Here is a 57,671-nt window from a genome sequence, read left to right as displayed (position 1 = left end):
GCCGCGAGGCAGCGGGTGAGCTGCGCGCCGTCGCGGCGGGCCTCGGCCAGCGCGAGCAGCGACTCCAGCGCGGGCCGGTGGTCGCCGTCCGCCTCCAGCGCGAGCGTGAGCAGCTTGTCGGCCTTGTCCGCAAGCTGGAGCTTGCCCCGGTACAGCTCGCCCGCTTCGGCCCACAGCGCGGCGCGGGCCTTCGGCTCCTCCTTGAGGGCGGCGGCCTTCTCCAGCGCCTCGGCCAGCTCCTGCGAGCGGCCGGTGACGCGGAAGTACGGAATCAGCTCGTCCAGCGCCACCGCGTCGCGCGGATCCAACGCGAGCGCCGCTTCCAGGTGCTCACGGGCCCGCGCCGGGTCGCCCAGCTTCGTGCGCGACAGGCGCGCCAGCGCGTGGTGGCTCTCGTGCGCGGCGTGACGCACGCTCTCCGAGCGCGGCGCCGGCCCCGCCAGCTCCAGCGCCTGCTGGTACCCGCTCAGGGCCTCCTGCAACCGGCCCAGGCCTTCGGCCACGCGCGCGGAGGCGAACAGCGGCTCCGGCTCACCGGGCAAGAGCGACACGGCCTCGCGGTAGCGCAAGAGCGCGTTCTCCGGCTGCTTCAGGCCCTCTTCCCACACCCGGCCCGCGAGCAGGTCCGCCTGTCCCACGCGGTCCAGCTCATGGCGCGCCATGGACACTTCGCGCAGCCGGTCCAGCGCCTTCAGCGCGCGCAGGTGCTCACCGCCGCGGTGGCACAGCTCGCCCAACAGCAGCAGCGCGTCCGGCTGATCCGGCGACAGGCGCAGCGCGGCCTCGCAGTGCAGCCGGGCCCCCGCGATGTCGTCCTCCGTCTGCGCGCACAGCCGCGCCAGATGCACGTGCGCGTCCGCGGCCTCCAACGGATCGCGAGCCAGCGCCGCGAGCCGCCGGTACGCCCGCACCGCGCCAGCCCGGTCGCGCGCCTGATCCGACGCGCGAGCCAGCGCCTTCAACGACGGCAGGTGGTCCGGCTTGAGGCCCAGCAGCTCATGCAGCGCCTTCACCGCCACCTGGGGCGCGGTGTCGCGCGAGGAGCGCGCCGCGGCCTCGGCGGCGAAGAACGCGGCGGCCTCTTCCGACGTGCGGCGGGCCAGCGCGCACAGCGCCAGGTAGCGCTCCGCCGCGCGGGCACCCTCGCCCCGGCGCTCGCGCACCACGGCTTCGCCCCACAGCGCCGCGGGGCTGCGGTCGCGCCGGCGCGACAGCGTGGCCGCCACGTCCAGGGCCAGGTCATGCGCCTGCGGATCCGCGACGAGCAGCGCCAGCAACCGCTCCGCCGCGAAGGGGTGCGCGTCCTGCGCGTCACCCGCCTGGAGGTACGCCTGCCGCGCCTCCGCGAGCCGTCCCTGCGCGACCAGTCCCTCCGCGTCCGCGAAGGCCCGAGCGCCCTCCAGCGACAGCATCAGCTCCTCGTCCGGCGCGGCGGGCGGCGGCAGCCCTCCGGCGGCGAAGCGCAGGCGCAGGCCGGTGCTGGAGACCTCCGCCGCGGACAGGCGCGCGGTGTCCAGCGTGGGCACCTTGTAGCCCCGGCTCAGCGCGGCCAGCTCACACAGCGCGGGAAGGACGCGGGTGGAGAAGCCGGTGGCGCCGCGCACCTCCACGTCCGGCAGCAGGCCCAGCGCGCCCACGGCCTCGGACAGCAGGCCCGGCAGCTGCACCGACGGCGTGGCGGAGAAGCCATACAGCCGCACGTCGTAGACGTAGACGGCCAGCCGGTCCCCGTCCGCGTCGAAGGCGATCTTGAACGTGAACGGCGTGCGCTCCGGCGCCGGCAGCCGGCCCTGGCCTTCCAGGTAGCCGGGGCGGAAGTGCAGCCGCAGCTCCTCGATGCCCGCGAGCCGCCCGGCCAGCTCCGCCACCTTGCGCGTGATGAGGTCCGCGTCGACCGTCAGCTCCAGGAAGCCGAAGAGCAGCTTCTTGCGCTGGTAGCGCGTGGCGCCCGCGCTGACGTTGAACGGGAAGCTGACGTCCGGAATCTGGAGCGCGAAGTCGGCGATGCGCAGCCCGGGCTGGACCTCCAATGCCGGAAAGCCCACGAACGCACGCCGATCCAACAGGCGAAGCTCGGGGGCGGCGCCAGAAGCAGGCGCGACGGGCTTGGGGGACTCGCTATCAGTGGCCATCGGAGGAGGCTGGGGAGGCTACCATGACCCCTAAGCCCTGGAATTTTTAGGCAAACCCCCGCCTGGAAGGCAGGCGGCGGGGCACGGCGTACCCAGGCGTTGCCCAGGTGATTCCGTCCTGGAGGAACGTCATGCGCCCAAAGCGGAAGCCGTGCAAGATGCCGCGCCGTGCTGGCCCCCGACGCACTGGTTCTCGACGGTCGATTCCGGGTTCTCAAGCCCCTGGGCTCTGGGGGCATGGGTGAGGTGTACCTGGGTGAGCAGGTCTCCCTGGGCCGCAAGGTCGCCATCAAGGTCCTGCACCACGATCTGCACGCCCAGGCCGGCATGGCCGAGCGCTTCAAGCGCGAGGCGCGCCTCCTCTCCGCGGTGGAGCACCCGGCGGTGGTGCGCATCGTGGACTTCGGCCAGTCCGGCGACGCCGCGTGCCTCGTCATGGAGTTCGTGGAGGGGCAGAGCCTCTATGACGCGCTCCAGGGCGGCCCGCTGCTCGCGCCCCGCGCGCTGGCGCTGCTCCAGCAGCTGGCGGAGGGCCTGGCGGCCATCCACGACAAGGGCATCATCCACCGCGACCTGAAGCCGGAGAACGTCCTCATCTCCCCGTCCGCGCGCGGGGAGCAGGCGCGGCTGCTGGACTTCGGCATCGCGCGGCTGGTGGAGCCGGAGGCGGGCACCGCGCTCAGCCAGGTGGGCGTGGTGCTGGGCACGCCGGAGTACCTGTCCCCGGAGCAGGCCGTGGGCGCGAAGGTGGACACGCGCAGCGACCTGTACTCGTTCGGGGTGCTGGCCTACCGCGTGCTGTCCGGGCGGCTGCCGTTCGACGGGCCTTCGCCGCGCCACTTCCTGTCGCAGCACGCCTCGCACGCGCCGCTGCCCCTGGATCGCGCGGCGCCGCAGCTGTCGCGCTACGTGGGGCTGCTGGCGCTGGTGATGCGGCTGTTGGACAAGGATCCGGCGAAGCGGCCCCAGACGGCGAACGAGCTGGCGGACGCGCTGGGCCTGGCGCACGCGGCGCTGATGGCGTTCACCCCCAGCCAGGGCACGCCCATCGTCCACGCGAATGTGACGCCCTCCGCCGGCACCGCGGCCTTCGGGATGAACCCGGCGGCGCCGGCTGTACCGGGTTCGGGCACGGCGGCGTTCGGCGTGAATCCCGCGCCCGCGGGCCCGAGCTCCGGCACGTCGGCGTTCGGCGTGGCGCAGGCCGCGCCCCCGGTGACGGCGCCTCCGGTGCAGGCACAGCCGCGCACGGGCACGGCGGCGTTCGGCACCACGGGCCTGCTGTCGGGCGCGCTGGGAGCGGTGACGGGCGGCGCCGCGGCGGCGAAGGCGCAGAACGTGACGGTGATGCTCACCGACATCCAGGGCTTCACCGACCGGATGAGCCGGCAGACGCACGAGGAGAACGCGCGGATGCTGGACACGCACGACCGGCTGCTGATGCCGCTGGTGCGCGAGCACGACGGGAAGCTGATGCAGAAGCGCGGAGACGCACTGGTCGCGGTCTTCCGGGCCCCCAGCGCCTCCATCCGCTGCGGCATGGCGATGCAGCAGGCGCTGTGGCGCTACAACCAGACGGTGCCCGAAGAGCACCAGCTCCACGTCCGCGTGTGCCTGCACTCGGGCGAAGTGCTGGTGACGAACGACGCGGTGCTCGGCGAGCCGATGGAGGTCGTGAAGGCGGTGGAGCACGTGGCCGCCGCGGACGAGGTGACCTTCACCGAGGCCGTGAACATGGTGCGAAACCGCGCCGAGGCCGCCGCCGAGCCCTGCGGCACCATCCCCCTGCCCGGGCGCGAGGAGAAGGTGCAGCTGTACCGGGTGACGCGCGCGGCGGAGGGCTCGCCGTTCGGCGCGGCGCTGGGCACCCCCGACTCCGGGACGAAGCCATCACCGCTGGCGGGACTGGGCACGAAGGCGCGCCAGGGCGTGGCCTTGCTGCGTCAGCGTCCTCGCGTGATGGCTGGCGGCGCGGGTGTGCTCGCGTTGGTGATGGCGGGCGCCGCCTGGATGGCGCACGTGAATGATCCGCTGGTGCAGGCGCGCGCGCTGCTGGATGACGGCAAGCCCAAGGAAGCGCTCCAGCGGCTGGAGGCGCCAGACGCGCCGGATGACGCGGAAGCGATGCGGCTGCGCGCGGTGGTGAAGCACGCGCTGAACCGGCACAACGAGGAGCACGGCCTCATCCTGGGCCTCGATGAGGAAGGCCGGGAGGAGCCGGAGCCTCGGCTCCTGGACGGGCTGGCCGAGGACTTCGGGGACAACGAGAAGGACGTCTCCGCGCGCAAGTCCCTGGAGGCATTTCCCGCCACGACGGTGCGCTCCCATCTCGAGTCCCTGGCCCGGGGGGCGCCCTCGGCGAAGCAGTGGGGCGCGCTGCGCTATCTGGAGTCGAGGGACAGCGAGGGCCTGGACCTGGTGGGGCTCTACTCCACGTCGTTGGAGTCCAGCGACTGCGGCGTGCGCACGAAAGCAGCGTTGCGGCTGGTGAGCCTGGGCAACCCCGCCGCCCTGCCCGCCCTCACGCGCGCGGCGGGAAACCCTCCCGGCGGCAAGGCCTGCAACCCGCAGACATTCAACCGGGCCATCGAAGAGCTGAAGAAGAAGTCCGCGCAGTAGCGCGGCTCCTCGGACGCGCGTGTGTCACGCAGGCCACGCGCTTCATGCGGATCCGCTGTGCATCCATCTTGCACTCGCGGCGGGCTTCCCATGCGTTCCCCTCTCTGGAGCCTCATGAATCCACTGCGCCGCGGTCCCCTCCTGCTCCTCCTCACGGCCTGTGCCTCCACGCCCTCCGTGCCGCCACCCCCTTCCCAGGAGGAGTTCGTGCTCGCGAAGGACGTCCGAGTGCGGCGCATGGCCCCTGGCGTGTGGATGCATGTCACGGAAGCGGGCGGGGACTGGGCGGGTGTGACCGCGAACGGGCTCCTCGTGGAGGACGGTGACGCGTCCATCCTCGTCGACACCGGCTGGACGCCCGAGCAATCCAAGGCGCTGCTCACCTGGGCCCGCGACACGCTCCACCATCCGGTGCGCGCCGCGGTGGTGACGCACTTCCACGTCGACCGGACCGGCGGCATCCCCACGCTCGACGCCCAGGGCATCCCCGTCCACGCTCGCGAGGACACGGCGCTGCGCGCCAGCAAGCAGGGCAACCCTGTTCCCTCGAAGCGGCTGGCGGATGCGCAGGACTTCGGGCCGCTGTCGGTGTTCTTCCCCGGCGCCGGTCACTCACCCGACAACCTCGTCGTCATGCACCCGGCGTCAGGCATCCTCTACGGCGGCTGCTTCATCAAGGACGCCCACGCGAAGAGCCTGGGCAACCTGGAGGACGCGGATGTCGCCGCGTGGCCCTCGAGCATCCAGCGCGAGCGCGAGCACTTCCCCAACGCTCGCATCATCATCCCCGGTCACGAGCAGCCCGGCGGACCGGAGCTGCTCGACCACACCGAGGCCCTGCTGAAGCGCTGAAACGCGCGGGGCCTCAGTCGTCCCGGTGCGCGTGGCCCTTCTTCTTGCCACGCCCCGGGCCGTCCCAGTCGTCGTCCCATCCGCGACCGCCCTTGCCCTTCACCTTGTCGTTCACCTTGATGAGGTTGCGCGAGTACGCGTCGTAATCCAGGTGCAGGTGGCCCTTCTCACCCCGGCCATCCACGCGGAACTTCACCTTCCACACGTTGTTGCCGGTGAGGTGCGCCTCCTGGAGGTCGCAGCGGTAGCCGCGCGCACGGCACTGGTCGAACCCGCGATGCACGGCTTCGTCGTAGCTCATCGCCACGGGGCGTGACGGAGGCGGCGGCCTCGGAGGCGGCCTGTGCGGACGCGTCTCCGCCACGATGCAGCCGGACGACAGCAACAGGCTTCCCAGCAGAAGGGGCAGTCTCATGCGCGAGATGACGCCACACCCGCGCATGGATTCAAACGCGCTCGCCGTGCGTCCCGTGCGACTGCCGTGAGACTACAAACCTCCAGGTGAAGCGAACGCGACGAACAGCTCCCCCGCAAGGTACGCGCGCATCCCCTTGCTCGCCGGTCGGATGAAATCGTTGAGCAGCGCACCCGAGTTCAGCTTGTGCACCGTGGGGCGCGCCAGGTTCATGCGGCTGCGCGCCACGCCCTTGCCGCCCCGGTGGATGAACGTCACGGTGCCGTCTGGCGCCACGGACTCCACGACCGCGATGTGCGTCATGCCGTCGTTGCGCTTGCCGTCGCGGTTGCGGTCGTACGTCTCCTTGAAGAACGCCAGGTCGCCCGGACGCGGGTTCAGCCGGTGCACCGCGTTCGCGGCCTGCGCGCGACGGAAGATGCCCGTCACCGCGTTCTCGCCCGCGAGGAAGCCGTGCGCCACCAGGTCGATGCCGGCCTGCAGGTACGCCAGCCGCACCAGCCCCGAACAGTCATTGGGCACCGAGCGGTCCAGCCGCCGCGCGCCCACCAGCTGCGCCGCGCGCGCCACGATGCCGCGCGCCAGCTTCGACGGCGGCAGCAGCTCGTCCCAGAAGGCGCCCGCCCCCTGCGTGGGACCGGTGAAGAGCGCCGCGGCCTCCAGCGCCGCCGCGATGACGCCCGCCTCCTCCGGCACCGGGTGCGGATCCGCCTCCAGCAGCGCCGCCAGTCCCGCGCTGCCCTCCGGCATCACGAAGGCCAGCGGCGGAGGCGCTTCAGCCTTCACGCCAAGTGCACCGGCCGCGCCCACCGACGCGACGCTTGGGGCTTCAACGGGGGGCCGCGCGACGGGCGCGGCCGGAAGCTCCATCGCCATACGAGGCGCGGCGTCCGGGACGTGCGCACAACCCACCAGGCAGCCCAGCGACATCAGCGTGACGAGCGACGAACGACGCAGCAGCAACAAGTCCTCCGGGGGTGAAAGCGGGCGCATTCAACCCCGGATTCGTTTTACGTCAAACAGCGATCATCCCTCCCAGGTCGCGAGCATTTCGCGCACCCGGGCGTACTTCTGGAGCAGGGCTGCGCGGTGGGCGCTGAGCACCACCATGAATCCCACCACGAGCAACCCCAGCATCGACAGGAACAGGGCGCCGATGCGGTGGTCGCGCATGCCGAAGCGCACCAGGTTGGCGGCCACCGCCGTCACCAGGAACGCCGAGCCCAGGTACGCATAGGAGCGGATCCGCAGCGCGATGCCCGCCCCCACGCCCACCAGGCAGAGGAACACGCACAGGAGCATCGCCTCGCCGTCGTTGAAGAGCAGCGGCTTCCACGCGCCCGCCACGTAGATGCCCGTCACCGCCAGGGCGCGCAGCTGCGCGTAGGCGTCCTGGGACAGGGACTTGCGGAAGACGCGCAGGAGCAGGAGCAGGGAGAGTCCCGCGGGGATGACGTAGTACTGCGGCTCGCCGGAGCCGGTGCCCAGCCACACGAGGTACAGCGCCGTGTTGAAGGCGGCGACGGACATCGTCGACGCGGCGCCCCGCTGCTTCGTGAACGCCCCGAGCGCCGCGAAGTGCGCCGCGTAGCCCACGAGCAGCGCCACCGCCACGAAGGGCTGGCTCCACGGCACCGTCAACAGGCCCGCCAGCGGGAAGAGCCACGCGCCCGCCACGGCGGGACGGCGGAAGGCCTTGAGGCCCGCACCCTCGCGCCGCACGAAGAGGTACAGGCCCGTGAAGGCCGCGCCGCCGATGATGGACACGAGGCTGTCCGCGGCGTCGGGGCGCGCGTCCAGGCCGATGAAGCGCACGCAGAAGTAGCCCATCGCCACCGCCGCCTGCGCGAGCCACGCCGCGCCTTCGTCCTCCTCGCGCGCCGCGTGGCGCACCAGGGCGAACAGCAGGAACACCAGTCCGCCGCACGCCACCCACGCCTCGCGCGCCGCGCCACCCGGCAGGCGCACCGCCAGCACCGCGAACAGTACCTCCGTGAGGGCGATGATGGAGAACGCCCGCCCCATGCGCCCGCGCACCGCCTTGCCCGCCACGGACAGCACCAGCGTGGCGAGCAGCGCCGTCGCCGCACCGAAGTACGGGAGGAGGAACTGCGCGCCCCGGCCCGTGGAGTGCGTCGCGCCGTAGTGCATGAGGAAGGCGTGCACGGCGAAGAGGGACGCCAGCCACCCCACCCACTCGCGGTCGCGGCGGCGCAGCACCACCACCCAGGCCGTGGCCCACGCGAAGAACACGCACAGCGGCATGCCCGGGTGCGTGAGCGAGCGCAGGCCCGCCAGGGACAGCAGCGCCAGCACCGCGCCACCATGGTGCAGCGCCGCGCCCACCGCCACGCCGCGCTTGTCCAGCGCGAAGCCCACGACGGCCAGCAGCAGGCCCGTGCCCGCCACCACCGAGGGCGCCCACAGCGGCGGCACGGCGGCGACCAGCACCAGGCCCAGCAGCGCCGTGGCGGCGTTCATCATCAGGCGCTCGCGCGTCACCATCAGCGTCAGCGACGCGGCGCCCGCGACCAGCGCCACGGACAGGGGCAGCTCGCCCGGGCCCGCGTCCAAAAGCCGCAGGCCCACGAGCAGCGCCACGGTGCCAGCGCCACCGGCCCACAGCGGCTCGCTCCAGGTGCCCTCGATGCCGGGCGTCAGGCGCGCGGTGATGTTCGTCAACGCGCGCTGCACGGCGCCGGACTGGCACAGCGCGGACAGCAGCGCGGAGGCCAGGCCCACGAGTGCGACGAGCACGGCACCTTCCGGACGCCACTCGCCGACCGCGAGGGTTCCCGTCTGGCCCAGCGGCGCGAGCGCGAACGCCGCCACCGCCGCCGTGAGCAGCCAGCGCTGCGACAGCAGGAACGCGGCCCCCCCCACCACCGCGCCCAGCATGGCCAGCGCGCCAGGAGTCGGAGACATCAGCGTGGACATCGCCGCGATGGCCAGGGCCGACGCCGTGGCGCAGGTGCGCAACGCCATGTCACGCGGGCCGCGGAAGAAGGAGGCCAGGGCCTGGGGTACGTGGTGATCCGCCAGCGCCAGGGCCAGCAACAGGCCGGTGGCCCAGGGCCGCGCCGCCGGGATGAACATCAGGATTCCGGACGCGGCGATGACTCGGACGGAGGGCAGCGGGCCCGTCATGGGCACCAGCGCGATGGCGCAGAAGAGGGCCGTGCGCTGGCTCAGGTCCTGTTCCGGGACCAGCAGCGCCAGTCCGCCCAGGCACGCGAGCGCCACCTGCATGCTCATCGACAGCTCGTGGCGTGGGCGCTCCTCCCGCGAGCGCAGGAGCAGCGAGGCAACGGCCGGCACGTGCTCCACCACGCGCACCACCAGCAGCGGGAACAGCGGCAGCAGCGCGGTCCACCCGAAGGGAGGGTGCCAGGCCATCAGGGTCACGACGGCGTAGGGCACCATCAGCGCCGCGGCGAAGGGCCGGTGCAGCGAGCGCGTCCACAGCAGCGGCAGCAGCGCCGGACCGATGAGCGCCAGCTGCGTGGCGCCGCGAATCTCCGACAGCGCGTGCCCGTCCCACGACAGGGAGGCGTCCGCCAGCACCACCATCGCGCCCAGCGTGGAGACGATGCGGAAGGACTCGCCGCCCGTGGCGATGCGCTTCACGGCGGGCACATCCTCCAGCAGGGCCAGGACGCTGAGGAACGTGGCGAGCCCCAGTAGCGCCAGCGGACCGGACGAGTGCAGCGCGAAGACGGCCTCGATGGAGGCCAGCATCAGCCCCAGCGTCACGGGCAGCGCGCGGGCGGTGAAGAGCGCCGCCAGCGCCGCGCCCATCAGGAACAGGGGCTCATCACTGGAGCGGGACAGGGCCACTGGCAACAGCGGCAGGATGAGCGCGAGGATGCCCGCGGTGGTGGTGCTCGCGCTCTTGCCCTTGCGCGCGGCGACGACGGAGCCCACGAGCGATCCGGTGACGAGCAGCACCAACGACAGCCCCGGCGACAGACCCCATGCGGTGTAGACGTGCGGCACGTCCGGCAGGAGCGCGAAGCCCACGAGCACGACCGCGAACGGCCGCACGCCGGGGATGCTGCGCGAGGCCACCGCCACCGTCGCGGCGGCGATGAGGAGCACGGGCCCCATGAAGGCCAGGTCGAACAGGCCCAGCAGCACGGCGAGCCCCGCGTGCACGAGCGCCGGCACGCCGAACCGCTTGAGCAGGCCGCCGCGCTCGCCCAGGAGCGCCAGCACCAGCGCGCCGCCTCCCATCGCCACGATCAGCGCCTGCGTGGAGTGGGACCCGACCAGCTTCGGCAGGATGGCGCCCGCGAGGAAGGCACCGTAGGCCAGGAAGTTCTCGTCGCGCAGCCGGTACGCGGCCACCATCACGCCCGCGGCCCCCAGCGTCATGCCCACGACGGGCTCGTCGACCTGGGACGTGCCCAGCGCGAAGGCGAACCCGCACGTCGCGATGACGCCCGCCACGGCGGAGATGAAGCGCCGCGTGCGCTCGTCCGTGAGCCGCCAGGCGACGCCCGCGAGCCCCAGGGCCAGGACGCCGGACACGAAGGCCGCGTGGCCCATGCCGTAGACGCGGAAGGCGCTGAGGGGCAGCAGGCCGAAGAGCACCGAGCCCACGGCGGACAGCGGGAAGCGCTTGAACAGCAGGCCCGCGCCCAGGGACAGCACGGCCAGGGCGAGCGTGGCGAAGAAGGAGGGCCGCGAGTCGGGCCCCAGGTGGGAGTAGATGGCGAACGCGGGCGCGGCCCAGGTGGTGCAGCGCAGCAGCACGTCCGCGAGTCCCAGGGAGCGAGCGTCACCGGTGCGCTCGCCGCGCTTCTGGGAGAAGTACGCGAGCACCAGGCCCGCGAGCACGAACGGGACGGCCGTCAGCGCGCCATACTGGAAGGGAAGCGGCGCCGAGGGCGGGTAGCCCATGCGCGCCTTGATGGCATTGAGGAGGAGCGTGAGGGCGTGCGGAATCAACTGCGCGCTCGACGCATAGCTGAAGTAGGCGCCCGCGTACGCCGGGTAGAGCCACGGCAGGCGGTTCACGGGGCCGCGCGACAGCGACACGAGCGTGCCGGTGAAGATGGCGGCGGTGAAGAAGAAGGCGGGCCTGGTGCCGACGATGGCGCCCGCGAGGCAGGCCACCTGGAGCGCGATGGTGAGGACCGCGAGCGGATCCGCGGCGCGCTTCTCATCGAGCGTGCGGAAGCGCAGACAGGTGGCGAGCAGGAACGCCGCGAAGGGCGCGTAGGTGCCAGGAGGAACGGAGGTCCCGGCGGCGCCCAGGGCCAGGTGCAACCGGATGGCGAACATCGCGGTGAGGAACAGGGGCGCGGCGAGCGCGAAGGTGAGCGCACCGCCCTTCCGGGGGACCTCGGTGGCCTTGCTCGACAGCAGGAAGAAGAGGATGCACGGCAGGGTGTTGAGCCACACCGCCGGGACGCCCACGCGCGCGGCCACGGGGGCCAGGCCCATGATGAGCGTGACGCCGACGAGGCCCAGTTGGATGAACGGGCGCGAGGGCGCGTCGAAGGACTCCACGGGCTTGCGGGCGAGCCACGCGGCGACGCCGGACCAGGCGAAGAGGAGCGGCACGAGCAGCAACGGGCGCACGCCGTCGAGGTGGAGCGCTTCACCGAAGCCCAGGGGCCCCAGCGCGACGCCGCCGAGCGGGGCCACGGCGGAGCCGATGAGGCCGAGGATGTGGCCCGGCTTGCGCAGGGACTCGCGGCGGGCGAGGTAGCCGCCCCACACGGAGAAGCCGACGGAGTAGCCCACGGTCATGAGGAAGACGGTGAGCGAGCGGGTGACGGACGTCATCCCGTCCCAGGACTCGAAGACGAAGTAGAGCGTGCCGGAGAGGATGAGGAACGCGCCGATGAACCACGCGATGCTCTCGTAGAGGAACGGCCGCCACACGCGGCTCCACGTCGAGGCCTCCTCGACGATGCGGGCGGTGCGGCTGTTCGGAGCGGGAGGCTCCACGAACGGTTCGCCCGGGTTCGGAGGCAGCTGGCGAGCGGCCCACTGTTCGTTGACGGCCCGCGCGCGGGACTCGGCGGAGACACGGCCCGCGTTCAACCGGCGAGCCGCGGAGGCATCCGACAGGGAGGCGATGCCCAGGCACGCGATGAGGTCGAGCGAGTTGAAGTGGAAGGAAGCGCCCGTGGAACCCGGAGCCGAGGAGGCCTCGGGGACAGCGGCGGAGGCGTCCGGAGCGGTGGTGGCGTCAGCGACAGCGGTATCAGCTACAGCAACGTGAGCGACGGGGGAATCGACGACAGCCGCGTGTTCAGCGGAGGCGGAGACATCCGCGACGACCTGCTCGACGGAAGCCACATCAGCGGCCGCATCCACGGTGGGAAGCGTCACGGGACCGAGGGCGACGGCGCCCTCCCCCATCGGCTGAGGGCTCACGGCCTCGTTGTGAAGCTCGACGGGCGCGGACGGCAGCGCGTCGATGGGCGTCTCGGTGAGGACGGAGAGGAGGACGCGGGCCTGGCGCTCGTAGCGCTCGGAGAGTCGGCGGGCGACGTTGGGCGGTACGTCGTGGACGTCCCAGCGGCGCACCTCGTCCAGGAGGAAGTGGACATGCGCGAGCTCGGCCTCGATGGCGGAGCGGGCGCGGGCGGCGAGACGATTGCCACAGACGACGCACTGGGACGCGCTTCCCAGGCGTTCTTGCCGGCAGGCAGGACAGTACATGGAACTTCCCCCTCTACAACGACCGTGCCACGGAGAATGCCCTGGAAAGGCGCAGGATTGAAATCCACCGGGGTGCGTCGGGCGCGTGGCGGTTGTGCAGGGCGCTGCACACGTGCACACCCGGCGCTGCTGGCCGGAGGGCGTGAGTCATGGGACCGTGGAGGTCATGAGCACGGAACTGACGTTGAGGCCCATCGAGGCCCGGGACGACGCGGCGATGGCGGCGGTCATCCGCGCGGTGATGCCGGAGTTCGGAGCGGACGGTCCGGGGTTCGCGATCCACGACCCGGAGGTGAACGCGATGACGGCGGCCTACAGCCGTCCCCGGCACATGTACTTCGTGGTGGAGCATGGGGGCCAGGTGGTGGGAGGCGCGGGCATCGCGCCGCTGGACGGAGGAGCGCCGGACGTCTGCGAGCTGCGAAAGATGTACTTCCTGCCCACGGCCCGGGGCCACGGCATGGGCGAGCGCTTGTTGAGACACTGTCTGGAGTTCGCGCGAAGCGCCGGCTTCCGGCAGTGCTACCTGGAGACGCTGGCGGGCATGGATCAAGCCCAGAAGCTCTACCGCAAGGTCGGCTTCGAACCACTCTGCGCCCCCATGGGCCGCACCGGCCACTTCGGCTGCGACCGCTGGTACGCGATGAACCTGCCCCCGCCCGCCTGACCGCCCACCGGCCCGGCAAGTACGCCCGGCCCGTCACGTCCTCCGGACCCAACTTCCCAGGTCAGGAGGCCCGCATGGCGGTCAAGAAGCAGACGACGACAGGGCCACGGCGGGCGCCGCGCACCCAGAGCGCCCGCGCCGTGCACGCGGCTCCGTCAGACACGGACACGCTCCCGTTCGACATCGAAGAGGTCCTCCGTCGCGTGCGCCACGAAGTCCGCTCCTTCGCGGACGCCGCCATGTTCGAGCTCGCCGCGAAAGGCCACGGCTCCCTCTTCGAACAGCTCATCGCGTGCATCCTCTCCATCCGCACGCTCGATGAGGTCAGCCTCCCCGCCTCCCTCCGCCTCCTCTCCCGCGCGCACACGCCCGAAGCTCTCGCGCGCCTCACTCCGGAAGAAATCGACGCCCTCATCCGCCCCGTCACCTTCCACGAAGGCAAGGCCCACCAGGTCCACGCCATCGCCGTGCGCACGCGCGACGAGTTCAACGGCCAGCTCCCCGCGGATCCGGACGTGCTCCAGTCGTTCAAGGGCGTGGGCCCCAAGTGCGCGCACCTGGCGCTCGGCATCGCCTGCGGCCATGAGGTCATCAGCGTGGACATCCATGTCCACCGCGTCACCAACCGCTGGGGCTACGTGAAGGCCTCCACTCCGGAGCGCACCCTCGCCGCGCTCGAAGCCGTGCTCCCCCGGCCCTACTGGTGGAACTCAACCGGCTCCTCGTCCCCTTTGGCAAACACGTGTGCACCGGCTCCCGCCCGAAGTGCTCCACCTGCCCTGTCCTCCAATACTGCCGGCAGGAGGGCGTCACCTCCCACCGCTGAAGCCTACCGGTCGTGCCCCGCCCACTGCGTGGCCCGCCGCGCGAACCTCCGCCACGGATTCGTCCGGCCGCCGTTCTCCAGGGAAATCTCCTTCGAGTGCCGCACGTCCTTCTCCCAGCACGCCTCCAGCTTCGCAGCGATCTCCCGGTCCTCGAACACCAGCGAGCCCTCGCTCAACTTGTTGAGCGACAGTGAATCCAGGTTCGTGGAGCCCACGACGCACAGCCAGTCATCCACCAGCATCGTCTTCGAATGCAACATCGCCGGCTGGTACTCCCAGATGCGCACCCCCGCCGCCAACAGCCGCTCGTACGTGGACCGCTGCGACGCGCGCACCACCGGCACGTCGTGCATCGGCCCCGGGCCCATCACCCGCACGTCCACGCCCTGACGGACCTTCACCTCCAGCTGCTCCAGGATGTCGTTGGGCGGCGTGAAGTACGCATTGGCGATCCACAGCCGCTTCGTCGCGGCGGCCACCACCAGGCGCACCATCCGCTCCGCCTCGGTGATGCCCAACCGCCCGGAGCTGTCGATGAACGCCGCGCACCCGCCTCCGTCCGCCTCCAGCTTCGGGAAACACTCGCGCGGCAGGAACCCTCCGCCCGACTCAATCCAGTGCTTGGCGAACGTCACCTGGATGCGCCCCACCTCCGGCCCCTCCACCCGGATGTGCGTGTCGCGCCAGTTGTCCTCCTTCAGCCCGTCCCCCTCCCACACCTTCCAGATGCCGAAGCCGCCCGTGTACGCGACGCGCCCGTCCACCACGACGATCTTCTGGTGCGACCGGCTGAGCAGCCGCCCCAGCACCTTGCCCGCCAGCAGCCGGTAGTAGTGCACCTCCACGCCCGCGTCCGTCAGGCGCTTCTCGATCTGCTGATCGAAGTCCTTGTCCCCCGTCGTCTCCTCGCTGCCCACCGGATCCACCACCACGCGGCACTGCACGCCCGCGCGCGAGCGCTCAATCAGCGCCTCCACGAACCGGTCCGACAGCTCACACGGCCGCCAGATGTAGACGAGCATGTGCACGCTGTGCTTCGCCGCGCGGATGTCCTCCAACATCCGGTCGAAGACCTGGCTGTTCGCCAAGAGGTGCATCCGGTGCCCCGGTGACAGCCCTACGCCCGTGGCCTGGTAGAGCGCGAACGAGAAGCCCTCGGGTCCCGGTGGCAGCTCGAACGGGCCCTGCATCTCGTGCTTGCGCGTCTCATCGCCGCTGTCGAACCCATGCGCCCCCGGCTGGGGCAGCAACTCGTCCGTAAGCTCGCTCATGGTCCCAGCAACGTAGGGACGACTGCCCTCCCCCGGGAGTCACCGCCCACCTCCCGCTCCCGCCGGTGAACAGGACCCCATTCCATCGTTGCCGGAGCCTTTCAGCGTGGCGACACTGGCCTTCTTTCCGTTCCCTCGTCTGGAGAGTCCGCATGCTCGACGCCCCATCCCGCCCCTCCGCACGGGAGCTCCTGTCCCTCTCCAGCCTCGCCCCGCTGGTCCCCATGCTGTACGTCGCCTGGACGGACGGCGAGCTGACGGGCGACGAGCTCCGCGCCCTGGGCGCCGCCGCCCGCTCCCAGCCCTGGCTGGACCTCAGGTCCAGCTCCGTCCTGGCCCTCTGGGTGGATCCGCTGCGTCCGCCCCCGCCCCGCGAGCTGGCCCTGGTGCGTGAGCACATCCGCGCCACCGCGGAGAAGCTGGCCACCAGCCAACAGCAGAACCTGGCGGAGCTGGGCGTGCAGCTGGCCCAGGCGCTCGCGGGCGAAGCCCCCCTGAACATCCCGCCCGCGGAGCTGGCCAGGGCCCTGGCCTCCATCGAGGCCACCCTGGGCGTGGACGGAAAGGAGGCGGTGCGCTCACTGGTGCCCAAGGCGTCCCGCGTCCCCAAGGCGGAGCCCCGCTCGCATGCGGCGTCCTTCGACCCCGTGGCGATGACGGCCGTGCTGGAGCGCACCTACTCGAACGTGCGCCAGCAGGTGCGCGGTTGGCTGGAGGACGCGGACTTCCGCTACAAGGAAGGGCTCGGCACCACCGCGTACCGCGACCAGGTCTTCGACTGGCTCAAGCACCTGGCCAATGACGGCCTGGGCCAGCTCGCCTTCCCCAAGGGCCGCGAGGGCGGCGGCGACCTGGGCGCGTTCATCGCCGCGTTCGAGACGATGGCCTTCTTCGACCTGAGCCTCGTCATCAAGGCGGGGGTGCACTTCGGCCTGTTCGGCTCCAGCATCCTGTTCCTGGGCACGAAGCGGCACCACCAGCAGTACCTGCCCCGGGTCGCCTCGCTGGAATTGCCCGGCTGCTTCGCGATGAGCGAGCTGGGCCACGGCTCCAACGTGCGCGACTGCGAGACGGTGGCCCGCTACGACGCGGCCACGGGCGAGTTCGTCCTCCACACGCCGTCGGAGACCGCGCGCAAGGAGTGGATTGGCAACGCCGCCCGCCACGCGCGCATCGCCACCGTGTTCGCGCAGCTGGAGGTGGACGGGGAGCGGCTGGGCGTGCACGCGCTGCTCGTCCCGCTGCGCGATGAGCACGGCAAGGTCCTGCCGGGCATCCGCATCGAGGACTGCGGCGACAAGATGGGCCTCAACGGCGTGGACAACGGCCGGCTGTGGTTCGACCACGTGCGCGTCCCGCGCGACAACCTGCTCGACCGCTACGGACAGGTGACGGAAGGAGGCGAGTACACCTCCTCCATCACCGGCGACTCCAAGCGCTTCTTCACCATGCTGGGCGCGCTGGTGGCGGGCCGCGTGAGCGTGGCGTGCGCGTCGTTGAGCGCGGCCAAGAGCGCGCTGACCATCGCCGTGCGCTACGGCGACCTGCGCCGCCAGTTCGGCCCCCAGGGCGCTCCCGAGGTGCGCCTGCTGGACCACCAGGTGCACCAGCTGCGGCTCCTGCCGCTCGTCGCCAAGGCGTACGCGGTGGACTTCGCGCTGGAGTACCTGGTGGACCGCTACGTCCACCGCACGGAGGACGACGCGCGCGAGGTGGAGGCGCTCGCCGCGGGCCTCAAGGCCTACGCGTCCTGGAACGCCACCGCCACCATCCAGGAGTGCCGCGAGGCGTGCGGCGGCCAGGGCTACCTCACCGCGAACCGGCTCGCGTCGCTCAAGGCGGACACGGACGTGTTCACCACGTTCGAGGGCGACAACACCGTGCTCATGCAGCTGGTCGCCAAGGGCCTGCTCACGGGCTACCGCCAGCGCTTCGAGGACGACCGCGTCTTCGCCGTGCTGCGCCTCATCGTGGACCAGGCCGCCACGGTGTTCACGGACCGGAACCCCATCGCCGGCCGGCGCACGGACACGGACCACCTGCGCGACAGCGACTTCCAGCTGCGCGCCCTGCGCTTCCGCGAGGAGGCCCTGCTCGCGTCGGTGTCCAAGCGCATCCGCAAGCGGCTCACCGCGGGCGTGGAGGCCTTCGAGGCCTTCAACCAGGTGCAGGCGCACCTGCTGGCCCTGGCGCACGCGAGCGTGGAGCGCATCGTGCTGGAGCAGTTCCTGCGCGGCGTGGCGGAGGTGAAGGACGAAGCGCTCAAGCCGGTGCTGGGGCGCCTGGCGGACCTCTTCGGCCTGTCCTGCCTGGAGTCCGCCAGCGGCTGGTTCCTGGAGCACGGCTGGCTCACGGGCCCCAAGGCCCAGGCCATCCGCAAGGAGCGCGTGAAGCTGTGCGAGGAGCTGCGTCCGGATGCCGTGGGGCTGGTGGACGCGTTCGGGATTCCCGACACCCTCCTGGCGGCGCCCATCGGCCTGGGGCGGCTGGCGCCCGGCGGTGAACGGTTCGACGACACGGCGGCTGACAGCGCCCGTGCGGCCCCGGCAGATTCCCGCGCGTCATGAGGACCTGTGCGTCGTGGGTGGTGTTGGGGCTCGTGGGGCTCACCGGTTGCGCGACGGTGTCCCCGGCGGAACGGGCCCGGCAGGTGGGCGAATCCAACAAGGCACGCGCCCGCCTGTTCACCGAGGAGATCTACAACCAGAAGCGCCTGGAGCGCCTGCCGGAGTACATCGCGGCCGACTACGTGGACCGCTCCGAGGGCGCGCCCCAGGACCTGCGCGGCCCGGAGGTGGTGCGCACCCAGGCGGAAGCAGGGTTCACCCTCTTCCCGGACTTGAAGTTCGAGCTGCTCCACGTGATGGCGGAGGACGACTGGGTGATGGTGCGCTGGCGCGCGACGGGCACGGACACCCAGGGCCCGCCCACCGCGGACGGCAGGTCCCGCCCGCTCACGTTCCAGGGGGACTCGCTGTACCGGCTGCGCGACGGCCGGCTGGTGGAGTCGTGGGACCTCACGGACCGGCTGGCCCCGCTGCTCCAGCGCGGGTTCAAGGTCGTGCCGCCGGAGCCCTGACGGCGACTTCCCGCCGCAACTCTTCCGCCCGGCGCGGGTTGAAGGAGGCTCCCTCTCTTCAGGAGCCTCCTGGTGCCCCATCTTCTCGCGTTGCTGCTGACCCTCACCCTGACCGCGTGCGGGAGCGCCCCCTCCACGTCCGGAGGCCCCGCGGACGACGGCGGCGCGCTGGAGACGCCGGACGCGGGCACCTCCGTTGACGCGGGCACCGTGGACGCCGGAAGCCAGGACCCGTGGGCGAACGTGGACGGCATCGTCACGGCGGCCGTGGCGGACGCGGGCGTGCCGGGCCTGTCGCTCGCCGTCTACGACGCCCAGGACCGCCGCGTCTTCGTGAAGAACCAAGGCGACTTCGAGCCCACGCGCCGCGTGGCCATCGCGTCCGCGTCCAAGATGGTGTCAGGCCTGGTGCTGTTCCGGCTGGTGGACGCAGGGGTGCTGTCGCTGGACACCACCACGGGCCAGGTGCTCGGGTGGACGGGCGCCCAGGGCACCATCACCCTGCGCCACCTGCTGTCCTTCACCTCCGGGCTGAATCCCACCGCCAACTGCAACGCGCAGTCCGGCATCACGCTGGCCCAGTGCGTGGATCAAATCGCCGCCGCGGCGATGGTGGCCCCGCCCGGCACGCGCTTCGACTACGGCTCCACGCACCTGCACGTCGCCGCGCGGATGGCGGAGGTGCTCACCGGCAAGGAGTGGAAGCAGCTCTTCGCGGAGCAGGTGAAGACGCCGCTGGGGCTCACCAGTGAGGCGCTCGCGTACTACACCTTCCCGCGCAACACCCTGGGTACCACCAACCCGCTCATCGCCGGCGGCCTGCGCGCCACCATGGACGAGTACGCGAAGCTCCTGGCCATCGTGTACCACCAGGGCATCACCGTGGACGGCGCGCGCTACGCGTCCCAGTCCCTCTTCGAGGCGCAGGCGCGCGAGCCCTACACCGTCGAGGTGGGCAGCTCGCCCATGGCGGACGTGGGGCTGCCGTTCCGCTATGGCCTCACCGCGTGGCTGGAGTGCGCCACGCCGTCCACCGGCTGCGCCGCGGTGTCGTCCCCCGGGGCGTTCGGCTTCACGCCGTGGGTGGACCGCGACAGCGGCTACTACGCCATCCTGGGCATGGAGCTGGAGGTCACCCAGGTCGAACGCGTGGTCGCCTTCGCCATGGCGCTGGAGCAGCAGCTGCGGCCGGCCATCCGGGACGCCGTGGCCCAGACCCGGTAGCGCGGCGAACGGCCACGGGTCCTCCTCGACGCCGCCGGAGTCAGGAAAAACCGGGGCGTAGCGCGATGTCTCCCCATTGACACCTGTGCACCTGAGCCAGCAGGGTCCGGGGATGAGGATGAACGCGGGACCCATGCGGGCCGCGGACAAGGCCCGACAGAAGGCCTTCCGCACGGCCTTTCCCTCCTACGGCCAGAGGCCGTCCTGGGGCGGCAGGTTGTTGCGCCTGTTCGGATGGGGCCTGCTCCTGCTGGGTGCCGTGGTGCTCGTCGTCGTCATCGACGGCTGGCGTGCGTTCGGCAAGGTGCCGGAAGGGGCGCGGCTGGAGCGGATGACGCGCTCGCCGCAGTGGCTGGACGGAGGGTTCGAGAACCCGCAGCCCATCCTGAACAACTGGGAGCGGACGCTGTCGGACCTGTTCAGCTCGAGCGCGGATAGCACGCCCCGGATGCCGGTGGTGGTGGACCGCATCGACCCGAAGCGCTTCGCCACGCCGCCCGAGGACGGCTTGCGCGTCACCTGGATGGGGCACTCGTCCACGCTGGTGGAGGTGGACGGGCACCGCGTGCTCACCGACCCCGTGTGGGGCGAGCGCACGTCGCCGCTGGGGTGGATTGGCCCGAAGCGCTGGTTCCCCGCGCCCATCGCGCTGGACGCGCTGCCGCCCATCGACGCGGTGGTGATTTCGCACGACCACTACGACCACCTGGACTTCGCCACCATCGACGCGATGAAGGACTGGGACACCACGTTCGTGGTGCCGCTGGGCGTGGGCGAGCACCTGGAATACTGGGGCGTGCCGGCCAACCGCATCGTGGAGCTGGACTGGTGGGAGCGCACGAAGGTGAAGGGGCTGGACATCGTGTGCACGCCCGCGCGGCATGCGTCGGGCCGGTTCCTCCAGCAGAACAAGACGCTGTGGGCGGGCTGGGCGCTGGTGGGGCCACAGCACCGCGTCTACTACTCCGGCGACACAGGCCTGTTCCCCGCGATGGAGGAGATTGGCGCGAAGCTGGGGCCGTTCGATTTGACGATGATTGAGACGGGGCAGTACGGCGCGGGCTGGCCGGACTGGCACCTGGGGCCGGAGCAGGCGGTGCTGGCCCACCGGCTGGTGCAGGGCCGCTTGATGCTGCCGGTGCACTGGGGCCTGGTGACGCTGGCGTACCACGGCTGGACGGAGCCGATTGAGCGCTCGCTGGTGGCCGCGAAGCACGACGGCGTGGGCATCACCGCGCCCCGGCCCGGGCAGGACTTCCTCGCGCTGGCGCCGCCGCCCATGGAGCGCTGGTGGCCCGACCGTCCGTGGAAGACGGCGGAGGAGGCGCCCATCGTGGCCAGCCAGATTCCGCCCAAGCTGCGGGAAGGACACCCGGCGCTGCCGCTGCTTCCGGTGCCCGCGGCCGTGAGTCCGCAGGCCGCGCAGGCCACGAAGTCGAACGCACCGGCGGCACCGTCCACCGTGAATCCGGCGGTCGCGAAGCCCCAGCCCGCGCCGACGAGCGTGAATCCTCCCGCGATGAACGCACCGCCCGCGGCCGTGGCCACTCCCGTCCCCAATCCACCGGGTGCGGGAGCCGCGGTCGCGACGCCGCATGAGTGACGCACGGCGGGCCGCGCTGCACGGGGCCTTCAAGGCCACGGGCTACGTCGTGCGCCCGCATCCACTCGTCGGCGACCGCAAGCACGTGCTGCGCGTGGCTGCCTTGCATCCAGGGCTCGACGCCGCGCTCGCGGCTCACGGCTTCACCACCTGGGCCTTCCTCACCGCGTGGAACCCCCGCGCGCACGCGCGCCCGCTCCGCACCAACGCGCGCCTCCAGCAACGGCTGCTCACGCTGCTGGAAGCACAAGGCCACCTGAGCGTGTCCGCCGTGGGCGTTGCGGAGGACCGTCGCTGGTCCGAGGAGAGCCTCTTCGTCCCCGGCTTGTCCCGCGATGAAGCCCTGCGCATGGGCCGCCTGTTCGACCAGGAGGCCGTGCTCTGGGGTGCCGTGGGCGGCGCCGCGGAGCTGGTGATGTGCCGGGAGCCCGCGAGCGCCTGAGCCCGGTAGCGGCCACGTCACCTCCGACGGGACGACACGCATTCGGACCCCGGCCCTCACCTCGCCGCGGAGAGCTCGGAGGCCACGCCGCGCCAGGCCCCCGCGCTCGACCGCATCACGCGGCGGCCGTAGCCCTCACTGGGGGCCCGAGCCGCCCGTCGCGGGGCTCGATTCGCTGGGCAGGGAGGTCCTGGGGATGGGCAGCAAGGAGGGGTTGATGTCGATGACCCGCTCCCTCGTCACGCGCTGGGCCAGCTCGTCGAAGTCCAGCTCCAGGAACTTCCCGGAGCCCTCCTCCGGGAGCGCGAAGCGGATCCGCCAGTAGTTGGGGCGGATCCGCACCGCCTGGCCCGCTTCCGCCAGCACCATGCCGTTCTGCCGGGCGTACTCCGCGCCCGCGTCGACGACGTTGCGCTCCCCCAACTCCTCCTGGACCGACTGGGAGCTGGGGGGCACGGGCTGGCGACCCGTGGGACCGGTGGCACAACCCACGCCCGCCAGGAGGGCAGGCAACAGAGCGGCGGCGAGGAGGCGGGGCAGCATGTCCAGACGTTGGACACGCACCCGTCAAGCTGCACCGTGGGGCGGCTTGCGAAGCCGCCACCCGTCGAATGCCTGCCCGGAGCAGCGGCACGGGGCCTGCTCCTCCGGTCCCTGCTGGAATGGAAACTACTTGGGCGCCGGCACGCCCGAGGCGCGCTCCACGACCTCGTCGATGAGGCCGTACTGCCGGGCCTCCTCGGCGCTCATGAAGTAGTCGCGCTCGGTGTCCTTCTCGATGCGCTCGATGGTGTGGCCCGTGTGCTTCACGAACAGGCCGTTGAGGTACGTGCGCAGGCGGAGGATCTCCTTCGCCTGGATGTCGATGTCCGTCGCCTGGCCCTGCGCGCCACCCAGCGGCTGGTGGATCATGATGCGGCTGTTGGGCAGGGCGTAGCGCTTGCCCTTGGAGCCCGCCAGGAGCAGCAGCGCGCCCGCGGAGGCCGCCTGGCCCACGCAGATGGTGGACACGGGGCACTTGACGTACTGCATCGTGTCATACATCGCGAGCGCCGCCGTGACGGAGCCACCGGGCGAGTTGATGTAGAGGTTGATGCCCTTGTCCGGGTCCTCGGACTCCAGGAACAGCAGCTGGGCGACGATGAGGTTGGCCACATCGTCGTTGATGGGCGTGCCCAGGAGGATGATGCGGTCCTTGAGCAGACGGCTGTAGAGGTCGTACGCCCGCTCGCCGCGGTGCGTGGTCTCAATGACGAAGGGGACGTTCATGGCCCCCGTACCCTAATCGTCCCTCATCCCGCGCGCTCCCCCCTTCTTGCCGGAGCGTGCGCTGTCCCACGCTTGCCCCTCGCCAGCCCGGGCCGGACCCCGGGCGGCCCGGAGATTGAAGAGGGCCGTCCGCTCATGGCAAAGGGTGCGCCGAAAACAGTTCCCGAGGGGGATGCATGCGGAGGATGAGCTGGCTGTGGGCATTGCTGGGAGGCGCGCTGACGTGGGGCGCGGGCTGTGGCGAGAAGGAGCAGCCGCCTCCCGAGGAACCTCCCATCCAACGGGCGGGACCCGCGTTCCTCGTGAAGGACGCCGCTGGAGGCAAGCCGTCGCTGTTCGACTTCGAGCCCTACAACGGCAAGACGTTGGCCATCGACGTGGCGGGGACGCTCTACTTCCAGCGCGCGCCCGTCGCCTTTTCGAACAACCAGCTGTGGCGCAGCGACGGGACCCGGGAGGGGACCCGCATGGTGCAGGGCCCCTGGTGGAACCATCCCTCCATGGCGCCCGAGCGGCTCACCTCGCTCAACGGCCAGCTGCTCTACGCGGCCCGCGTCAGCTCCGCGGACGACGCACCGTACCGGCTCTGGCGCCATGACCCCGCCACCGAGACCGCGGAGGACCTGACGCCCTACCAGGACCTCCCGAAGGGCGCGCATGGCGACGCGGCCGTGGAGCTGGTGGAAGCGCGGGGCCGGGCCTTCTTCGGCGTGCAGGAAGGGGCCGAAGGGGCGCTCTGGGTGACGGATGGAACCCGGAACGGGACGCGGCGGCTGCGGTCGGGGCTGGGGTTGGAGCCGCCCGTGCCGCTGGCCAGCCTGGGGGCACGGGTCTTCTTCTCCGTACGGGACACGGAGACGCACCGCGCGCTCTGGGTGAGCGACGGCACGACGGACGGCACGGTGAAGGTCAGCGACCTGGTGCCTCCCGGAGGAAGCGTGGGCGTCATCCGGTCGGGCGCCGTCGTGGGAGACCAGTGGCTCTTCTGGATGACCGCCCACTCCCAGGCCAGCGGCGAGCTGCAGCTCTGGAAGAGCAACGGCACCCCCCAGGGCACCGAGCCCGTGAGCCCGGAGGTCTTCTTCAACACCGCCTACACCTCCAATCAAACGGGGGTCGTGCTGGGGGACAGCCTCGTGTTCCCCCGGTTCCGCTACCCCGAACAGGTCTGGGAGCTGTGGAAGAGCGACGGGCGGACCGTGGAGCTGGCGGCATCACTGGGCACACTCGAACAGGGCCCCATCGGGCTCACCGTCCTGAATGACCACGTGCTGTTCTGGGCGGGGAAGAGCCGGCCCGAATACACCCTCTGGCGCACGAATGGGACGCAGGCCGGCACCCAGCCCCTGTTGACGACGCGCCTGGTGGACCAGTCCCCCCTGCTTCCCCTTCCCCCGCTGGTCCTGAGCAGACCCGGAGGCCCCGTCCTCTTCTCCGCCTGGGACGCGGAGACGGGCCTGGAGCTGTGGCGCACCGACGGTACGGTCCAGAGCACGGTGCGCTACGCGGACATCGAGCCGGGGCCCGAATCCTCCTCTCCAGGATGGATGGTGGTGTCCGGAGGCCACGTCTTCTTCACCGCGCGGACGCAGGCCACCGGCCGCGAGCTGTGGGCCCTGCCCATCCCCTGAAGCGCGCGGCGGACCGTGCGCCGCCCCACGCTTGACCGCGAGTCGAACGGCGTCCCCTCGTTGGGGACGGGCATCGCCCCAATACATCCCTCGCCGGCACGCACCCACCGTTGGGGCGAGCTGCATGTCAGCGGGGGATGTCATGGGGTTGAAGCCGTCACCGGGAGCATGGGCCACCTACCTTCTCGCCCTGGGCGCGAGCCTCGGATGCGGGTCACCGTCCGAGCCCGGGCCGCCTCCAGAGTCCTCCGGGAGCCCCGGGTGCGACCCCTGCGCTGACGGAAGGGGCGACCTACAGGTTCCCGGTCATCTTCTCCGGGCGCACCCACTGGTCGAACTGTTCGGCGGTGACGAGCCCCAGCTCCACCGCCACCTCCTTCAGCGTCTTGCCCTGCTTGTGGGCCGTCTTGGCGATCTTCGCCGCGTTGTCGTAGCCGATGTGCGGATTGAGCGCGGTGACGAGCATCAGGCTGCGCTGGAGGTTCTCCTGGAGGCGCGGGAGGTTGGGCTCGATGCCCACCGCGCAGTTCAGGCGGAAGCTGCGCATGCCGTCCGCGAGCAGGCGGCAGCTCTGCAGGAAGTTCTGGATGATGAGCGGCTTGAAGACGTTGAGCTCGAAGTTGCCGGACGCGCCGCCCAGGGAGATGGCCACGTCGTTGCCCATCACCTGGGCGGACAGCATGGTGAGCGCCTCGCTCTGCGTGGGGTTCACCTTGCCCGGCATGATGGAGCTGCCCGGCTCGTTCTCCGGGATGTTGATTTCACCAATGCCCGAGCGCGGCCCCGAAGACAGCCAGCGGATGTCATTGGCCACCTTGAACAGCACCGCCGCCAGGCCCTTGAGCGCGCCGTGCCCCTGCACCAGCGCGTCGTTGGCGGCCAGCGCCTCGAACTTGTTGGGCGCGGTGACGAAGGCGTGGCCGGTGAGCTTCGCGATCTCCGCCGCCACGCGCTCGGCGTAGCCCGGGGGCGCGTTGAGGCCGGTGCCCACGGCGGTGCCGCCCAGCGCCAGCTCCAGCATGTGTGGCAGCGCCGCCTCGATGTGGCCCTTCGCGCGGTCCAGCTGCGCCACGTAGCCGCTGAACTCCTGGCCCAGGGTGAGCGGGGTCGCGTCCTGCAGGTGCGTGCGGCCAATCTTCACGATGGACTGGAAGGCCTGGGACTTCTGGGCGAGCACGTCGCGCAGGGCTCCCAGCTCCGGCAGCACCTGCTTCACCACGGCCTCCACGGCGGCCACGTTCATCGCGGTGGGGAACACGTCGTTGGAGCTCTGGCCCTTGTTGACGTCGTCGTTGGCGTGGACCTTGCGCCCTTCTCCACGCTCGCCGCCCAGGAGCTCCGAGGCGCGGTTGGCCAGCACCTCGTTGCAGTTCATGTTCGTCTGCGTGCCGCTGCCCGTCTGCCACACCAGCAGGGGGAACTCCTCGTCGTGCTGGCCGGCGAGCACTTCATCCGCGGCCTTCACGATGGCCTGGGCCTTCTCCTTGGGAAGGGAGCCGTTCTCCTGGTTCACGAGCGCGGCGGCCTTCTTCACCAGCACCAGCGCGTGCACGAGCGCCGTCGGCATGCGCTCGGAAGAGATGGCGAAGTTCTGGCGGCTGCGCTGGGTCTGCGCGCCCCAGAGCCGGTCGGCGGGGACTTCGATGGGGCCAAAGGTGTCCTTCTCGATGCGAACATTCTTCGTGCTCACGGTGCGGCCTCCGCGCAAAAGGAACGACGTCCCGCGCGATTAACACCGCCGCGCCGCCGCGGCAGGACAGATTGGCGGAGAGGTGCTGGATCCCCAACGCTCCGCGCCCTCACCGGCTCCAGAGCCTGCTCAGGTTCAGAGGCACCGCATCGAAGGGAACAGCATTCACGGTTCCACTTCCCAGGTGCACCCCGTGCAGGCGCCACTGGCCTTCCTGGAGACGGTGGATCTCCAACCCCTCCGCCAGCGGGTCGATGAACCACAGCCACTCCACGCCCGCGCGCGCATAGACGCGCATCTTCGGGCCCCGGTCCCAGCGGTAGGTGGACGGGGACAACACCTCGCAGATCCAATCCGGAGCCAGGGAGAAGACAGGTGTGTTTGGAATGCGCGGCATGCGGTCACGGCGCCATCCCGCGAGGTCCGGCACCAGCGCATCCCCTGTTCCCGCGAAGCGCAGCTCCGGTTCATCCAGGATGACCCAGCCACCGGGCCCATTGCTGCCCTCGTCGAATGGCCCATCCAGCCACCCGCCGAGCTTCGACGCCGCCCGCGCGTGGGGCGACGCAGGCCTGGGACTGACGACCAGCTCTCCCTCGATGATCTCCCCCACCTTCGTCGGCGGCACGTCCTCCAGGACGGCATACGACACCGACTTCCCCTTCCCACTCCCGTTTCCATCGCCCATGCGCGCAAGGATGCCCCCTACCTCTGACATCCTCAAGCCAAGGGCCGACCCTCCCGGCGCACGGAGGCAGGAAGACAGGCCCGTGCAATGCCGTCTGCCCTGAACCCGATGAAAACAAGCTTAGCTTGAATTATTCAAATCACGCCTGCCTGGGTGACGCCGCCAGCAGGTCCGTGACACACTTTCTCAATCGTTCTCACGGCTCCTGGGGGCGCCTGGATGTCCATGCAATGGCTGGGTTTGGCGCTGGCGGCCTGGGGGCAGCTGCCACCGGACGGCGTCGCGCAGCTCCAGAAGGTGGACAGCGTGATGCCCCACCTGCGGCGCCTGGCCGAGGACCCCGAAGTGGTGCGCGCCCTGCGCGCCCAGAACGCGCGCCGCACGCCGCTCGCCACCATCCAGGGGCTGGACGCGGAATGGGTGGCGACCCCGTCGCTCACGCCCCACAAGCAGCGCGTGCTGGACGGCCCCTGCACGGGCGCGCTCCGCCGCCTGCGGGAGCACCTGGGCCCGGCGATGGCGGAGGCCTTCGCCATGGATGATCAGGGCGCGCTCGTCTGCGCCAGCCGGCGCACGTCCGACTACTGGCAGGGCGACGAGGACAAGTGGCGCCTCACCTACGCCCAGGGCCGCGGCGGCCCCGCGCTGAAGGAGGCCCCCTTCTTCGACGAGTCCTCCCAGGCCTACGTCATCCAGGTGTCCCTCCCCGTCCGCGACGGCGCCCGGGTCATCGGCGCGCTCACCGTGGGCCTGTCCCTGCTCGACCTGTGACACCGACCGTTCCCGTTCCCCACCTGGGTTCTCCTGCATGCGACTGCTGTCCGGACTGAAGTTGCGGGGCCGCCTCACGCTGTGGATCTGCCTGCTGCTCGTCGCGGCCCTGGTCCCCGCCATCGGAGCGGGCGTCCACACCATCCGGCGCAACCTGGAGCAGCAGGTGCACGGCGTCCTCCAGGTGGAGGCGGACGGCCTGCAGGACCTCATCGAAGCCTCGCTGCACGAGCGCGAAGCGAACGCCCGCGCGTGGACCGAGGACGCCATCGTGCGCGGCGCGCTCCTCTTCGACACCTACGCCAAGAGCGACGCGGTGCTCGCCTCGCTGAACGGCCGGCACACCAGCTTCGCCGGACTGGTCCTGTTCACCCCCGACGGACGCGCCGTCTCCGTGAGCCGGCCGGAGCTGCGCCAGGCCTTCGCCGGCCGCGAACGGGAGGTGCGCGCCGCGCCCTGGTTCCAGACCGCGCTGGAGGACCGGCTGGACGCTGGCGTCCTCACGGGCGCCCTCACGAAGAAGGATCCGTTCCTCGACCGCGCCGTGATGCCCCTGGCCCTGCCCGTGCTCAGCCCCATCTCCGGCGCACGGGTGGGCGTGCTCCTGGCCGCGTATGACTGGAGCCAGCTGGAGAAGGTGGTCGCGGGCGCGCTCAAGCGGGCCCAGGACCGGGGCCAGAAGAGCTTCACCCTGGCCATCCTCGCTCCGGACGGCGCCAGCCTCTTCAGCGCCCGCGCCGAGGGCACGCCGAGCCTTTCGAACCCCGTGCGGGCCGAGGCCCACAACGACGCCGCCCACCGCTTCGCCGCGGGCGAGGGCTGGCGCTTCGTGGCGGCGATGGAAGCGGACGAGGCCTTCCTGCCCCTGCGGCGCTTCCTGCAACTCAGCCTGCTCGCGGGGGCCGCGCTCCTGGGGGTGGCCGTCCTGGCCGCCTGGGCCCTGGCGCGCGGGGTGACGCGGCCCATCGCCACGCTGAGCGCGCTGGTGTCCCGCGTGGTGCGCGAGGGCGACCTCACCCAGAAGGTGGAGGCCCACGACCACCAGGACGAAGTGGGCGAGCTGGCCTCCGCCTTCTCCCGGATGATGGACCACCTGCGCGAGTCCACCACGAGCCTCCAACAGGCCACCCGCGTGCTGGGGCAGACGGTGGGCGAGCTCACCGAGGCCACCGAGCAGCAGGAGCGAAACCTCATCCGGCAGGGCACCGCCATCCAGGAGACGCAGGTCACCGCGAGGGAAATCCAACAGACCTCTCAGCTGGCCGCGGAGCGCTCGCAGGCGGTGCTCGCGCTGGTGGAGCGGGCGCGTGAAGCGGGCGGCTCCGGACAGACGGCGCTCGGCGCCAGCCTGGACGGCTTCGAACAGCTGCGCGACCACGGCGAGCGACTGGCGGAGGGCATCTCCTCCCTCAACGAGCGCACGCAGCAGATTGGCGGCATCACCCAGACGGTGAAGGACCTGGCGGACCAGTCCAACATGCTCGCGCTCAACGCGGCCATCGAAGCGGCGCGCTCCGGTGAGCACGGCAAGGGCTTTGGCGTGGTGGCGCGCGAAATCCGGGCCCTGGCGGACCAGTCCATCCAGGCCACCGACCGGGTGCGCGACATCCTGGACGCCATCCGCGGCGGCATCCGCGACACCGTGGCGCTGTCAGAGGAGGGCCAGCGCCGCTCCGAGGCGGGCCTGGCCCAGGTGCGCGAGAGCGGTCAGAGCCTGCGCGCGCTGACGGACATCATCCAGGACAACGCGTCCGCGGCCCAGCAGATCGCCGCCGCCGTCATCCAGCAGAACGCCGGCATCGCGCAGATCTTCTCCGCCGTCACGGACCTGTCCCGGATGATGGACGACACCCTCCAGGCCATGCACGGCACCCAGCGCATGACGCACGCCCTGCGCGGCGTGGCCGAGCGCATGGAGTCCGTGGCCGGCGTCTGGCGCGTCTAGCAGCGCGACGCGCCAGGGGGACGGCTGCCCCGTCAGACGCGCTTCTCCCAGCGGGGCGTGTCGTCGTCCACGGGCGTGTTCGCGACCTTGGACACCCAGTCCAGCGTCCCCTGCAGCGGCGCCCGGCCGTAGGCCTTCGCCGGGATGAACGCCCAGAGCAGCAGGTAGAGCGCCGCGCTCATCCCCGCGGACGCGAACAGCATCAGCACGAACGCCACCCGCACCAGCGAAACGTCCACGCCCAGCTCGCGCGCCAGCGCCGAGCAGACGCCCAGCAGCGCCCGCCCCTCGCCCCGGTGCATCGGCACCGTCCGCGCACGGCAGTGCGGGCAGCGCTGCGCCTCCCCGGACAGCTCCTTCGAACAGGCCCTGCAGCGTGTCGTGACGTCCATGAGGTGACCTCCCAGTCAGGCCCCCGCTTGGCACGATGGGGTCCCATCCCTACCTACGGACCCCACCGCCCGCGATTGCGCCCGCCCCCCCAATGTCGTGATTCCGGGGGGTTCTGTCCGGCTGCGTCAGTGGATTTACAGATTTAATCCCGGCGATGTTGACAGCCTTACAGGCAAGCAGCTTCTAATTCACCAAGGCTTCCCTTCCCTAGACGGGAGGGACATCTTTCAGCCCGTTGAGCCGCTTTTACAACGCATCTCGTCAGGAGCCGACATGGACGCGCGCACCTCCCAGAATCCCCCGGCCTTCGGCCCCGGCGTGACCGTGGAGGGCCCCTGGCATCCGGATTACGCGGAGGTGCTGACGCAGGAGGCCATGGCCTTCGTGGCGAAGCTGGTCCGCACCTTCGGTGAACGGCGGGAAGCACTGCTGGAGCGGCGCAAGAAGGTGGCGCAGGGCTGGCGCAAGGGTGAGCGCCCCCACTTCCTCCCGGAGACGGCGGACATCCGGAAGGGCGACTGGACCGTGTCTCCGGTGCCCGCGGACCTGCAGGACCGGCGCGTCGAAATCACCGGTCCGGTGGACCGCAAGATGATCATCAACGCGCTCAACTCCGGCGCCAGCGTCTTCATGGCGGACTTCGAGGACGCCAACAGCCCCACCTGGGACAACGTGGTGCGCGGCCAGCTGAACCTGCGCGACGCCGTTCGCAAGACCATCTCCTTCACGGCGGAGAACGGGAAGCACTACGCGCTGAATGAGAAGCACGCCGTGCTCTTCGTGCGCCCGCGCGGCTGGCACCTGCCGGAGCGCCACGTGCGCATCGACGGCAAGCCCATCTCCGGCTCGCTCTTCGACTTCGGCCTGTTCTTCTTCCACAACGCGCGCGAGCAGCTCAAGCGCGGCACGGGCCCCTACTTCTACCTGCCCAAGATGCAGAGCCACCTGGAGGCCCGGCTGTGGAACGACGTGTTCCACCTGGCCCAGAGCGAGCTGGGCATCCCGGGCGGCACCATCAAGGCCACGGTCCTCATCGAGACGCTGCCCGCCGCGTTCGAGATGGATGAGATCCTCTACGAGCTGCGCGAGCACTCGGCCGGCCTCAACTGCGGCCGCTGGGACTACATCTTCAGCTTCATCAAGACGCTCCAGTCCGACGCGTCCGTGGTGCTGCCCGACCGCGGTCAGGTCACCATGGACAAGGGCTTCCTCAACGCCTACTCGCAGCTGCTCATCCAGACCTGTCACCGCCGGGGCGCGCACGCCATGGGCGGCATGGCCGCCTTCATCCCCATCAAGGGGGACGCCGCCGCCAACGACGCGGTGATGGCCAAGGTCCGCGCGGACAAGCTGCGTGAGGCGAAGAACGGCCACGACGGCACCTGGGTGGCGCACCCCGGACTGGTCCCCGTGGCGAAAGCAATCTTCGACGCGCAGATGCAGGGCCCGAACCAGGTGGCCAACAAGCGCGAGGACGTGCGCATCACCGAAGCGGACCTGCTCAAGCTGCCCTCCGGCACGCGCACGGAGGAGGGCCTGCGCCACAACATCCGCGTGGGCATCCAGTACACCGCCGCGTGGCTGGGCGGCCTGGGCTGCGTGCCGCTCTACAACCTGATGGAGGACGCGGCCACGGCCGAAATCTCCCGCGCCCAGGTGTGGCAGTGGATCCACCACGAGGCCACGCTGGAGGACGGCCGCAAGGTGACGCCGGAGCTGTTCCGCACGCTGCTCGCGGAGGAGATGGCGCGGATGGGCCGCGAGGGCGCCGTCGAGCGCTACGGCCAGGCGCACATGGAGAAGTCCCGCGCCCTCTTCGAGCAGCTGTCCACCGCGCCCGCCTTCGAGGACTTCCTCACGCTGCCGGCCTACGAGGCCCTCGACCCTCAGTCCTGACGCTTTCCAACCCGCTTCAACGAAGTCTTTTCCACCCTTCACTGCAAGCCCGAGGAGTCCTGGCATGTACGACGCGACGCCGACCACTTCCGATGCCTCCCCTCACGCGAAGCTCCATGCGCAGCGCTTCGAGGGAATCAAGCGCAACTACTCCGAAAAGGACGTGGAGAAGCTGCGCGGCTCCATCCGCGTGAGCCACACGCTGGCGGAGCTGGGCGCCCGCCGCCTCTGGGAGCTGCTCCACACGGAGGACTACATCAACGCGCTGGGCGCCCTCACCGGCAACCAGGCCGTGCAGATGGTGCGCGCGGGCCTCAAGGCCATCTACCTGTCCGGCTGGCAGGTCGCCGCGGACGCGAACAACGCCGGCCAGATGTACCCGGACCAGAGCCTCTACCCGGCGGACTCCGTCCCCTCCGTGGTGAAGAAGATCAACAACGCCCTGCGCCGCGCCGACCAGATCGAGCACGCCGAAGGGCGCAACGACCGCTACTGGTTCGCGCCCATCATCGCGGACGCGGAGGCCGGCTTCGGCGGTCCGCTCAACGCCTATGAGCTGATGAAGGGCATGATCGAAGCGGGCGCCGCGGGCGTGCACTTCGAGGACCAGCTGGCCAGCGAGAAGAAGTGCGGCCACATGGGCGGCAAGGTGCTGGTGCCCACCAGCCACTTCGTGCGCACGCTGACCGCGGCGCGCCTGGCGGCGGACGTGATGGGCGTGCCCACGCTGCTCGTGGCCCGCACGGACGCGGACAGCGCCAAGCTGCTCATGAGCGACGCGGACGAGTACGACCACGCCTTCATCGACAAGGCGGCGGGCCGCACGGGCGAGGGCTTCTACCGCATCAAGGGCGGCCTGGAGTGCGCCATCGCGCGCGGCCTGGCCTACGCGCCGTACGCGGACCTGGTGTGGTGCGAGACCAGCACCCCGGACCTGGCGCAGGCCAAGGCCTTCGCCGAGGGCATCCGCAAGCAGTTCCCCAACAAGATGCTCGCGTACAACTGCTCGCCGTCCTTCAACTGGAAGAAGAACCTGGACGACAGCACCATCGCGAAGTTCCAGCGTGAGCTGGGCGCCATGGGCTACAAGTTCCAGTTCGTCACCCTGGCGGGCTTCCACGCGCTGAACTTCTCCATGTACGAGCTGGCCCGTCAGTACAAGGACCGCGGCATGGCGGCCTACAGCGAGATGCAGCAGTCGGAGTTCGGCGCGGAGAAGCACGGCTACACCGCCACGCGCCACCAGCGCGAGGTGGGCACCGGCTACTTCGACCAGGTCGCCGAGGTCATCTCCGGCGGCAACGCCAGCACCCTGGCCCTGCACGAGTCCACCGAGGCCCACCAGTTCTAGGCCCGGCGGATCATCCCGAAGCCTGAAGGCCGTGGCGTTCCAGGGAGAATTCCCTGGGATTCCGCGGCCTTCGCCGTTCGCGAGGCGAAAGAGGCAACTTCCCCGGGGCTGGGGCGATAATGGAGAGAACGAACTTGAAGCCCCACAGGCACGCCTCCGGGTGTGCCGCGCAGACCGGGGCCTTTTGACGGGAGCCGCCATGAACCGCATCACGTCTCTCTCCGGTCCTCGGGTGCAGCCGGCCACGACGAACACCCCCTCCTCCGTGTCGGGCAGCCGCTTCGGCTCGCTGATGTCGGGCGCCGCCGCGCAGCCGAAGGTGGGCGCGCAGGTGACGGGCGGGTCGGTGGTGGCTTCGGCGCTGGCGCAGATGGGGGCCACGCCGCACGGCTCGCTGATGGGCACGTACACTGCGGGCGCCACCCCCACGCAGGCGAACCAGACCCAGCAGCAGGCCGCGGCCTCGCAGACGGGCGCGGAGCCCAAGAGCGAGGAGCTGCAGGCCATCGAGGACCTGGCCACCATGTCCGCGGTGACCATGTCCCAGTCCATCCTGCACATGGGCGGCATGAAGCTGTCCCTGGACCGCGAGTAGTCCCCGCGCCCCAGGGCGTCCTTCACAGCATCGACTTCACCAAAGCCCTGGGGGAGACCTCAGGGCTTTTTCTTGTCGCTGTCGTCGCTGTACTGGTCGCGGACGCCGTCGTGCCGGTGCCGCGTGTCCTTCCAGGGCTGATCCACGTCGGTGCGCTGCCCGCCGTTCTGCCCGGTGATGTCGTTGAGCTCCTCGGCGCGCCCCTCCGCGGGCACCCGGTCGCCGTGCTCTTCCGGGTCCTTCTGCTTGCTGGGGTCCAGCGGGATGCCGGCGCTCTTCTTGAGGTATTCGTCCTTGGGGTCCATGCCGTCATTCCTCCCTTGAGTCCTCAAGGTGGTGACGGGGTGCCATACCGGGAGCGGCCGGGCGGCCAGGCCGCCCCTTCCTCAGTTGAGGTACTGCTGCTTCTTGGGGGCCGCCGGCGGCTGGGCCTTCATCATCTCCAGCCCCTGGCGGGTGAGGACGAAGCGGACGACGCCGGAGCCGCGCTCGGTCTCGATTTCGGCCTCGAAGGCGGGCCCGGCGATGCCGCCCAGGGACACGTCCTTGCGCAGGTTGTTCACGCGGCCGGAGAGCAGATCGCCGGCCACCTCGCGCGAGCCCTCGCCGCGCGTGTACAGCTCGAAGGCGGCCTCGTGCAGCGTCATGGCCAGCGCAGGGGTGAGGGGCTGGGAGCTGAAGAGCACGGAGATGAGGAGCCAGTAGGGCGTCTGTTCAGCCATCACTGGAGTGTAACGGGTGCGGCTAGCGGGCGCGCGGCTGTCTGCGAGCGGCGATGGCCTCCGCGAGCACGCCCTGCGCCCTCCAGTGGCCATACAGGCGGCCCTGGGACGCGAGGAAGTCCAGCCGCTGTTGGGTGCGCTCATCCAGGCGGCCGGGGGCCGCGTCGCGGTAGGGCGTGCCGGGCAGCGGCATGAAGGTGTGGCCGTGCACGCGGGCGCCCAGGTCGGACAGCCGCTGCATGAGGTCCAGCGTGGCGTCCACGTCCGCGGGCTCCTCGCCGGGCAGGCCCAGGATGAAGTCCACGTTGGGCACGAAGCCGCCCTCCACCGCGAGCCGCGCGGCGCGCACCACCGTCTCCACGTCGTGGCCGCGCCGGGTGGCCTGGAGGATGCGCTCGGAGCCGGACTGGCCGCCGATGATGAGGTTGTCGTTGGCCACGTAGCGCTTGAGCAGCGCCAGGGACTCCGGCGTGACGTGCTCCGGGCGCACCTCCGAGGGGAAGGTGCCGTAGTAGATGCGCCCGTCCGGGGCCATGGCCTCCGTCACGGCGGCGAGCAGCTCCTCCACGGCGGCCAGGTTCACGGTCTCGTCGGGGGTGCCGTAGGACAGGGACGTGGGGGTGATGAAGCGCAGGTCGCGCCGTCCCGCGCGGCGCAGCTCGCGGGCCCAGTGGGCGATGTTGGCCACGGTGCGGTGCCGGAAGCGCGCCTTGGACATGAAGGGCGTCTGGCAGAAGCGGCAGGCGTAGATGCAGCCGCGGGTGATCTCGATGGCGCCGAACTTCACGTGCTTCGCGGCGAACGGAGGGAAGTCGTCCAGGCGCACGCCCTCGCCGTGGCCGTGCTGCACGAGCTTGCCGTCCTTGAGGTGCGCGGTGCCGTGCGTGGCGCGCGGGTCCTCGCCCTCGAGGACGCGGGCCAGGAGGGCGCGCAGGGTGTGTTCGCCCTCGCCCACGGCGACGAGGTCGAAGCCGGCCTGGAGCGTCTGGAGTGTTTCGGCGGTGGCGTGCACGCCGCCCGCGATGCAGAGGACGTCGCGGCCCTCCAGCCGTTCGCGCACCCAGCTCAGCTCCTCCACGGAGGGGCCGAAGCTGGCGGAGTAGAAGGACCACGCGGCGACGACGGTGTCGCCCGCGTCCGCGCGCTCGCGCACGGTGGTCAGCAGGTCCTCGCGGTTGCGAGGGAAGTGCAGTGACACGTCCGCGAGCGCGGGGTCCGCCTCCACGGCGCCGGCGAGCACGGTGAAGGCGTACTTGCCGGGGTACTGGTAGCTCAGGACGAGCGAGACCTTGCGAGGCGGCTGCGACATGACAGCCGCGGATGATGCCACAGCGCGGTCAGAGGAAGCGGCGCTCCCACTGGCGGACCTCGGCTTCGGTGAAGAAGCCCCATTCTCCCTTGTGCGCGTAGAGCCACGGCTCCAGCACGCGGGCCAGCTCGCGGTACGCGGGCAGTGTGTCCCCGGCCTCCAGGTCCCCGGCTTCGGGGGCAGGGCCCAGGGACACCACGGCGCGGTCCGGGGACAGGGACTCGACCTGGGTTGAAGGTGAGTGCAACCGGGAGCGCAGTGCTTCCGCTCCGCCCAGTTCGTTGAGCACGGGCGGGCCCAGGAAGTTGAGCCACGCGGGGGGACGGAGCTTCGTGCCCAGGTACAGGGCGAGTCTGTTCAGCCGGTGCACCAGATCGAAGCCCGGGTGACGCCGGGTCACTTCACGCAGGCGCGGCGTGATCGCTTGGGTCCAGGCATGGGCTTCGAGCGACAGTCCCGCGTGCCCCGAGTTCCATGGCAGTTCGCGCCCAAGCTCGATGGCCAACGCGCGGATCCACTCCGGCCCGCGCTCGTCCAGAAATTCGGTGGGCAGCCGGAACTCCAGGCAACAGGTGTTCTCAGGGTACGTGTCGTGAAAGTTGGGCGCCGTGGTGCCACGGCCTTCGTACTTGAAGCAGATGCCGGTCGCGGAGTGATACAGCTCGTGCACCTCTGCGATGCCGGAGGCAGGCCTGAGCATCCGGGCCCGAAGAACCGCCTCTCCCTCCGCATCAAATCGTGGCCTATCCCCTGTGTAGACATCCAGGTACGCGTCGAACACGCGTGGCTCGATGGCCTTTCGATAACGCTCGAAGGCACGCCAGACCGCCGAAGCGATCTCCTCGTGAGGAGCCCGCACGTAGTAGGCAATGCTGAGTCCCTCTCGAAGCAGGACCACGTTATTGCCCTCGATATCGAGGGTCTCGCGAACTCTCGGGACTCGCGTGGCCATCATCTGACTCCGTAGTTGGGAGACACTGTCTTCAGCATCAGGTCATTCCCCAGAAGCTGCCGGTACACGTCATCCTGCCACTGTTCCGCGAAAGGGCTCCCTTCCGGGTATTGCGACCAGACTGCGGGCTTGTCCACCGGGCACGGGAACTTGAAGTCGTAGACGGCCTGGATATTCAGCGGGTTTCCCAAGGCGTGCAGCACCACATCCGGCGCGATGGTCCCCGTCAGCAGGAAGAACTGTCCCGCGGCCAGCCAGCGCGCCACCTCCTCCGGATCCAACCACCGCGTCCGGCCCGTCTTCGCATCACGAAGGTAGCGCGGCTCCAGGCTGAACCGCCCCGCATCCGTGGCGCCCAGTGCCTCCTGCACGCACGCCAGCGCCGCCTCGTGCTTCGCGTTCCCCAATTGCACGGCCCGCGTCATCTCCCGGCCGTTCGCGTCCACCACCTTCTCCTCGCAGAGCTGGCGATTCGTCCGCCCTCCGGGCCCCAACAGCCGTTCGTTGACGTCGAAGTTCGCCTTCTTCGCGCACTCCACCAGCACGTGCTCCACGCGGGCCACCTCCGCCGCGTCCCACAGGCGCATCACCGCCGCGGCCTGCCCTGCCCGGGCCGCCGCGCGGGTCAGCCACGGCAGGATGGCGTCCTGTCCCACCTGCGACGCACACGCCGGATTGCGCAGGCACCCCGCCGTCGCGGAGTCCATCGTCAGCTGGGAGTAGCTCCGGGGCCTGCGCACCTCCGGGCCCGCGCACGCGGTCCACAGCAGGAGGCAGCACAGCCACCACATCCAACGGGGAGGAGTCATTCCGCGCCTCCTCGCATGGAAGCGCGGACTCCTTCAACCCACCCCCCGCCCCGGACGCACCGGAGCGGGAGGGTCCATCACCTACGGATTCAGCTCCGGCGACGGCGCGCCCGCATCAGGCCCAGCAGGCCCAGCAGCGAGAACGCTGCCAGCGACCCACCGCTCGCGGAGCAGCCGCCCTGGAAGTTCGCGTCGCCCTCGCCCTCGTCCAGCGGCGCCGGCTTCACGCCCGTGTTCGTGCCCGCGTCCAAGGTCGTGCCCGCATCCACCATGGGGGCCGGGTCCTGCGGCGAGCCCGCATCCACCACCGGATCCGGATCCACCGGGCTGCCCGCGTCCACCACCGGGTCCGGCTCCTGCGGCGAGCCCGCGTCCACGGTCGTGCCCGCGTCCACCGGCGTGCCCGCGTCCACCACGGGGTCGGGGTCGGGCTGCACCACCGGGAACACGTCCTCGCGCTTCGTCGCCTGGATCATGCCGTCGTGGTAGACGACGCCCACCGGCTTGATGGTGTCCGCCCGGTACAGGCCCAGCTTCAGGTAGTTGTTCTGGCCAGAGAACATCGTCTTGGCGTACGTCTTCTTCAGCACCTGGGCGCCGTTGTGCCACAGCTCCACGTAGCCCACGGACGCGTCCGGGGACCACTTCACGTGGAAGATGAACTCCTGCCACGCGCCGCGCTTGAGCGCCGTGCTCCACACCGTGCCGCTGTCGTTCAGCGTCAGGCGGATGAGCTCGCCCTTCACGAAGAACTCCACCGGCGGTGACCCACAGCACCCGTCGTGGTGCCACTGCGTGAAGAGCTGCCACGCATCCACGCTGGGGAAGTCGTTCGCGAACATCACCTTCCAGCGGTACCAGTACTCCGAGCCCACCCTCTCGTTGCTCAGGTAGACGAGCTCGTTGCGGTTGCCGCTGGAGTTGATGGGATCATCGCCCTGCCTCACCGTGGCCTTGAGGGCGTACTTGCCTTCCGATACCGGGCTCGTCACCACCTGGAGCCGGTCCGAGCTCACCATCTGTTCCTTGCTGTATTGGGAGCGGTTTCCCGTCTCAAAATCGCCCCGCCAGACGATTTCCGCCGCAGCGAGGCTCGGGAGCAGACAAACCACGAGCCAGAGGTGCAGTGCTTTCAATGCTGAATCCTTGGGGAGGGGGAAGTGCCGAAGCTTTGACGGCAAAGCTTTGACAAACATTACCCCAAACCATTCCCTCACTTCATTCCCCCGCCAAACCATTCCCAGACGCCTGACAACACAGCATGCAACCAGGCAGGCCCCTACCTGGATTGAGACATGTTTCACGACGAGGCCGGGCCGCCCGCACCCACCGAGCGGACGGCGGAGCGGTGTCCTGAACGCAACGCGTCATTGACAGGGGAGCATCCAGGGGGCTGACGGGACGGGGGCGTGGTGTAAGGTCACGGGCCCTTCCGGCGCTCCCTTCCCGGGGCGCCCTTCAGTGTGCCCCATGCTCGTACTGCGAGACGTCCAGAAAACCGACTTGCCCGGCCTGAAGCGTCTTGCCGCGGTGCTGAACACGGTCAACCTGCCGAACAACGAGGAGACGCTCGAGGCCATCATCGACAAGTCGGTGAAGAGCTTCGCCGGCAAGGTGAAGGACCCGTTCGAGCGCGAGTACCTCTTCGTGCTGGAGGACGTGCGCAACAACCTCATCATCGGCACGTCGATGATCATCGCCCAGCACGGCACGTACGACGCGCCGCACATCTACTATGAGGTGAGCGAGCGCGAGCACTACTCCGCCTCGCTGGAGCGGCACCTGCGGCACAAGGTGCTGTCCATCGCCTACAACTACGAGGGCCCCACGGAGATTGGCGGCCTGGTGGTGGACCCGCCCTACCGCGCGACGCCGGACAAGCCCGGCAAGCAGCTGTCCTTCGTGCGCTTCCTCTTCATCTCCATGCACCGGCGGCTGTTCCGGCCGCGCGTGCTGGCGGAGCTGCTCCCGCCGCTGCTCCCCGACGGGCGCAGCCTCCTGTGGGAGGCCTGCGGGAAGAAGTTCACCGGGCTCACCTACCTGGAGGCAGACCGGCTGAGCCGCCAGAACAAGGAGTTCATCAAGGAGCTGTTCCCCGCGTCGGACATCTACGCGTCGCTGTTCCCGGACCGCGTGCAGAAGGTGCTGGGGGAAGTAGGCCCGGCCACGCGCGGCGTGCAGCGGATGCTGGAGCGGGTGGGCTTCCGGTACGTGGAGCGCATCGACCCGTTCGACGGCGGCCCGCACTTCGAGGCGGACACGGAGGACATCTCCCTGGTGCGCCGCTACCGCACGATGAAGCTGGCGGAAGAGGACTTCGAACTGGTGGGAGACGACGTGCTGGTCGCCGCCGAGCGCGAGTCCGGCCGCAACCGCTTCCGCTCCGTGCGCTGCCAGGCCCGGCTGGACAACACCGTCATCCACCTGCCCGCTCGCGCCAAGGAGCTCCTGGAAGTGAAGCCCGGCGCGAAGCTGTCCGTCATTCCGTTCGAGTAGCGCGCACCACGCGGAGGTCACCGCGCAGGAGCGACAGCCAGCGCGCCCCGGCCTCCAGCGCGGGGCCCTCCGGTGGCACCAGCGCGAGCACCAGGTGCGTGTCCGGGCGCACGGGGTCCAGGGACGTGGGATCCAAATCCAACGTCCCGCCGCCCCGCAGCGCCACCCGCACCCAGGCGTGCGGCCGGGCAGGGCCGCCGTCCACCACCAGCAGCCCGTGCACCAGCCCCACCCGCTGGCCCCGTCCTCGGGCGAGGGACGCGTAGCGCAGGGCATGGGCCAGACAGCCTCCGGCCTCACCCTCCCCGCCCGCGCGCCAGTCCGCCGCCGAGGGCCCCTTGTCCGGGAAGGCCGCGTGCACCTTCGCGGACAGGGCCCGGGCCTCGGTTGGCGTCCACTCCGTCATCTCCGGCAGACGGGTGGGGACCGTGCCGCCGGGAACGAGCCGCAGCGCCCCCTCCGAGCCGCCCTCCACGGGCACGCCCTCCGCGAAGAGCTCTGGCGGCGCTCGCAGCCGCTCTCCGGGAGCCGCCAGGGTGAAGCGGGAGTCGCCCACCTCCAGCGCCTGGAGCTGTCCCTTTTCGTCGTAGCGGGCGCGGAAGCGGGCGCCCAGCATCGTGCCCTCCGCGCTCGTGGGGCTCCTCGCCGTGACGCAGTGGGGGCCCTCCTGGCCGGACAGCTCCTCGCGGCCCTTCACGCAGCCTTCGGGGGGCGGGCCCCGCCACAGCCACAGCGCCTGGGGCACCGCGTCCGCGCCCGTCACGCGTCCACTCGCGTCCACCTTCAGTGCCACTTCCCGCACTCGCTCGCCTGCGTGGCCGTCACGCACGTGCAGGTGCCGGCTGGTGTACGTGAACCGCCCCGCGTCCAGGGACAGGCCCACCGTGCCCACCGGCACGCCCCGCCAGGCGAACACGAACCGGGCCGAGCTTCCGGCCCTGGCGGCCTCCGGGCCCGTGCTGGCGGGGTTTACGGGGAGCGCCAGCATGGCGATGGCGAGCAGGGCCTTCATGTCTCATGAAGCATGCGTCGAAATCAGGACCGGCGCGAGAAGGCGGGTTAGCGTCCACCCCGTCCATGGGCGCCAAACGATACCTCTTCTCGTTCGGGCTGGTGGCAGCCCTGGTCTCCGCACTCATCCTGGGCTTCGTGCTGTATTGGGTGACGGGCAAGCCGGATGACACGGCCGGCTGGGCGGTGCTGCTGCTCGGCGTGCCGTTCCTCTGGCTCATCGGCAGCTACCTGTCGTGGTTCCGGTTCGCGGCCATGCGGCGGCGCGAGCGGCGCGACCTGATGTCCCGGCTGGCCGAAGGCGACCTCACCACGCCCATCCACACCGGCTTCGAGGGCCAGGAGGACCTGCGCCGCCTCATCCTGTCCCTGCGCCGGGCCATGTCCCAGGTGCAGCGCGTGACGAGCAACCTGCACCGCACCGGCAACGGCGTGAGCGAGCAGGCCCGCATGCTGCTGGAGGCCGCGCGCCGTCAGGGCGGCGCCGTGGAGCGCACGCTCACCGCCGTGGGCGGCAACGGCACCAGCCTCCAGGTGGCCATCAAGCGCGTGCAGCACATTGAAACCTTCGCGCACGAGACGACGGGCGCCCTGCTGGAGATGACCGAGCGGCTGCACCAGGTGGTGGACGGCCTGGAGACCGTCAACGACTTCAGCCAGCGCACCAGCGGCCTCACCCAGGCGATGACGGAGCGGCTGACCCACATCGCCGCGTCCGGCGACGAGTTGGGCCGCTTCGCTTCGGAGGCCGAGGACTTCGTCGCGCTGGTGGAGGGCGGCATCGACGCCGTGCGCCGCCGCGCCACGGAGACCAACAGCATGGCCATCGCCGTCACCGCCACCGCCCAGCGCGGTGAGGCGCTGGTGGGCGACAGCGTGCAGGGCATGTACCGGGTGGAGGAGACGGTGAGAAAGGCGGCCGAGCTGATGGAGATGCTCGGCACGCGGTCGCTGGAGATTGGCCGCATCGTGGACGTCATCCAGGAGATCGCCGACCAGACGAACCTGCTGGCCCTCAACGCCGCCATCATCGCCGCGCAGGCGGGCGAGCACGGCCGCCCCTTCGGCGTGGTGGCCAACGAAATCCGCAGCCTCGCCGAGCGCACCACGCGCTCCACGCGCGAGATTGGCACCATGGTCACCGGCATCCGCGACGCGGTGGAGACCGCCGTGGCGCTGGTGCAGGAGGGCCGCGAGCAGGCCACCGCGGGCGTGGCCCTGGGCGACCGCGCCTCCGAAGCCCTCAGTGAAATCCGCTCCATCACCCAGCGCACCTTCGCCGCCGTGGAGGCCACGGTGATGGAGACGCAGCGGCTGGAGGCGCAGGGCGCCACCGTCGTGGAGGCCAGCAAGCGCGTGGCCCGGCGCGTGGAGGACATCACGCGCATGGCCATCGAGCAGTCCGGCAACGCGCGGGACCTGGTGCGCCAGATCCAGGAGATGTCGCGCGTGGGCCAGAGCGCCGGCCAGAAGGCCGAGGCCCAGGCGCGCACCGGCCGAGACCTGTCCGAGGCGGTGATGCGCCTGAGCGCGGCCATCGAGGAGCTGAGGGCCGCGCACCAGGTGCTCACCCGGGGCGACGCGTCCATCCGGGAAGAGGTCGCGCAGGTGCGCGAGGACGCGCGCCGGGTCATCCGCATTGGCGACGGGTTGGACCGCACGGTGGACCAGCTGGGCCACGAGACGGCGAGCCTGGAGGCGGAGGTGTTCCGCTTCCAGCTGCCTCGGGCCCGCGTGGGCGGCGCGCTGCGGGTGGGCCTGCACCAGTCGGGTTCGCTGCGCGCGCGGCAGACGGTGGATCCGCTGTTCGCCGTGGAGAACCAGATGGCGGAGCTGACAGCGTGCCTCTTCTCCTGCCTCGTGCGGCTGGAGGACGGCATGCTGGTGCCCGACCTGGCCGAGCGCTGGGACGCGGACCCTTCCGCGCGCCGCTACCGCTTCTACCTGCGCCGGGGCGTCACCTTCCACGACGGCGCCCTGCTCACCGCGATGGACGTGAAGCGGCACCTGGAGCGGCTGATGGACCCGGCGCTGCGCTCGCCGGACCGCAGCCTGCTGGAGGACGTGGAGGGCGCGCGCGAGTACGCCAGCGGCCTTGCGCGCGAGGTGACGGGCATCGAGGTCCTGGACGAGGGCACGCTGGAGATCCGCCTGCGCGAGCCCAAGGCGTTCTTCCTCCAGCTCATGGCGCTGACCGCCACGGCGGTGGCGAAGCTGGACCCGGCGGGGAAGCTGGTGGGCACGGGGCCCTTCCGCTTCGTGGGCATGCAGGCGGACCGGATGGTGCTGGAGCGCAACGCCACCTACTGGCGCGGCGGGCTCCCGCTGCTGGACCGGTTGGAGTTCGTCCTCACGGAGACGCGTCCGCAGGCGGTGCGGCAGTTGTTGGATGGGCAGGTGGACCTCGTGTCGTTCCTGCACGTGGAGCACACGGAGGCGCATGGGCTGGACGCGCATCAGGTGGTGACCAGCACCACGCCCTCCACGGCGTTCCTGGGGCTCAACCTGAATGAGGCGCCGTACAACGACGTGCGCGTGCGGCGGGCGCTGCGCGCGGGCATGGACATCCCGGGCGTGGTGGAGCAGTTCCACCCGGGCGCGCGAGTGGCCCGCACCTTCACGCCGCCGGAGCTGTTGGACGGGGCGCAGGAGCTGGGGCCCACGCCGGTGCCGGACCTGACGCTGGCGGAGCGGCTCCTGCGTGAGGCGGGCGTGCGGCGGTTGCAGCTCACCCTGCACCACGCGGTGGGCCGCGACACGTCCGCCGAGGACGCGGTGCTCTTCCGGCCGCTGCTCCAGGCAGGGCTGCTGGAGCTGCGCCACGAGCAGCAGCCTCCGGAGGAGTACCTGGCGCGCCTGCGCGAGGGGAAGGTCCCGGCGTTCCGCACGCTGTGGCTGGCGGACTTCCCGGACCCGGACGCGTTCCTGCACTTCCTGCTCAACTCCAGCGCGCAGACGGTGTACCCGCTGGGCTACCGCAACCCGGAGCTGGACCGGCTCACCGCCGAGGCGCGCGTGTCCATCGACCCGGAGCTGCGCTCGCAGCTGTACCGGCGCGCGGAGCTGCTGGCGCGCGAGGACTGCCCGCTCATCCCGCTGTACCACGACCGCACGCGCGCGGTGGCGGTGGCGTCCGTGCAGAACCTGCGGCTGCACCAGACGCCGCCGCAGGTGCGCTTCGAGGACCTCTGGGTCGACCCGGCCGCGGGCGGCTAGGGCACGGCCCGGCGCGCTCCTGCGGGACTGGCATTGCGCTGGGGCCAGCCCCGGGCCTGGGTGCGTCCACCGAGGGGGAAGGACTCCAGCCACCAGACACCGTCGCGGCGCAGGGCCACGTGCAGCAGGTCTCCGGCGAACACCGCCCCTGCCACCTCCACGCGGCCCGGCAGGGAGCACTGGTTGAGCTTGTTGCCGAAGGCGATCCATTCGAGCCACGCCTGGCGCTGACCGTTCGGCAGCTCCGCGTCCGCGAGCACGCCCACGGTGTTCTGCTCCAGCAGCGCGGCTTCATGGAAGGCACCTGGAAGCAACGGCGAGGGCAACACGTCCACCTCCGTGACGACCTGGCCATCATTGGCGCGGAAGGAGCGCAGCACCGTGCGCAGCTCCGCGCCGACGCAGGGAGTGCCATCCGTGTGGTCGCACGCGAACGCGAACGCATGACCTGTCGTGCCTCCGGGGGACATGAGCACGGGCTCGGCCAGGGGCGACAGCGTGCGTGCGCCTGCGTCCCAGTCCAGCGCGGTGAGCACACCTCCATCCGTGTCCACGAAGGCCCGCGTGCCCACGAGCAACCGTCCCGACGCGAGCGCCAGTGACGGCGCGCCGCCTGGGACATCCACTTCGAGCGGTTCGAGGGTCAGCGATGCGATGCCTCCGTCACCGAGCGCATCACCGGACGCCATGAGTGTCCCGCCGTCCGTGCTCACTTCAGGCAGTGCCCAGGCCGTGAAGGCCAGCCGTCCACCCCATGGCATGTAGAGGTACGCGCCGCGCGTGTCGTCCACCGCGAGCCTCGCCGCTCCGCCGCCGCCTTCCTCCGGTCCCATCGCCAGCGGCGCGCCCGCGTCCGCGCTCAGCAACACCAGCCGGGAGCGCAGCGGCTCCGTGCCCGCGACGTCGCTCCACGTGACGTACGTCAGCACGTCCCCTTCCTTCGTGAGCGCCACCCTGCCCGCTCCCGTGGCGCCCGGCATGACCTCCGGTGTCCCTCCATCCAGCGTCGCATCGGCGAACGCCAGCGATGTACGCCAGCGCAGCTCGCCCACGCCTCGCGGCGCGTAGGCCTCCAGCGCTTCCGGCGCGAGCACCACCACGCCCGCGTCCGATGCCGCGAGCAGCGTCCTCGCGCCTCCGTCCCCGTAGGGCGACTCGTAGCGCAGCAGTCCGCTCTCCGTGTACGCGGCGAGCCAACAGCCCGCGTCCTCACCGCACACCGACACGTAGACCGTCCCGTCGTCCACCAGCAGCACCGGCCCGCCGTCCTCCGCGACGGGCGCCCCGCCCAGCTCCGCGCTGAAGCCGGGTTCCAGGTCTCCCGCGTCCGGACGCATGCACTCGCCCGCGCTGCACGTCCCCTCACCCTGGCAGGGCGTGGCCGGCGCGCAGACGAAGCCGTCCGGCGGCGTCACGGACTGGCACGTGCCGCGGAAGCAGACCCGCGCCTCCTTGCAGCTCACCGCGCCGCAGGGGCTGAAGTCCGCCACGTCCGCCTCCTGGCAACCCGAGTTGCGGTCACACACGCCCACCTTGCAGGGGTTGCTCGGCACCGGGCACGCGACGTTCGCCGTCACGCAGCCCTGCGTCGGCGAACAGCTGTCCACCGTGCACGGGTTGTCGTCATTGCACGTGCGCGGCTGCCCCACGCAGGCCCCCGCCTGGCAGCGACCGTTCTCCTGGCAGCGGCTGCTGGGGATGCATGACGCTCCGTCCTCCAGCGGGGACTCGATGCACTGGCCTGAGTCCAGGTCGAAGCGCGAGTCGCGGCACTCGCCCTGGGGCAGGCACGGCAGCGGACGCACGCCCACGCCGGTGAGCTTCACCTTCGCCGTGGTGCGCCCCGCGGTGAGCACCAGCTCCCCCTCCACCGGCGCATTGCCCGCGGAGAACAGGATGTCCACCGTGCCCGTGCCGCTGCCCGCCACGACAATCTGGGACACGACGACGAAGAAGGGCGCGTCCGTCACCGCGTCCACCGTGACGCCCGCGCGGCCGGTGGCCACCAGCGTCAACGAGCGGCGCACCTGCGTGCCCTCCAGCACCCGGCCGAAGTCCACCACCTCTTGCTGCGGCCGGAAGCTGGCGCTCGCACCGCCGACGTTCGGGTCGTCGCCACAGCGGCACCCGCCCACCAGGACGAGCACCAGGAGCAGCCACCAGCGAGCACGGGCGCGGAACATGCCCCGACTCAACCGCGCCACCCCGGGCTGGCGCAACGTGCGCCCCACCGTGGCGGGTCGGTCCCCGCACATTTTCCTGCCCGGCCGGGCCCGCTACGGTTCCACGGCCGACTCACGCCGCCGCGTCAGCGCCCGCACGCCGAAGCCCAGCGCCGCCACCACGAGCAGCCCGATGACCGCGTACTGGTAGCGCGACACCAGCACCGTCAGCCGCTCCAGGTTGCCACCCACCGCCATGCCCAGCGCCAGGATGAGCCCGCTGTGCGCCAGCGCGGAGATGGCGCCCAGCACCAGCGCGTTGAAGCGCGGCATGCGCGCCGCTCCCGCCGCGATGAAGATGACGCCCCGGATGCCCGGCAGGAACCGGTTCACCAGGAGTAGCCACGGCCCCGCGTGCCGCATCCGCGCCTGCACCTGCTCCAGCCGCGCGTGCGTGAGCCCGAAGAAGGAGCGCCCCGGCTGCGCCTCGAAGCGCTTCGCCAGCCACTTGCCCACCGAGTAGTTGATGAACGCCCCCAGCACGCTGCCCGCCGTCACCACCGCGAGCACCATCCACCAGGGCTTCACCCCACGCACGGCGTAGACGCCGCCCATGAGCACGATGGTGTCCCCGGGGAATGGCGGCACCACGTACTCCAGCATCGCCGCCACGCCGAGCACCAGGAACCCGAACGGCCCCAGCGTCCCAATCAGCTTGTCGACGTGCTCGATCCACATCCGCGCAGTGCCCTCCAGCCCCGGAAGCCTTCCGCGCGAGACTTAAGTCGTCTCCCCGCCCGGCGGAACCCGTGTTCTCCACCAGCCGCGCGGCGGTGAACACGGGCGGGGGGACGTCAGGCCTGCCGGGGCGAGGCCGCGGGCGTCGGCAGCACCGTGCCGCCGTACTGGCTCGCCGCCAGCGTGCCGCACGCCGCGCCAATCTCCTTGCCGCCCGAATAGCGCCGCGCGATGGGCGCCTTCAGAATCTGAAGGTGGTCCCGGAACGCGCTCAACTCCTCCGCCGTGGGCGGCAGGTACTTGCCCGTCGGATCCGTCACGTCGATGAGGTCCACCTTGATGGGGATGCCCTCGAACGCCGCCTTCAGCGCCTCCGCGTCCTCGCGCTCCAAGTTGAAGCCCTGGATGGCCACGTAGGCAATCATCGCCCGCTCGCGCCGCGCTTCGCTGTACTCGCGGATGGCCTGGATCAGCTCCGGCAGCGGGTGCGTCTTCTCGATGGGGAGCACCTTCGCGCGCTTCTCCGGAATGGCGCTCGTCACGCTGAACGCCAGGCGGAACGGGTGCCCTTCCTTCGTGTAGCGGCGAATCGCGGGCACGTGCCCCGCCGTGGAGAACGTGATGGCCGTGCCGGAGATGGAGAACCCCGCCGGGTGCGAGAGAATCTGCGCCGCGCGGATGGTCTCCTTGTAGTTGAGCAGCGGCTCGCCCATCCCCATGAACACCACGCCGCCCACGCGCCGGTCCGCCTCCGCGCGCACCTGCATCACCTGGTCCAATATCTCCCAGGTCTGGAGGTTGCGCTGGAAGCCCAGCTTGCCCGTCATGCAGAAGTCGCACGCCAGCGCACAGCCCACCTGGCTGGACACACAGACGACGTACTTCTCCTCGAAGATGGGGATGCGCACCGCTTCGATGCGGCCGCCCAGCGGCGACTCGAAGAGATACTTCACGAAGCCGTCTTCGGCCTGACGCCGCTCGACGACCTTGAGGGACGGCATCTGGGCCTGGGCGCGGAGCAGGTCCGCGACCCGGCGCGGCACCTGGGGCGCCAGCGCGACGGCATCCACCGTGGGACGGGCGTGGGCGAAGACGCCCGCGAACACCTTGCGCACCGCGGTCGCGGACGGCTGGGCCGGCGCGAGCGCCGCTTCCAGCTCCGGCAGCGACAGTTGTTTCAGGTTCACGAGCAGGACTTGATCTTCGAGCGCAGGAACTCGGTCAGCTTCGCCGACACTTCCCGGGGCATCTTCAGCGCCATGGCGCGCTTGCAGAGGCCGGGAGTCGCCCGATAGGTGCTGAGGAATTCCTCGCAGGGCTTGCAGCCCGACAGGTGCTCCTGCAGGTGCCGCGCCTCCTCCTCGGGCATTTCGCCCTCAAGGAACTCCAGCAGGAGGTTGATGGAATCTTTGCAGGTATACATCCGAACCTCGGCTGGCTGCGGCTCCCCTCGTTCCTGTTCGAAGATGCCGAGGCGCCCTGGGGGTTTCACACCCCGCGATTGTCCCGGTTGTAGAACAGGTCGATGGCCTCTCGCAGCGCGAGCCGTGCCCGGTGCAGGCGGCTCTTGATGGCGGGGATGGAAGCCCCCGTCACTTCTGCGATCTGTTCGTAGCTGAGGCCGTCCACGTCTTTCAAGAGGAAGACTTCCCGGTAGCCCTCCGGCAACCGGTCGGCCGCCTGCTGGATGGCCTGCCCCAGCTCCGCGTCCAGCGCCTTCTCCTCGGCGTCCCGGCTCCAGTCCGAAACGGGGTAGTCCGCCAGGGTGCCCCGCTCCGTGAATTCAGGGGTCTGGAGCTCCGCCTCCGCCGCCTGGGCCACCCGGCGGTGACGCAGGCGCATGAGGGCGTGGTTGGCAGCGATGCGGTGCACCCAGGACCCGAAGGCCGCCTCGCCCCGGAAGTCCTTCAGGTGTTGGTAGGCGGACAGGAAGGTGTCCTGGGTGATTTCCGCCGCGTCCGCCTCCGAGCGCGTCATCCGCAGCGCCAGGCCGTAGACCCGGTCCTGGTGCAGGCCCACCAGGGCCTCGAAGGCGGACACGTCACCGTCCTGGGCCCGCGTCAGGAGCCGCCGGTCTTCTTCCTGCCGGTCTTCTTCCTGGGGAGCCTCTTGGGACATGACTTTCCCACCCAACCAGTCGAAAGGTTCCGCGTCAAGGCCGACGGCGAGGCCGCCGGGAGACGAAGCGGCTGACGTGTCCACTGTCCCGGTCCCACAGCCGGAAGGGTTCAGCGGCCCACGCCCCTGCGTACTCCACGCCGATGCGCGGCCCCCGCTCCACCCGCGCGTCCGGCACCGGCGTCCCCGGCAAAAGGTGCAGCCCCTCTGAGTCCAGCGTGAGGCCGTTGTGGTTCAGGTTCAGCCCCATCACCCGGCACAGCCTTCCTGGCCCGTCCGTCCGCTCGCCGGGCGGGATGCCCTCCACCGGCTCCACGCCCCGCACCAGCACCGCCGCCGCCACCCCGGGCGCGTCCGTCACCACGTTGAAGCAGTGGTGCATTCCATAGATGAGGTAGACGTACGAGCGCCCCGCCGGCCCGAACATCACCTCCGTGCGCGCCGTGCGGCCCTTGGACGAATGACACGCCAGGTCGTGCTCGCCCAGGTAGGCCTCCACCTCCACGATGCGGCCCACGCGCCGGCCCCGGACGCCGTCCACCACCAGCAGGGTGCCCAGGAGGTCGCGCGCCACCTCCAGGGTCGGACGCGCGTAGAAGGACAAGGGAAGGGGTTTCATGGGTGGGGGGCTTGAGCGGGCGCGGTCTTGTCGTCCGAGGTCGAACGGGCAGCGACGCGGTCAACGCGCCCATGAGCGCGGAGCGAGCCCGGTGCGGCATACCACGGCGTCTTGAGCAGGGGCTCCACACTTCCTCAACATCTCGACGCGAGGGTGGAGGTCCGGTCGACACGGTCGCCCATGGGGGCGAAGTGAACGCATGGGGAATCGACCCGAGGGGAACGCGAAATCATGAAATCCGTCCTGGTAGCCACCGCGGCCACGTGCCTCGCAGTCAGCCCGGCCTTCGCCTCGGACTGCGAAGACCTGCCCGCCAAGGGACAGGCCAGCCTCGAGAAGAAGTACATGAAGATAAAGGCCGAGAGCGAGCACGCCGCCACGGACTGCGTCGCCATCCGGAACAACGATGCCCTGGGAACGGGCCACGGCATCACGCTCGACTGCCGGATCCACTTCCGCCCCCGGAACGGGGGCTGCTACGTGGACTACACGCCCTACGGCGACACCAACAAGAGCCTCTCCCGGCATCCCGGCTGTGATGCGGGCAAGTGGGCCTGGGCCAACGGCGTGGACATGCCCACCGGCGACTCCACCTCGGACCCGCGGGGGAAGACGTTCACGGGCAGCGTCCGCTTCAACATGATGAATGCGGAGTACGAGCTGAAGTACACGGTCCTGGTCGGTGACAAGAAGAGCGACAAGGCCCTGGAAGACACCTACGCGGCGACCCTGAAGAAGATCTGCATCCGCAAGTCTCGCTGACGCATGGGCACGGCGTGAGGCGCAGGGGCGCGAACGCGCCACCCACGCCCCCGGGCCTCACGCCTGGGGGCCCTCGATGACCACCCTCAACCCCCGCGGCAGGTTGCTGGAGAACTCCAACGAGAAGCCGACACACCGGCACAGCTCGCGAACAATGGAGACCCCCAGCCCGCTGCCTCGCGGGGCCCGGCGCCTCGACTGGCGGGAGCGGAACCCCCGCTCCCCCAGACACGCCAGCTCCTCGGGGGGGAGTCCCGGGCCGTCATCCAGCACGGTGAGCCGGAAGCGTCGCGGTCCAGCGGCCTCCAGCACCGCCACGACGTGGCCGCCCTCCTCACCGTGCGTGATGGCGTTGTGCAGCAGGTTGCCAAGGGCCTGCTCCATCATCGTGGGATTGCAGCGCGCCCAGAGCGCCTCGTCCGGACGTGAGCACTCCACGGTGAGCTGCCGCCCCCGTGCAAGCTGCCTGAACCTGCGAACGACCCGCTCCACGGTCTGCCCCAGCTCCACCCGGGCATCCCCCGCCAGCGGATCCACCCCCTCCCCCATCTGGCAGGCGAGGTGGAGGTTGTCCACCAGCGACGTGAGGTAGACGGTGTCCTCGAGCCCCTGCCGCAGCAGCTCGGGATGGCCTTGAGCGGGCTCCGTCGAGGCCAGCTCCAGCGAGAGTTGGAGCGAGGCGATGGGTGTCTTCAAGTCGTGCGCGACGTCCGCCAGGTGCCGCTCCAGCGCGTGCTTCTGGGATTCGATGCGCGCGGCATCCCGCTGGACGCGAGCATGGGTGGCGTCGAGCGCCTGGGACACCTCTCCCAGCTCGTCGCCCAGGCCATCCGTGGCGGACCGGTAGTCTGGAGCCCCGAGCGCCCGCGCGGCGCGGTGCAGGCGACGTAGCCGCTCGAGGAGCGGCTGGACGACGGCGAAGGTGGACAGCGCCGCCGCGACTGTCGTGAACAGGAGGGCGACCCCCAGGAGCCACCGCCCCACCGTCATGCGCTCATGCATGGGGGGCCAGCGAAACTCCAGCAGGCTGCACGGCCCGGAGGGCGCGAGCCTCCTGACCGAAGCGCCTCCCCACCGCGGGTCGGGATGGAGGAACGGGAGATAGATGAGGGTCGCCTCCTCGGCCCCCTCCATCACCCGGGCGACGAGCCTCGGCTCGGGGCGCCCTCCCGGGCCCCCTGCTCCGACCAGGGCCGCATCGAACGCCTCCACCTCGATGCCCTCGGGCCCCTGAAAGCGCCAGCCCGGCGCCGCCTGACACGCCTCGCGATGGGAGGCCAGGATGAGCGCGGTGGCAAAGCGCGTGCTCCGCAGCAACGCGGCATCCACGCCCATGAAGGTCGCCAGGTAGGAGGTCCCGAGCGTCCCCAGGAGGCCCAGGAGCGAGGAGGCCGCGAGGATGCGCAGGGCCAACCGGTTGTGCAGCCTCACGCGGACCCCTCTTGTGGGTTGAACTGGTATCCGATGCCCCAGGACGTCCGGATGCGCGCTCCCGCCGGCCCGAGCTTCTTCCGGAGGCGTGCGATATGGGAGTCCACCGTCCGGTCATCGCGCTCCTCATTGAGAGGGAGGGCGTGCTGGGCAATCTGGGCCCGCGTCATGGCCCTCCCGGGGCGCTCGACGAGATACGCCAGCACGTCGAACTCATGGCGGGTCAGCGGCACGGGGCCCGTGCCCTCGCGGCTCACATCGCGCGCATCGAGGTCCAGGCGCACATCGTCCCAATGCACGACACGGCGCGGTCGCTCCTCCAGGAGCAGGAGTCTGGCGCGGATGCGCGCGACCAGCTCCTCCATCCAGAAGGGCTTGGCCAGATAGTCCACCGCCCCCAAACCAAACGAGCGCAGCCGGGCCTCCAGCTCCTGCCGTGCGGTGAGCACGATGACAGGCATGCGCAGCCGGCCCTTCCACGCGTCCAGCAGCTCGAAGCCGTCCCTTCCGGGGAGACTCAGGTCCAAGACCACCAGGTCAGGCCGCTCGCGCTCGGACGCCTCAAGTGCGAGCAAGCCGTCGGTGGCGAGCACCACCTGGAACCCCGCCTGCTTCAGGCCGCGGACGAGGCCCGCGGCGATGGGGGCGTCATCCTCGACGACCAGGATGCGCGCCGGGACCGTCATCGACGCCCTCCGCGGGAGCGGGGCAGTCGCCAGGCATTCGTCGGCATCGGCTCAATATACCCAGGCGCGGCCTCGCCTCGGATGGGCCGGTCTGGTCAGCCAACGCCTCCCTCACGGCGATGACACGCCTTGTCATTTCCCCGGGGAACCTCCAACTCCGGGGGCACCGGGCGCTGTCCCTCCATCCCCACGGGAGCGCTCCGTCCACCATTGAGCGCCTCGCGTCCGACGGCGGGCCCTTCAGGCAGGCGTGTGTGCACTGCGTCGCGACGGCAGTTCACACCGGCCCGGGGCTGGGGCAGATTGGGCCGCATCATGTCCACTCCTGGCCGGCTCTCCGGTCTCCTGCTGCCTCTCTTCTCCCTGCGCTCGCGAACGGACTTCGGCATCGGTGACTTCGGTGCCATGGACGGGCTCTTCTCCTGGATGAAGGCCGCGCGTCAGCGCCTGTTGATGGTGCTGCCCCTCCTCCCCACCGCGCCCGGCGACCCCAGCCCGTACGCCACCCGGTCCGCGTTCGGCCTGAACCCGCTCTTCATCGACCTGGACCAGGTGCCGGAGTTCCAGGCCACCGGCGGCGAGGGCGCGCTTGGCGACGCGCAGAAGCAGCAGCTGGCGGAGGCCCGCGCCGCGGCGCGCGTGCGCTACGACTTGGTGTTCCCGCTGAAGGACGCCGCGTTCGCGCGCGCCTTCGACCACTTCGAAAAGCACGAGTGGACCCCGCGCACGCCGCGCGCCCAGGAGTTCCAGAAGTGGCGCGAGGCGCAGGGCGAGTGGCTGGAGAGCTACGCGCTCTTCACCGCCATCAGCGAGAAGGAAGACCGCCGTCCCTGGTGGCAGTGGCCCGAAGGGCTGCGCACGCGCCAGCCGGAGGCGCTGCTCGCCATCCAGAAGGAAGGCCTGGAGCGCCGCGTGCGCTACCACGCCTGGCTCCAGTGGCTGGCCGAGGCGCAGTGGAACCAGGTCCGCGCGCAGGCGAAGGCGAAGGACGTGCTGCTGTGCGGGGACGAGCCCTTCATCATCGGGCAGGACAGCTCCGACTGCTGGGCCCACCCGGACATCCTGCGACGCGACGCGCGCCTGGGCGTGCCGCCGGACGACTTCTCCGCCACGGGCCAGGACTGGGGCCTGCCCTACTTCGACTTCGCCGCGATGGAGAAGGACGACTACGCGTGGCTGAAGAAGCGCGCGGCCAAGGCGGCCAGCTACTACGACCTGCGCCGCGTGGACCACGCGGTGGGCTACTTCCGCCAGTGGATCCGCGACGAGAAGAACCCCACCGGCTACTTCGTCCCCGGGGACGAGCCCACCTGGCGCCGCCAGGGTGAGAAGCACTTCCGCCTGCTGTCGGAGGGCGCGGGCATCGTCGCCGAGGACCTGGGCGTGATCCCCCCGTTCGTGCGTCAAATCCTGGCGGACCTGAAGCTGCCCGGCTACCGCGTGCTGCGCTGGGAGCGCGACGACAACACCTACCGCGACCCGCACCAGTTCCCCGCCGTGTCGCTGGTCACCACCGGCACGCACGACACGGAGCCGCAGGCGGAGTGGTGGGAGCAGGCGCAGGAGCATGAGCGCCAGAACGCCGCACGTGCGTGGCCGGAGTTCCAGGGCGTGGCGGTGACGCGCGAGTTCACCCCGGACATCCACCGCGCCACGCTGGCCGCCGCGCTCAACGCGGGCTCGGACCTGTGCGTGCTGCCGTGGCAGGACGTGCTGGGCACGCGCGACCGCATCAACCTGCCCGGCACCATGGGCGACGCCAACTGGGCCTACCGCATCGCGCAGAACACGGACGCGCTGCTCACGGAAGCCCAGACGAAGGACGCCGCGGAGCGCCTGGCCTGGCTCACCGCCTCGTCGCGCCGCTAGCCGCGGAAGCCCTCCGCCCCGGGGCCTTCCGCCCCGGGGTTCCTGGACGACGGCCGCCTACTGCTGGCCGTTGCCCTCGATGCACTTCACCTGGCCGGGGAAGCCGTCGAACACGGCGCAGCGGCGGCCCGCCTTCGCGCACTCCAGCCGGTCGCAGATGTTGTCCACGACGCACAGGGGCGGCGAGCGGCCGAACTCCAGGAACAGCTCCGCGCAGAAGCGCAGCGGATCCGCGCACCCGAGGGAGCCGCAGTACGGCGTGTCGGAGAGGTTCTCTCCCTCCTTGAGTTGGACCACTTCGTCTTCGCTCACGCCGCAGCCGGTGGCGAGCACCAGCGTGGCCGACAGCAGGAGTGCGATTCGCCGGACCATAGGGACCCGAATCTGACGCACCCCGGGCCCGGTTGCACGCGCCACGGCGGAGCCCGGAGGATTGGCGGACACTGACCCCGTCCCCGAGGTCGTGGAATGCGACACTCGCCGCACAAAGAAACATTGCGAAACGCGTCACGGGCTGGCCATCCGGTAAGAAACGTGACGTGGCCGACGTCCGACTCCTCCGACTCCGCTCCGCCGTGCCCCTCGCGCTGACCGTGCTCCTGACGGCGTGCGCCACCACCTCCAATCAGCCCACCGGCCCGAAGGTGAAGTCCCTGGACATCCAGGGGGCGAAGCAGGTGGACGACGGGGACATCAAGGACCGCATCCTCACGTCCTCCACGCCCTGGTACGCGTTCTGGCCCTTCGGCAAGGCGCACTACTTCGACACCAACGCGTGGCAGGCGGACCTGCGCCGCATCGAGCGCTTCTACCAGGCGCAAGGGTTCTACCAGGCGCAGGTGGAGTCCAACGAGGTCATCCCGGACGGCGACAAGGCCGTGCGCCTCAAGGTGGTGGTCAACGAGGGCGCGCCCACCCTCATCGACCGCATCGAGACGCACGGGCTGGAGTCCCTGGGCGAAGGGCCGGATCAGCCGTCGCAGCGCGAGCGGGAGCGCATCCTGGAGGAGCTGCCGGTGAAGACCGGCGACGTGTTCCGCGAGGAGACGTGGGCGGCCACCAAGGACCTGGTGCTCCAGCGGCTCAAGGATCTGGGGTACGCGGAAGCGGAGGTGGGCGGCGAGGTGCGCGTGGACGTGGCCACGCAGAAGGCCGTGGTGGACCTGCAGATCGCCCCGGGCCTGCGCTACCGCTTCGGCAACATCTTCATCGCCACGGACGCGAACCCGCAGGTGCCGCCCCGCCGCATCATCGAGCAGGCGCAGGGCGCCGTCATCAAGGGCGCCTACTTCAGCGAAGCGGCGCTGGCGGAGGCGCAGGCGCGCGTCTTCCGCATGGGCGTGTTCGGCGCGGTGAAGGTGAACCGGGGCGCGCCGGACCGGCAGAACGCCACGGTGCCGGTGGTGGTGGACGTGCGCGAGTCGCCCTTCCACTCGCTCAAGCTGGGCGGCGGTATCGGCGTGGACGCCGCGCGGCAGGAGGGCCGCATCCTGGGCGAGTGGACCAACCGCAACTTCCGCGGCGGCCTGCGCAGGCTCACGCTTCGCGGACGCCTGGGCTACGCGTTCATCCCCAACGTGCTGGCGAGCCTCCGCGACGACGAGGGCTCCGATGACGACCCCGTCTTCACCTTCACCACGGAGTTCGAGCAGCCGCGCTTCCTCTTCCGCGACCTGGCCCTGCAGGCCTCCGTCACCGCGGAGAAGGGCCTCCAGCAGGCCTATTCGTTCTACGGCGGCTATCTGAAGACAGGCGTCATCTGGACGCCCCACCCGTCCTTCTCCGTCTTCCCCTCGTACAACCTGCAACTCTACCGGCTGAAGGGACAGGTGAGCCTGGAGGAGGGCGTCCCGCCCATCACGCTCGGCTGCGAAAACACGAACGAGCAAGGCACCTGCGACCAGGCGCTGAGCTTCCTGGAGGTGGCGTTCGCCTGGGACCGCAGGGACGACCGCACCGAGCCGCGCGACGGCTACTACGTGGGCTTCTCCATCCAGAAGGGCGGCGGCCCCTTCTTCGGGCAGTACCATTACGTCCGGCTGCTGCCGGACCTGCGCTACTACCACTCCCTTGGAGACAAGAAGGACCTGACGCTCGCGGTGAAGCTGCGCGGGGGCACGCTGAACCCGGCGGGCGGCGGCCAGAGCTCCATCGTCACCCGCTTCTTCTCCGGCGGCGCCACCGCGATGCGCGGCTTCAACGGCCAGCGGCTGTCCCCCATGACGCCGCTCGCGCCGACCTACAAGAAGGACGACGACGGCAACGTCCTGCTGGACGCGAACGGCAACCCCATCCTGGATTCCTGGGACACGGTGCCCGTGGGCGGCAACAGCCTCTTCGAGAGCTCCGTGGAGCTGCGCTACATGCTCACGGACAGCCTGATGCTCGCCATCTTCTATGACTCCGGCCTCGTGGGCACGGAGGCGCTGTTCGACAAGAACGGCCCCAAGCTGTTCGGTCCCGAGCACTACCACGCGGTGGGCGGCGGCCTGCGCTACCTCACGGTGGTGGGCCCCATCCGACTGGACATCGCCAGGCGCTTGAACATCGGGCGGGGATTGCCCGTCAGCGATCCCGGATACATCTATCCGTCCTCGGGTGGATGCCTGGGCTTCGGGCGCAAGTTCGACAAGACCTCGACCTCCGCCGATGCAGCCTATGCGGGTGCCCCGGAAGGGCTCTGCGCGGTCCATATCTCCATCGGAGAGGCGTTTTGAGCGACCCCACCACCCC

Annotated in this window: 46 protein-coding genes and 1 pseudogene (1 of these 47 running past the window's edge); 21 read left to right on the top strand and 26 right to left on the bottom strand. The window is 70.7% G+C overall.

The annotated features are described in order from the left end of the window. Positions 1-2,132, bottom strand: the beginning of a protein-coding gene (locus tag D7W82_RS05615) for a flagellar hook-length control protein FliK (RefSeq protein ID WP_120617337.1). The gene continues 7,408 nt to the left of window position 1, outside the view; the window shows 2,132 of its 9,540 coding nt (coding positions 1-2,132); its start codon is at positions 2,130-2,132; its stop codon lies off the left edge, out of view. Between the two features lie 186 nt (positions 2,133-2,318). Here D7W82_RS05615 and D7W82_RS05610 point away from each other — a divergent pair, with 186 nt between their 5' ends. Both D7W82_RS05610 and bla read left to right on the top strand, forming a co-directional pair. Further along, the gene (locus D7W82_RS05610) at positions 2,319-4,751 is read left to right on the top strand and encodes a protein kinase (protein WP_304988722.1); all 2,433 of its coding nucleotides are present in this window, start codon (positions 2,319-2,321) and stop codon (positions 4,749-4,751) included. Positions 4,752-4,865: 114 nt separating this feature from the next. After that, the gene (gene bla, locus D7W82_RS05605; RefSeq protein WP_233587319.1) at positions 4,866-5,603 is read left to right on the top strand and encodes a subclass B1 metallo-beta-lactamase; all 738 of its coding nucleotides are present in this window, start codon (positions 4,866-4,868) and stop codon (positions 5,601-5,603) included. 13 nt (positions 5,604-5,616) lie between these two features. Here bla and D7W82_RS05600 read toward each other — a convergent pair whose 3' ends face one another. From D7W82_RS05600 to D7W82_RS05590, 3 genes are all read right to left on the bottom strand, one after another. Next, on the bottom strand, positions 5,617-6,018 hold the full coding sequence (locus D7W82_RS05600) for a hypothetical protein (protein WP_233587318.1): 402 nt from the start codon (positions 6,016-6,018) through the stop codon (positions 5,617-5,619). 72 nt (positions 6,019-6,090) lie between these two features. Continuing rightward, entirely contained in the window at positions 6,091-6,981 is an 891-nt protein-coding gene (locus tag D7W82_RS05595) for a CHAP domain-containing protein (protein WP_120617361.1), read from the bottom strand. Between the two features lie 63 nt (positions 6,982-7,044). Further along, the gene (locus tag D7W82_RS05590) at positions 7,045-12,696 is read right to left on the bottom strand and encodes a hypothetical protein (RefSeq protein ID WP_120617334.1); all 5,652 of its coding nucleotides are present in this window, start codon (positions 12,694-12,696) and stop codon (positions 7,045-7,047) included. A gap of 166 nt (positions 12,697-12,862) precedes the next feature. Here D7W82_RS05590 and D7W82_RS05585 point away from each other — a divergent pair, with 166 nt between their 5' ends. The 3 genes and pseudogenes from D7W82_RS05585 to D7W82_RS42520 all read left to right on the top strand — a co-directional run bounded on the left by D7W82_RS05585 (position 12,863) and on the right by D7W82_RS42520 (position 14,189). After that, positions 12,863-13,363 carry a GNAT family N-acetyltransferase gene (locus tag D7W82_RS05585; RefSeq protein ID WP_120617360.1) on the top strand — a complete coding sequence of 167 codons (501 nt, stop codon included), beginning with the start codon at positions 12,863-12,865 and terminating at the stop codon, positions 13,361-13,363. A 74-nt stretch (positions 13,364-13,437) separates the two neighbouring features. Further along, positions 13,438-13,995: pseudogene (nth, locus tag D7W82_RS41355) on the top strand (endonuclease III); the annotation flags it as partial. A gap of 71 nt (positions 13,996-14,066) precedes the next feature. Next, positions 14,067-14,189 carry a hypothetical protein gene (locus D7W82_RS42520; protein WP_370450939.1) on the top strand — a complete coding sequence of 41 codons (123 nt, stop codon included), beginning with the start codon at positions 14,067-14,069 and terminating at the stop codon, positions 14,187-14,189. Between the two features lie 3 nt (positions 14,190-14,192). Here D7W82_RS42520 and D7W82_RS05575 read toward each other — a convergent pair whose 3' ends face one another. Next, positions 14,193-15,461 (bottom strand): phosphatidylserine/phosphatidylglycerophosphate/cardiolipin synthase family protein, encoded by a 1,269-nt coding sequence (locus tag D7W82_RS05575; protein WP_120617333.1) that lies wholly within the window; start codon positions 15,459-15,461, stop codon positions 14,193-14,195. Positions 15,462-15,613: 152 nt separating this feature from the next. On the opposite strand from D7W82_RS05575, the gene D7W82_RS05570 reads away from it, so the two are divergent. The 5 genes from D7W82_RS05570 (at position 15,614) to D7W82_RS05550 (ending at position 21,809) form a co-directional block, all read left to right on the top strand. Further along, entirely contained in the window at positions 15,614-18,028 is a 2,415-nt protein-coding gene (locus tag D7W82_RS05570) for an acyl-CoA dehydrogenase (RefSeq protein ID WP_120617332.1), read from the top strand. After that, positions 18,025-18,540, top strand: coding sequence for an ester cyclase (locus D7W82_RS05565; protein ID WP_120617331.1), 516 nt, complete (start codon positions 18,025-18,027; stop codon positions 18,538-18,540). The genes D7W82_RS05570 and D7W82_RS05565 overlap by 4 nt, the downstream gene beginning before the upstream one ends. A gap of 72 nt (positions 18,541-18,612) precedes the next feature. Next, positions 18,613-19,764, top strand: coding sequence for a serine hydrolase (locus D7W82_RS05560; protein WP_233587317.1), 1,152 nt, complete (start codon positions 18,613-18,615; stop codon positions 19,762-19,764). Positions 19,765-19,882: 118 nt separating this feature from the next. Continuing rightward, positions 19,883-21,367 (top strand): MBL fold metallo-hydrolase, encoded by a 1,485-nt coding sequence (locus D7W82_RS05555; protein WP_304988721.1) that lies wholly within the window; start codon positions 19,883-19,885, stop codon positions 21,365-21,367. Beyond that, a complete protein-coding gene (locus D7W82_RS05550; RefSeq protein WP_120617330.1) occupies positions 21,360-21,809 on the top strand; it encodes a DUF3293 domain-containing protein in 450 nt (149 codons plus the stop codon). The genes D7W82_RS05555 and D7W82_RS05550 overlap by 8 nt, the downstream gene beginning before the upstream one ends. Before the next feature lie 135 nt (positions 21,810-21,944). Here D7W82_RS05550 and D7W82_RS05545 read toward each other — a convergent pair whose 3' ends face one another. Both D7W82_RS05545 and clpP read right to left on the bottom strand, forming a co-directional pair. Then, on the bottom strand, positions 21,945-22,265 hold the full coding sequence (locus D7W82_RS05545; protein ID WP_233587316.1) for a hypothetical protein: 321 nt from the start codon (positions 22,263-22,265) through the stop codon (positions 21,945-21,947). A gap of 213 nt (positions 22,266-22,478) precedes the next feature. After that, on the bottom strand, positions 22,479-23,078 hold the full coding sequence (gene clpP, locus D7W82_RS05540; protein WP_014399808.1) for an ATP-dependent Clp endopeptidase proteolytic subunit ClpP: 600 nt from the start codon (positions 23,076-23,078) through the stop codon (positions 22,479-22,481). A gap of 185 nt (positions 23,079-23,263) precedes the next feature. On the opposite strand from clpP, the gene D7W82_RS05535 reads away from it, so the two are divergent. After that, positions 23,264-24,709, top strand: coding sequence for a hypothetical protein (locus D7W82_RS05535; protein WP_158617594.1), 1,446 nt, complete (start codon positions 23,264-23,266; stop codon positions 24,707-24,709). A 292-nt stretch (positions 24,710-25,001) separates the two neighbouring features. Here D7W82_RS05535 and fumC read toward each other — a convergent pair whose 3' ends face one another. Both fumC and D7W82_RS05525 read right to left on the bottom strand, forming a co-directional pair. Continuing rightward, entirely contained in the window at positions 25,002-26,399 is a 1,398-nt protein-coding gene (fumC, locus tag D7W82_RS05530) for a class II fumarate hydratase (protein WP_120617357.1), read from the bottom strand. Positions 26,400-26,508: 109 nt separating this feature from the next. Then, on the bottom strand, positions 26,509-27,051 hold the full coding sequence (locus D7W82_RS05525) for a Uma2 family endonuclease (protein WP_304988720.1): 543 nt from the start codon (positions 27,049-27,051) through the stop codon (positions 26,509-26,511). Positions 27,052-27,306: 255 nt separating this feature from the next. On the opposite strand from D7W82_RS05525, the gene D7W82_RS05520 reads away from it, so the two are divergent. Both D7W82_RS05520 and D7W82_RS05515 read left to right on the top strand, forming a co-directional pair. Then, complete coding sequence (locus D7W82_RS05520) at positions 27,307-27,858, top strand: PDC sensor domain-containing protein (RefSeq protein ID WP_171422989.1); 552 nt, start codon at positions 27,307-27,309, stop codon at positions 27,856-27,858. Positions 27,859-27,895: 37 nt separating this feature from the next. Then, the gene (locus tag D7W82_RS05515; RefSeq protein WP_120617326.1) at positions 27,896-29,803 is read left to right on the top strand and encodes a methyl-accepting chemotaxis protein; all 1,908 of its coding nucleotides are present in this window, start codon (positions 27,896-27,898) and stop codon (positions 29,801-29,803) included. A 32-nt stretch (positions 29,804-29,835) separates the two neighbouring features. On the opposite strand, the gene D7W82_RS05510 is transcribed toward D7W82_RS05515, so the two are convergent. Then, positions 29,836-30,195: a PspC domain-containing protein gene (locus D7W82_RS05510; RefSeq protein ID WP_014399816.1), complete on the bottom strand. Its 360-nt coding sequence runs from the start codon at positions 30,193-30,195 to the stop codon at positions 29,836-29,838. Positions 30,196-30,469: 274 nt separating this feature from the next. Here D7W82_RS05510 and aceB point away from each other — a divergent pair, with 274 nt between their 5' ends. From aceB to D7W82_RS05495, 3 genes are all read left to right on the top strand, one after another. Further along, on the top strand, positions 30,470-32,092 hold the full coding sequence (gene aceB / locus D7W82_RS05505; RefSeq protein WP_120617325.1) for a malate synthase A: 1,623 nt from the start codon (positions 30,470-30,472) through the stop codon (positions 32,090-32,092). Positions 32,093-32,156: 64 nt separating this feature from the next. Beyond that, positions 32,157-33,443, top strand: coding sequence for an isocitrate lyase (gene aceA, locus D7W82_RS05500; RefSeq protein ID WP_120617324.1), 1,287 nt, complete (start codon positions 32,157-32,159; stop codon positions 33,441-33,443). A gap of 199 nt (positions 33,444-33,642) precedes the next feature. Beyond that, positions 33,643-34,038 (top strand): hypothetical protein, encoded by a 396-nt coding sequence (locus D7W82_RS05495; protein ID WP_128799439.1) that lies wholly within the window; start codon positions 33,643-33,645, stop codon positions 34,036-34,038. Between the two features lie 59 nt (positions 34,039-34,097). Here the strand turns inward: D7W82_RS05495 and D7W82_RS05490 are convergent, their stop codons facing one another. The 6 genes from D7W82_RS05490 to D7W82_RS05465 all read right to left on the bottom strand — a co-directional run bounded on the left by D7W82_RS05490 (position 34,098) and on the right by D7W82_RS05465 (position 38,849). Then, a complete protein-coding gene (locus D7W82_RS05490; RefSeq protein WP_120591206.1) occupies positions 34,098-34,343 on the bottom strand; it encodes a hypothetical protein in 246 nt (81 codons plus the stop codon). A gap of 81 nt (positions 34,344-34,424) precedes the next feature. Next, complete coding sequence (locus tag D7W82_RS05485) at positions 34,425-34,760, bottom strand: hypothetical protein (RefSeq protein WP_120617322.1); 336 nt, start codon at positions 34,758-34,760, stop codon at positions 34,425-34,427. Positions 34,761-34,782: 22 nt separating this feature from the next. After that, complete coding sequence (locus D7W82_RS05480) at positions 34,783-36,069, bottom strand: TIGR04013 family B12-binding domain/radical SAM domain-containing protein (protein WP_120617321.1); 1,287 nt, start codon at positions 36,067-36,069, stop codon at positions 34,783-34,785. Positions 36,070-36,097: 28 nt separating this feature from the next. Continuing rightward, entirely contained in the window at positions 36,098-36,967 is an 870-nt protein-coding gene (locus D7W82_RS05475) for a type VI immunity family protein (RefSeq protein ID WP_233587315.1), read from the bottom strand. 53 nt (positions 36,968-37,020) lie between these two features. Further along, positions 37,021-37,830: a hypothetical protein gene (locus tag D7W82_RS05470; RefSeq protein ID WP_120617320.1), complete on the bottom strand. Its 810-nt coding sequence runs from the start codon at positions 37,828-37,830 to the stop codon at positions 37,021-37,023. Between the two features lie 89 nt (positions 37,831-37,919). After that, positions 37,920-38,849 carry a polysaccharide lyase gene (locus D7W82_RS05465; protein ID WP_233587314.1) on the bottom strand — a complete coding sequence of 310 codons (930 nt, stop codon included), beginning with the start codon at positions 38,847-38,849 and terminating at the stop codon, positions 37,920-37,922. 451 nt (positions 38,850-39,300) lie between these two features. Here D7W82_RS05465 and D7W82_RS05460 point away from each other — a divergent pair, with 451 nt between their 5' ends. Further along, positions 39,301-40,326 (top strand): arginine N-succinyltransferase, encoded by a 1,026-nt coding sequence (locus D7W82_RS05460; protein WP_120617318.1) that lies wholly within the window; start codon positions 39,301-39,303, stop codon positions 40,324-40,326. Here D7W82_RS05460 and D7W82_RS05455 read toward each other — a convergent pair. Then, entirely contained in the window at positions 40,310-41,338 is a 1,029-nt protein-coding gene (locus D7W82_RS05455; RefSeq protein ID WP_120617317.1) for a lasso peptide biosynthesis protein, read from the bottom strand. The two genes, D7W82_RS05460 and D7W82_RS05455, sit on opposite strands and share 17 nt — an antisense overlap. A gap of 65 nt (positions 41,339-41,403) precedes the next feature. On the opposite strand from D7W82_RS05455, the gene D7W82_RS05450 reads away from it, so the two are divergent. Beyond that, entirely contained in the window at positions 41,404-44,553 is a 3,150-nt protein-coding gene (locus D7W82_RS05450; protein WP_120617316.1) for an ABC transporter substrate-binding protein, read from the top strand. Here the strand turns inward: D7W82_RS05450 and D7W82_RS05445 are convergent. From D7W82_RS05445 to D7W82_RS05420, 6 genes are all read right to left on the bottom strand, one after another. After that, positions 44,550-46,736 carry a hypothetical protein gene (locus D7W82_RS05445; RefSeq protein ID WP_120617315.1) on the bottom strand — a complete coding sequence of 729 codons (2,187 nt, stop codon included), beginning with the start codon at positions 46,734-46,736 and terminating at the stop codon, positions 44,550-44,552. The genes D7W82_RS05450 and D7W82_RS05445 overlap by 4 nt on opposite strands. A 93-nt stretch (positions 46,737-46,829) precedes the next feature. Further along, positions 46,830-47,453 (bottom strand): DedA family protein, encoded by a 624-nt coding sequence (locus D7W82_RS05440; RefSeq protein WP_120617314.1) that lies wholly within the window; start codon positions 47,451-47,453, stop codon positions 46,830-46,832. A 116-nt stretch (positions 47,454-47,569) separates the two neighbouring features. Next, positions 47,570-48,640 carry a radical SAM protein gene (locus tag D7W82_RS05435; protein ID WP_120617313.1) on the bottom strand — a complete coding sequence of 357 codons (1,071 nt, stop codon included), beginning with the start codon at positions 48,638-48,640 and terminating at the stop codon, positions 47,570-47,572. Continuing rightward, entirely contained in the window at positions 48,637-48,876 is a 240-nt protein-coding gene (locus D7W82_RS05430; RefSeq protein WP_014399836.1) for an anti-sigma factor, read from the bottom strand. Before D7W82_RS05430 ends, D7W82_RS05435 begins: the two co-directional genes overlap by 4 nt. Positions 48,877-48,941: 65 nt before the next feature. Then, the gene (locus D7W82_RS05425; RefSeq protein WP_120561290.1) at positions 48,942-49,571 is read right to left on the bottom strand and encodes an RNA polymerase sigma factor; all 630 of its coding nucleotides are present in this window, start codon (positions 49,569-49,571) and stop codon (positions 48,942-48,944) included. A gap of 34 nt (positions 49,572-49,605) precedes the next feature. Next, entirely contained in the window at positions 49,606-50,190 is a 585-nt protein-coding gene (locus D7W82_RS05420; protein ID WP_120617312.1) for a DNA-3-methyladenine glycosylase, read from the bottom strand. Positions 50,191-50,421: 231 nt separating this feature from the next. Here D7W82_RS05420 and D7W82_RS05415 point away from each other — a divergent pair, with 231 nt between their 5' ends. Then, entirely contained in the window at positions 50,422-50,952 is a 531-nt protein-coding gene (locus tag D7W82_RS05415) for a hypothetical protein (RefSeq protein ID WP_120617311.1), read from the top strand. 57 nt (positions 50,953-51,009) lie between these two features. On the opposite strand, the gene D7W82_RS05410 is transcribed toward D7W82_RS05415, so the two are convergent. Together D7W82_RS05410 and D7W82_RS05405 are read right to left on the bottom strand one after the other, a co-directional pair. Further along, complete coding sequence (locus tag D7W82_RS05410) at positions 51,010-52,383, bottom strand: cell wall metabolism sensor histidine kinase WalK (RefSeq protein ID WP_120617310.1); 1,374 nt, start codon at positions 52,381-52,383, stop codon at positions 51,010-51,012. After that, positions 52,380-53,069, bottom strand: a complete 690-nt coding sequence (locus D7W82_RS05405) for a response regulator transcription factor (protein WP_120617309.1) — start codon at positions 53,067-53,069, stop codon at positions 52,380-52,382. The genes D7W82_RS05410 and D7W82_RS05405 overlap by 4 nt, the downstream gene beginning before the upstream one ends. Positions 53,070-53,384: 315 nt before the next feature. On the opposite strand from D7W82_RS05405, the gene D7W82_RS05400 reads away from it, so the two are divergent. Further along, positions 53,385-54,938 carry a 4-alpha-glucanotransferase gene (locus tag D7W82_RS05400; RefSeq protein ID WP_120617354.1) on the top strand — a complete coding sequence of 518 codons (1,554 nt, stop codon included), beginning with the start codon at positions 53,385-53,387 and terminating at the stop codon, positions 54,936-54,938. Between the two features lie 57 nt (positions 54,939-54,995). Here D7W82_RS05400 and D7W82_RS05395 read toward each other — a convergent pair whose 3' ends face one another. Continuing rightward, positions 54,996-55,310 carry a hypothetical protein gene (locus D7W82_RS05395; RefSeq protein ID WP_120617308.1) on the bottom strand — a complete coding sequence of 105 codons (315 nt, stop codon included), beginning with the start codon at positions 55,308-55,310 and terminating at the stop codon, positions 54,996-54,998. Between the two features lie 167 nt (positions 55,311-55,477). Between D7W82_RS05395 and D7W82_RS05390 the strand changes: the two genes are divergently transcribed. Further along, entirely contained in the window at positions 55,478-57,655 is a 2,178-nt protein-coding gene (locus tag D7W82_RS05390) for an outer membrane protein assembly factor (protein ID WP_233587313.1), read from the top strand. The last annotated feature ends 16 nt before the right edge of the window (positions 57,656-57,671 follow it).

The organism is Corallococcus sp. CA049B, from assembly GCF_003611685.1.
GTDB classification, from domain to species: domain Bacteria; phylum Myxococcota; class Myxococcia; order Myxococcales; family Myxococcaceae; genus Corallococcus; species Corallococcus coralloides.
Note: the sequence above shows the minus strand (reverse complement) of the source record. Positions and strands in the feature narration are given on the sequence as shown.

Bases quoted from the DNA above. Each gene is read 5' to 3' on its own strand.
- bla (WP_233587319.1), top strand. From the start codon at position 4,866: ATGAATCCACTGCGCCGCGGTCCCCTCCTGCTCCTCCTCACGGCCTGT.
- D7W82_RS05600 (WP_233587318.1), bottom strand. From the start codon at position 6,018: ATGAGACTGCCCCTTCTGCTGGGAAGCCTGTTGCTGTCGTCCGGCTGC.
- D7W82_RS05590 (WP_120617334.1), bottom strand. From the start codon at position 12,696: ATGTACTGTCCTGCCTGCCGGCAAGAACGCCTGGGAAGCGCGTCCCAG.
- D7W82_RS05585 (WP_120617360.1), top strand. From the start codon at position 12,863: ATGAGCACGGAACTGACGTTGAGGCCCATCGAGGCCCGGGACGACGCG.
- D7W82_RS05575 (WP_120617333.1), bottom strand. From the start codon at position 15,461: ATGAGCGAGCTTACGGACGAGTTGCTGCCCCAGCCGGGGGCGCATGGG.
- D7W82_RS05570 (WP_120617332.1), top strand. From the start codon at position 15,614: ATGCTCGACGCCCCATCCCGCCCCTCCGCACGGGAGCTCCTGTCCCTC.
- D7W82_RS05565 (WP_120617331.1), top strand. From the start codon at position 18,025: ATGAGGACCTGTGCGTCGTGGGTGGTGTTGGGGCTCGTGGGGCTCACC.
- D7W82_RS05555 (WP_304988721.1), top strand. From the start codon at position 19,883: ATGAACGCGGGACCCATGCGGGCCGCGGACAAGGCCCGACAGAAGGCC.
- D7W82_RS05550 (WP_120617330.1), top strand. From the start codon at position 21,360: ATGAGTGACGCACGGCGGGCCGCGCTGCACGGGGCCTTCAAGGCCACG.
- clpP (WP_014399808.1), bottom strand. From the start codon at position 23,078: ATGAACGTCCCCTTCGTCATTGAGACCACGCACCGCGGCGAGCGGGCG.
- D7W82_RS05535 (WP_158617594.1), top strand. From the start codon at position 23,264: ATGAGCTGGCTGTGGGCATTGCTGGGAGGCGCGCTGACGTGGGGCGCG.
- D7W82_RS05520 (WP_171422989.1), top strand. From the start codon at position 27,307: ATGTCCATGCAATGGCTGGGTTTGGCGCTGGCGGCCTGGGGGCAGCTG.
- D7W82_RS05515 (WP_120617326.1), top strand. From the start codon at position 27,896: ATGCGACTGCTGTCCGGACTGAAGTTGCGGGGCCGCCTCACGCTGTGG.
- D7W82_RS05510 (WP_014399816.1), bottom strand. From the start codon at position 30,195: ATGGACGTCACGACACGCTGCAGGGCCTGTTCGAAGGAGCTGTCCGGG.
- aceB (WP_120617325.1), top strand. From the start codon at position 30,470: ATGGACGCGCGCACCTCCCAGAATCCCCCGGCCTTCGGCCCCGGCGTG.
- aceA (WP_120617324.1), top strand. From the start codon at position 32,157: ATGTACGACGCGACGCCGACCACTTCCGATGCCTCCCCTCACGCGAAG.
- D7W82_RS05495 (WP_128799439.1), top strand. From the start codon at position 33,643: ATGAACCGCATCACGTCTCTCTCCGGTCCTCGGGTGCAGCCGGCCACG.
- D7W82_RS05490 (WP_120591206.1), bottom strand. From the start codon at position 34,343: ATGGACCCCAAGGACGAATACCTCAAGAAGAGCGCCGGCATCCCGCTG.
- D7W82_RS05485 (WP_120617322.1), bottom strand. From the start codon at position 34,760: ATGGCTGAACAGACGCCCTACTGGCTCCTCATCTCCGTGCTCTTCAGC.
- D7W82_RS05480 (WP_120617321.1), bottom strand. From the start codon at position 36,069: ATGTCGCAGCCGCCTCGCAAGGTCTCGCTCGTCCTGAGCTACCAGTAC.
- D7W82_RS05470 (WP_120617320.1), bottom strand. From the start codon at position 37,830: ATGACTCCTCCCCGTTGGATGTGGTGGCTGTGCTGCCTCCTGCTGTGG.
- D7W82_RS05465 (WP_233587314.1), bottom strand. From the start codon at position 38,849: ATGGTGAGCTCGGACCGGCTCCAGGTGGTGACGAGCCCGGTATCGGAA.
- D7W82_RS05460 (WP_120617318.1), top strand. From the start codon at position 39,301: ATGCTCGTACTGCGAGACGTCCAGAAAACCGACTTGCCCGGCCTGAAG.
- D7W82_RS05455 (WP_120617317.1), bottom strand. From the start codon at position 41,338: ATGAAGGCCCTGCTCGCCATCGCCATGCTGGCGCTCCCCGTAAACCCC.
- D7W82_RS05450 (WP_120617316.1), top strand. From the start codon at position 41,404: ATGGGCGCCAAACGATACCTCTTCTCGTTCGGGCTGGTGGCAGCCCTG.
- D7W82_RS05445 (WP_120617315.1), bottom strand. From the start codon at position 46,736: ATGTTCCGCGCCCGTGCTCGCTGGTGGCTGCTCCTGGTGCTCGTCCTG.
- D7W82_RS05440 (WP_120617314.1), bottom strand. From the start codon at position 47,453: ATGTGGATCGAGCACGTCGACAAGCTGATTGGGACGCTGGGGCCGTTC.
- D7W82_RS05430 (WP_014399836.1), bottom strand. From the start codon at position 48,876: ATGTATACCTGCAAAGATTCCATCAACCTCCTGCTGGAGTTCCTTGAG.
- D7W82_RS05425 (WP_120561290.1), bottom strand. From the start codon at position 49,571: ATGTCCCAAGAGGCTCCCCAGGAAGAAGACCGGCAGGAAGAAGACCGG.
- D7W82_RS05420 (WP_120617312.1), bottom strand. From the start codon at position 50,190: ATGAAACCCCTTCCCTTGTCCTTCTACGCGCGTCCGACCCTGGAGGTG.
- D7W82_RS05415 (WP_120617311.1), top strand. From the start codon at position 50,422: ATGAAATCCGTCCTGGTAGCCACCGCGGCCACGTGCCTCGCAGTCAGC.
- D7W82_RS05405 (WP_120617309.1), bottom strand. From the start codon at position 53,069: ATGACGGTCCCGGCGCGCATCCTGGTCGTCGAGGATGACGCCCCCATC.
- D7W82_RS05400 (WP_120617354.1), top strand. From the start codon at position 53,385: ATGTCCACTCCTGGCCGGCTCTCCGGTCTCCTGCTGCCTCTCTTCTCC.
- D7W82_RS05395 (WP_120617308.1), bottom strand. From the start codon at position 55,310: ATGGTCCGGCGAATCGCACTCCTGCTGTCGGCCACGCTGGTGCTCGCC.